Below are 56,907 nucleotides of genomic sequence, written 5' to 3'. Positions count from 1 at the left end.
ACCGGCCACGGCATTGCCCCCGATGGTCTGAGCGTGGCGCTGGCGTTTCTGCGCGACAAGCTGAATTTCTGACGCCGCAACAGGCGGTTTCAGAGGGGGCGTGGGGCAGGAGCCGGTCGGTCAGTGTCGCGGCTTGCGGCGCCCGACCGGGCCAATCTGCGGTGTCAGATCGCCCCATGTTCCCAGCGCCAGACCGTCCAGCGACCACGGCCCGATGCGCCAGCGGATCAGCCGCAGGGTGGGGTGGCACACCGCCGCCGTCATTCTTCGCACCTGTCGGTTGCGTCCTTCGCGCAGCGTCAGTTCGATCCAGCAATCCGGCACGCTTTTGCGCACCCGGATCGGTGGGGTGCGCGGCCACAGATCCGGCGGCGTGTCGATCCGGCGCGCCCCGGCGGGGCGTGTGCGCCCGTCCTTGAGATCGACACCGTCGCGCAGGGCTTTGAGCGCGGCCTCGTCCGGGATGCCTTCGACCTGCACGAAATAGGTCTTTTCCATCTTGTGGCGCGGATCAGAAATGCGCGCCTGCAATCGCCCGTCATCGGTCAACAGCATCAGCCCCTCGCTGTCGCGGTCAAGCCGTCCGGCGGGATAGACGCCGGGCACGTCAATGAAATCCGACAGCGTGCGGCGCGGACCGTCCGCGCTGCCCCGGTCGGTGAACTGGGGCAGGACGTCAAAGGGTTTGTTGAAACGGATCAGCCTGGTCATGCCTTCGCCCTAGCGCAGGTCTCGCGAAAAGGAAACGGCGCGTCGTCGGCTTTGTGACTGGCTTTATAACCGGCTTTGCGACGAATCGCGGGCTTTGGGGAGTCCTGTCATCCGCCTGTCATTCGGGCAGCGTATCCAGCCTGCGACATGTGGTGGATACTCTGGGCTTGTCAGCGATCAACCGCGATATATAGTCGAATCACGACTGGGGCGGGGGCTCCCCGCTCTGGTCTCTCGAAATGAGTAGTCAGGGCGAGGGTGGTGTTACGCGATGGACGGCGATTTCAGATCGGATTTTGTGCGCGAACCGGGGGCGCTGAAACAGCACCCGGCCTTGGTTCTGAACGCGGATTACCGGCCGCTCTCGTATTACCCCTTGTCGCTGTGGTCTTGGCAGGAGGCGGTCAAGGCGGCCTGGCTGGACCGGGTGGATATCGTCGCCGAATACGACGAGTTCGTGCACAGTCCCAGTACCACGATCAGGATGCCCAGCGTCGTCGTCCTGAAAGATTATGTTAAACCTCAAAAGCGCGTGGCCTTCACGCGCTTTAATTTATTTCTGAGGGACCAGTTCCGCTGCCAATACTGTGGCGCCAAGGGCGATCTGACCTTTGATCACGTGGTGCCGCGCGCCGCGGGTGGGGTGACAAGTTGGGAGAATGTCGTCGCGGCCTGCTCTCCGTGCAACCTGAAAAAGGGCTCCAAATCACTGCACCGCGCGGGCATGTCCCTGCGCCGCCCACCACGCCGCCCCGGCGCCGAAGAAATGCGCAATACCGGGCGCAAGTTCCCGCCCAACCACCTGCACGAAAGCTGGATGGATTTTCTATATTGGGATGCCGAACTGGATGCTTGACGCCCGCCACCTGGGCGCTTTGTAAAAGCGATCACAATACCCCCAAAAACGGGGGGCTTGATGTCAAAAGCGATGCATCGGAATCACCGGGCATGGCTTTCAGGACTGTTCCAGATACAACGGGCGGCAACCACGGAAATTGCCGGGAAACCAAGGGCACCTCAGTTTGATGTGGTGGATGCACTCTTGACGCTGCGGAGGATTTCTTCCGTATGCTCGCCCAGTTCCGGGGCAGGCAAACGGGCTTTGCAGGGCGTTCGGCCCAGTTTGACAGGGAACCCGAGCATTCGAACGTTGCCATGTTTTCCGTGGGGAACACCGATCGCCATGTCCTGAGCGATGATCTGAGGATCGGAAAACACGTCTTGCAGAGTTTGGACTTTTCCAGCGGGCACGCCAGCTTTGTTCAGCCGTTGAATCCAATTGTCCAGGGTGTCTGATGCAAGGGCCGCATCAAGGATATCATGCAGTTCCTGCCGTTGCGCAAACCGCTTCGCGTTGTCGTCAAAACGCGCATCCAGCAGCAGGTTCGGCAAGCCGATCTCATTCAGAAGCTTCTGCAATATCTGTTCGTTCGAAGGGGCAATGGCAATTTGCCCATCGGCTGTTGCATAGAGACCGTAGGGGGCCACAAGCGGATGATCATTCCCGGTTCGGGCCGGGTTCTTGCCGGTCACAAAGTGCTCTGATGCCAGATAGGCCATAAAGCTGAGGGCACTGTTCACCATTGCCGTTTCGACATGTTGCCCCTGTCCGTCCCGGTCACGACCGCGCAGGGCTGAGACGATGCCAAATGCCGTGTAGAGCCCGGCAATCAGGTCTGAAACAGGCTGAGCGGCGCGAATGGGCTGGCTGTCGTCGGCTCCATTGACGCTCATGAAGCCACTCATGGCCTGGGCAATGAAGTCAAAGGCAGGGCGATCCGTATATGGCCCCTCGCTGCCATACCCATTGATGCTGGCCGTCACGAGGCGGGGGTTGATTTCCTCCAGATGGGCCTGTGAAAACCCCATCTTGTCCATCACGCCGGGGCGAAAGTTTTCAACCAGCACATCCGCGTCGCGCAGCAGGTCTTCCAACGCGGCCTTTCCGTCGCGGCTATACAGGTCGAGGACAACGGATTTCTTGTTTCTGTTGAAACTTGCAAAATACCAGGAGAGCCCGTTTTTGTGGTGGCCCTGTTGGCGCACGGGGTCGCCGGCCAGGCTTTCGATCTTGATGACATCCGCCCCCATGTCGCCCAGCAGCATGGAGCAGAAAGGTCCGGACAAGATGCGCGTCAGGTCGATCACGCGCACCCCGTCCAGCGGAGGAGACGGCTCCTGTCCCATCAGGCGCGCCCGCTTGCGCTGCGGACTTCCTGACGGTCGCGCAACCTGAGACGCGGCCCGGCTTTCATGACCTGCCCGGGAAGGGCGCGGCCAAGCTGGTTTTCTGTCCAGCGCGCGACCTCGATGAGGTTTTCAAGATCGATCCCGGTCGCAATACCACTTTCTTGCAACATGTAGACGAGGTCTTCAGTGCAGATGTTTCCGGTTGCCCCGGGGGCAAACGGGCAACCGCCAATCCCGGCAATGCTTGCCTCATAGCGTGTGATCCCTTCCAGAAGACCCGCGTAGGCACAGGCCAGCCCAACCCCGCGTGTGTTGTGGAAATGCAGCGCGACATCCGCGTCCGGCACCTGTTGAGCGAGGGCGCGGCAGCGTTCCTGAACCAGAGCGGGGGTCGCCATTCCGGTGGTATCGCCAAGGCTGATCTTGTTGATCCCCATGTCGCCATAGGCCTTGGCAATCTGCACGATGTCGGCAACAGGCACATTGCCTTCGAAAGGGCACCCAAAGGCCGTCGCGATGGCACCGTAAACCGGAATTCCCGCTTGTTCTCCAAGGCGGGCAATCTCGGCTGCGGCGACCAGGGATAGGTCGCGTGAGCTGTTCACATTGGCTTGATTGTGACTCTCAGAGGCCGAAAGGAAGAAAACCATCGCATCGATTCCGGCTGCGATGGCGCGTTCTGCTCCCCTTGCATTGGGCACCAAGGCGGTAAGCTCGGCACCTTTGCCTCGATCAATCGCGGCCATCACCTCTGCAGCATCCGCCATTTGCGGAACCGCGCGCGGCGCAACAAAGGAGGTCACCTCGAGCTGAGGGACACCGGCATTGATCAGCCTGTTTATGAGTTCGATCTTCGTTTCCGTGCTCACCGGGTCCGGCCATGCTTGCAGGCCGTCGCGCGGGCCTACTTCGACGATCCGGACCTTTTCGGGGAACCCTTGCACCTTTTGATGCGGCATTCGTTTCCTCCCCCCAAAACTGTTGATTTGGTCCACCAAAGTGGTATACCGATTCACCAGAGAGGGTCAATGGCAACGATGATTGACGAAAAAAGACCATGATTGACGAGAAACCAGCTCCGGATCAGAGCCTTGTCGCACCGCGCGGCGATCAGGCTTTGAGGGCGCTGCGGCAGGAAATCCTGTCGATGGCGCTTGCCCCGGGCGAGGTTGTCTCGGAACGGTTCTTGCAGGATCGCTATGGTGTTTCGCGCACGCCGATCCGTCAGGCATTGGCCGTTCTGGTGCAGGAAGGATTGATCAACCGCGGCCTGCGGGGCAGCTATGAGGTGGCGCCGATCGACCTTCAGGAAATCCGCGAACTCTTCGAATTCCGGGAGGAGGTCGAAGACGACGCGGTGCGGCTGGCGTGCCGCCGGGCCACGCAGGAGGAACTGGCCCGGCTGCGCGCCACGGTCGATCGCGGACGCGCGGATATCGACCCGGAGGAATGGCTGGCGCAGGGGCTTGATATCCATGTCGAACTCGCCTCGCTGTCGGGAAATACGTTCCTCCGGGACGCGGTTCAAAACGCCGTCGCCCGGGCCCTGCGGCTGCGCTGGTTGTTGGCAAGCGATCCAGCTTTGAGAGAAACCGCCTGGAAGGAACACTGCGAAATTCTGGATTGCATCGCGGCCCGCGACGAGGATGCCGCCGCAGAGGCGGTGCGTCTACATACGCGGGCTGTCAGGGACCAGATCCTGGATGCGGTGGCGCAGGCGCGGCGTTTTCTTGGCACGCGGGGGATCGTGGACAACCAGAACGACGATTGACGAATTCGCGCGGTGGAGGACTGCGGGGAGAATGGCGGGCGCAACGCGGCTGCCAGAAAAGACGAAAGACAAAACCTAGGGAGGAGACTTGTCTATGAAACGAAAACTTATTGCGGTGGCCATTCTTGCCACAGGGCTAAGCGCCACGGGTGCAAGTGCAGCCGAATGCATTGCGCCGGCGGATCCGGGGGGCGGCTGGGATTTCACCTGTCGTACAGTGGGCCGGTTGCTGACTGAACTGGGCATCGAGGAGAGCCCGGTGCAGGTCACCAACATGCCCGGCGGTGTCGGCGCGGTGGCCTTTGCCAATGTCGCAGGCAAGCGCGCGGACGAGGCAGATCTTTTGGTCGCCACATCCACCGTCGGCGTGACCCAGATCGCGCAGGGCAAGTATCCCGGCGATGTCGATGTCATGCGATGGGTCGGTATGCTCGGGTCCGATGTGGGCGTCATCGTTGTCCCCGCCGACTCCGAGTATCAGTCGCTGGACGATCTGATGGGCGCGCTGAAGCAAGGCCCAACGTCGGTGCCGGTCGCGGGGTCGTCCGGGGCAGGGGGCTGGGACCACATCCGCTTGCTGATGCTGGCCGATACCGCAGGCATGTCCGGCGATGACTACAAGTCGATCCGCTGGGTTCAATTCGACGGTGGCAGCCCTGCGGTGACGCAGATGATGGGCGGTCAGGTCGGGGCGGTTTCGACCGATCTTGGCGAAATCGCGGGATTTGTCGAATCCGGCGACATCAAGATCCTTGCCGCGCTTTCGGATGAGCCCATCCCGGCGTTCCCGGATGCCCCGACAGCCAAATCGCAAGGCTATGACGTGACCGGTTACAACTGGCGTGGGTTCTATACCGGCGGCGATGTGTCAGAGGCCGACTATGATAATTGGGTCAATGAGCTGAAAACACTCTATGATTCCGATGAGTGGAAGGCGGCGGCCGAGGCCAACGGCTTGATCCCCGTCTGGCGCGGTGGTGCTGAATTCGAGACCTACGTTCAGGACCAATCCAACCTGATGGCCGAGATCTCTCGTCAGATCGGCGTGATCAAATGACAGATCGTATCGTGGGGCTTCTGATCCTCGCCATCTCGATCACGGTTCTCGTGGTTGCGCGGGGGTATGAGGTTGGCTTTGGGGATCCATTGGGCCCTGCGGTTTTCCCACAGATGGTCGCCGTTCTGGCGGCCATCCTCAGTCTTGGCATGATCTTTCGTCCTGACCCGGATCCCGACTGGTACCGTGGCACGGTCCGGAGCAAGCAACTGGCCACACTGGCGGTTCTGATCGGCTATGTCGTTCTGCTCGAGCCGCTGGGGTTCTCTCTTTCCACCACGATCGCCACTGCCCTGCTGGCGGTGCTTTTCGGGGCCGAGATTCGCAAGTCCATCGTGGCAGGTGTCTGTGTCGGCGGGTGTCTCTACCTGATTTTCGATAGCGTTCTCGGGCTGCCGCTTCCGCTGGCGCCGGCATTCATGGGCTGAGGGACAAATGGACATCCTGACTTCACTTATGGACGGGTTTGCCGTCGCGCTGACGCCGACGAACATCGCCCTCGCGATCTTTGGTTGTTTTGTCGGCACCCTGATTGGCGCGCTGCCCGGGCTCGGGCCGGTGAATGGCGTGGCGATTCTGATTCCCGTGGCGTTTGCCATGAAACTGGAGCCAGGATCGGCGCTGATCATGCTGTCTTGCATCTACTACGGCTGCATGTACGGGGGGCGTATTTCCTCGATCATGCTGAATATTCCGGGGGATGAGCCCGCCATCATGACAACGCTTGATGGCTATCCGATGGCCAAGAAAGGAAAGGCGGCGCAGGCGCTGGGCATTTCTGCGATGGCGTCTTTCGTCGGTGCGACCGTCGCGACGATCGGCCTGACGTTCTTTGCGCCACTGCTTGCAAAAGCTGCGATCTATTTTGGCCCGGCCGACTATTTCGCGCTTTATGTCATGGCCTTCGCGACGATTGGCGGGGTGGCTGGCGTCAATCCGATCAAGACGCTGATCGCGGCAATGATCGGCTTGATGCTTGCTTCGGTTGGGCTGGATCCTGCGACGGGAACGGCGCGCTTCACATTCGGATCCTACCATCTTTATGATGGTTTCGATCCAATCGTGTCCATTGTCGGCCTTTTTGCGATCAGCGAAGTCATCATGTATTTCGAGCGGGAGGCGAATGGCGGCGCAGATCAGGCGGTCCCATTGAACAAGGGATTGCCGAAAATTCGGGAAATGTTTGCTGGCTTTTCGGCGTCCCTTCGTGGGTCGTTCATCGGCTTCATCTGTGGGGTTCTGCCGGGGGCGGGCGCGTCGCTTGGGGCGTTCGTCTCTTACAGTGTCGAGAAGCAGGTCAGTGACCAAGATGGGACTTTTGGCACGGGGGATCCTCGTGGTATTGCGGCACCAGAAGCTGGAAATAACGCGGCATCCGGCGGGGCGCTGATCCCGATGCTGACCTTGGGTGTACCGGGAAGTGGCACAACCGCTGTCATGCTGGCGCTTCTGATTTCGTTGAACATTCAACCCGGACCCTTGTTGTTCGAGCGTCAGCCCGAAATCGTCTGGGGCCTGATCGCGTCGCTCTATCTCGCCAACGTGGTCTTGCTGGTGATGAACGTCCCCATGGTGGGACTTTTCACGCGCCTGTTGTCCTTGCCTCAATGGCTGCTGATGCCAGTCGTCATCATGGTCAGCTTTATCGGAATTTACTCGATCAGCCATTCGCCCTTTGACCTGTTGGTCATGATCGGTTTCGGCGTGCTCGGCTATGTCCTGAGAAAACTGGACATATCGCTTGTGCCGGTGGTCCTTGGGCTTCTGCTTGGTGCCGATATGGAGAACAACCTGCGCAGGGCCCTGTCGATTTCCGGTGGAGATTTCGCCATTCTCTTTCAAAGCTGGATCGCGTTGGTGATCTATGCCTTTACGGCGCTGATGTTGGCGCTGACGCTGGCCATGGCGCGACGTCGACCCAAGCGCGAAACCATCTGAACCGGTTGCTGAGTTAGCCTGCGCTCGCAGCTCTTGGTCGGCCAGTGGAGATCCTGACCGGTTCGATTCCGGTCGGGATCGTGGCTCCGCCATGTCGCCGTGATGCTGATCATGCTCAGCCCGATTGTACTGTGCCCGGGGCTTGTTATTGGCTGAGAATTGCCACCACGCCCCAGAGATCGGCTCGCTAGGGGTTTCTGGCCCTTCTTGCCATGGAGTCAAGCCGTTCGCCCAATACATGTTCTGGACGCATCAAGGGGCGGCGCAAAAATGCATTAGACATCATAAGGCATCCCTGTTCCTATCGTGCGAATATCAATAAATAAAACAGCACGTTACGCTGACAGAGAGGATGCAATCTTGAAAAAATCACTTCGCAAATCACTGGGCGGTTTCAGCATCGTATTTGCCGCGTTGGCAGGTCCTGCGCTTGCAGAATTCCCCGAGAAAGAGATCACTGTCACAGTAGGCTTTGGCCCGGGCGGCGGCGTTGATACGATCACGCGCGCGGCGGCTGATGCGCTGTCCTCGTCGCTGGGGCAAGCCGTCGTGGTGACCAACCAACCCGGCGCAGGCGGTGGCTTGGCTCTGACGGCGCTCAAGGCCAAACCGGCTGATGGCTACAACCTGGCTGCTGCCATCTCGACCACGATTTCCTTTGATCCGCATTCCGCCAATGTCAGCTATGGCATCGACGACTTTGAATACATCGGCGCTTTCGGTGTTTTCCCCGAAGCGCTGGTCGCGCTTCCCTCGCGCGACTGGAACGACTTCAAGGATGTCATCGCCGCAGCCAAGGACGCCCCCGATGGGTTCACCTATGCGTCGACAACGTCGCTTGATCGCGTGGTGATGAAAAGCATCTCTGCCAAAGAAGGTGTTGTTCTAAAGCCGGTTCCCACCAAAGGGGGCGCTGAAGCTGTTGCCGCAGTGCTGGGTGGACACGTGGATTTTGCTTATAGCTCGGGCACTTACTATGCCCAAGCCGCGGCAGGCGCGTTGCACGTGCTGGCCGGATTGGGAACAAACCCGATTCCTGGCTTTGAAGGCGCGCCGACCCTCAAAAGCCTCGGCTATGATATTTCAAGCGTCAATATGGTGATCTACGCGGCACCCGCAGGCATCCCGGACGATGCCAAAGCCAAACTGGTTGCCGCTTTTGAGGCCGCCGCGCAGTCGAAGCCGGTTCTGGATGTTCTTGCCAAGCGCAACATGGGGAGCTTCACCCTGACCGGCGCTGCATTTGATGAACAGATCCGCGCCCAAAGCGCACAGTTCAAAGCGGCCATGGAGTAAATGGCTCTGTCCTCACCAACGGGGCACAATGGGGCGCATCCTTGGATGCGCCCGCTTGTCGAATTCGTCATCGTTGCCGGGCTTTGCCTGTTCACGCTTTTTGTCGTTATCCCCGCAGGCACCGCCGAAAGCGATAATTTTGGTCTCTCGCCACGGATGCTGCCGATTGCGACGACCTCGTTCATCTTGCTGGTCTCGGTCTTTTCGCTGATCTTCGGTCTGCTGCGGAAGCCCAAAACGGCGCCGGGTGATCTGGGCTCCAAAGGCATGCGTGGTGTCGTCTTTTTGGTGTTGGCGACGCTGCTGGGCATCGTCATCATCGAGCAAACCAATATCGTCATTGGTGGCACGGCACTTGTTCTGCTGGCGTCGCTGGTGATCGGAGAACGCAAACCTGCCGCCTTGGCCGGCATGGGCGCCGGCGCGCTAGTGCTGCTTTTGTTGGTCGAATGGTCCGGCCTCTAGGCCGCGGCACCACCCTGACCGCTGGCTGTTCAGTGCCGATACCCGCGCTTTGACGCGCCTCTCCCTTCGCTCGGCCCGTGCTGGCTTGAGCTGATCCTGTTCGAATATAAAGGCATTGCCCAATGGACGTCTTCCTTCAAGGTGCTGGTGACGCACTGGCCTTGTCCTCGATCCTATCCGTCATCGGTGGCATTCTTCTTGGCTATATGGTGGGGGTCTTGCCGGGGCTCAGCCGACCGGCCGCGCTGTCGGTCGCGGTGCCGCTTACCTATGCCATGAGCCCGATTGGCGCGATCGCCTTTCTGGTCGGCGTGACCAAGGCCAGCGCGGCAGGGGGGGCAACCGGGGCAATCCTGCTGAACACGCCGGGAGAGCCCAGTTCAGCCGCGACCACCTTTGATGGCTACCCGCTTGCTCGCAAGGGACAAGCCACGCGGGCGCTGAAAACCGCGCTCTATGCCTCGGTGTTCGGAGATCTCGTCGCGACGTTCACCCTGATCCTGCTGGCGGCGTCTTTGGCGCGTTTCGCCTTGAAAATGGGCCCGGTGGAAATGACCGCCGTGATGATCTTCGCGCTCAGCTTCATTGCCGCGCTCTCAGGGGCGTCGCTGTCTCGTGGCATCATCTCGGGCGTGCTTGGGCTACTTCTTGCCACCATCGGACTGGATCCCGAAAGCGCGACGCCGCGCATGACCTTCGGCTATATCGAGCTTTTTGACGGCATTCCCCTGATCGCTGCCACCGTGGGCATGTTGGCCTTCACCGAAATGCTCATTCAGGTGCAGACGCTGTTTGCCAATCGGGATGCCAACTCAGACCCCGAAGGCTTTGCCAAGGAAACCGACAAAGCCATCCACATGGCTGATATCCGGCGCGTTTTCCCGGTAACCCTGCGCGCGACCGGCATTGGCGTTGCCGCTGGGATCATCCCGGGGCTTGGCCCGACAATCGGCGCGTTCCTGTCCTATGCGATCAACAAACGTCTGGCGAAACCCGGCGATACCTATGGCGAGGGTGACTTGAAAGGCGTGGCTGCAACCGAGGCGGCCGACAATGCCGTTCTCCCTGCAAGCCTGATCCCGCTGTTTGCAATCGGTCTGCCCGGCAGCGTTTCCGCCGCCATTCTGGTCTCGGCCTTCATGCTGCACGGCGTGCAACCCGGCCCGCTGGTCTTTGAACAACACCCGCGCCTGATCTACGGCATCTACGTCTCGATGATCGTCGCAAGCCTGGTCATGCTGGTGGTTGGTCGGCTGGGCCTCACCCTGTTTGCGCGCGTTACTCAGGTTCCGGCCCGTTTCATCATCCCGTTCGTGGTGCTGTTCTGCGTCATCGGCACCTATCTGGAGCGGGATACGGTGTTTTCGGTCTTCGCCATGCTCGCCCTTGGCCTGCTTGGCTATGTGATGCAGCGGTTTGGATATTCGGTGGTTACCTTCCTGATCGGCTTCGTCATCGGCCCGTTGTTTGAACTGTCGCTGCGGCAGGCGCTGATCATCACCAACCATGCCCCGCTTGCGGTTCTGGGGCATCCGATTGCCATGGGCTTTCTCCTCGCTTCGCTTGCCTCGCTGCTGTTGTTCCTTAGATCAAGCCGATAGCCCGTGTTCGGCACAGATACCCACAAGGGTATCCAGTGCGCTTTGGAAATAGGCCGGGCGATAGCGTTTGGGGTTCCACAAGGCAGAAACTTCGGCGGTGGTCTGGCAGATGTCGGAGTGAATCGGGACCGCATTTTGCAGCGCTGAAAGGTTTTGCGCGGATGAGGAAACGATCCCGACGCCATGCCCGTCACGGGCAAGGGCGGCCAGCGCCTGCGTGCTGTCACTTTCCAACAGAATGCGCGGGCGCAGGCCGTGGGCGGCGACCACCTGTTCATAGAGATGGCGCGTCAAGAATCCCCGACGCATCACGATCATCGCATCCTCTGCAATTTTCTCGATTGGGATCGAGGACATGCCGAGGCAGGGGTGCATGGGCGGCAAAAGTGCAAAAAGCTGGGCTTGGAAAAGCGGTTGGCCAACAAGGATATTGCTGATCCCCAGATTGGCCACAACCAAGTGAGCCGCCCCATGTTCGACCATTTCAATCAGGGCGTCGTTGTTCCCCTCGCAAACCATCAGCGTCACCTTCGGATACAGCGACTGAAACCTTGCCATCGCAGGCGAGAGCAGCCACGCGATTGTTTGAGGTGTCGCCCCAACCCTTAACGTGCCGCTTTGTTCAGCGCCCTTGTGTGTCGCTTGAAGCTTCAACGCATCGGCGCGCTCCAAAAGCTCTATTGCCCTCGTCGCAAGATCCGCCCCGTCAGCCGTCAGAACAAGCCGCTTGCCGATGCGTTCAAACAGCGCGACGCCCAGCTTGCGCTCGAGCGCTTGAATTTGCCGGGAAAGCGCCGGTTGGCTGAGGTTCACCACGCTTGCAGCGATGGTGATGTTCAGGCGCTCGGCCACTTCCACGAAGTTTCTGAGTTCTCTTAGTTCCAGCACAGATCACCCGAATGATGTATTCGCACAGTGTCTTTGTGCAGAGAGAGTACAAGAAAAATGCATCGAATAGGTATATAGTAAACACATGAACGGACATTGTGTCATGAATTCGGGCATCGAAAGAGCATGCCGTCCGGTTCCACGGGCGGGCAACCGTCCAAACGTCAGCTTGGCGCGACGCTGATTTGCCTGTCTTGAGCCAACTTTAGAATTGGCGCAGGTCCCGCGCGGAGTGACTGTCAAAACCGCAAGCGGGGTGGGGGGCAGAGCAACTTGCCGCGATCCCGCAACGAGACGGCTTTGGTGCAGGTCTTGTTCTGACCCCAAGTCCTGAGGGGAATTCTACCGTGTGTCCGTGGCCCGAGGCAGGAACCAGGCCAGCAACCCCGCAAGCGGCAGAAAAGAGCAGATCGCGTACATCGTCTGGATCCCATAGCTGTCCGCCAGCACGCCCAGAAACGCAGCGGCGATACCGGCGAGCCCGAAGTTCAGCCCGTAGAACAAGCCTCCGATCAGGCCGATCCGGTCGGGCAACAGATCCATTGCATAGATCAGGATCGAGGCGAACGCGCTGGCCATGATCAGATTTATCAGGATCGTCAGAACGCCGGTCCAGAACAGATCCGCATATGGCAGGATCAGCGTCAGTGGCAACGGCCCCAGCACCGAAATCCAGATGATCTTGTATCGACCGATCTTGTCGCCAACGATGCCGCCGATAAGAACCCCTGCAGCCGCCGCCAGCAGGAACAGAAAGAGCATCATCTGCGCCGAGGGGATAGAAAGCCCGAACCGGTCCAGCAGATAGAATATGTAGAACGAGCGAAAACTCTCACTGTAAACATTCTTGGTGAACATCAGCAGGGTCAGGACGACAAGGCCGACAGCGATGGTCAGCGGCGCATACCTGGGCGCCTCGACGCCGTTCTTGCGGTGTGCCTGCAGTGCTACGAATTGGTCGCGGATCTGGCGCTGCTTGGTGCCGATCCATGTCAGGAGCATCATGGCCACAAGTGCGATGACGGCAAACCACGCAAGGCTCGGCTGCCCCCACGGCACGATGATCAGCGCGGCAAAAACCGGCCCCAGCGCCCCGCCAGCTTGCCCGCCGACTTGGAATATTCCCTGCGCAAGCCCCTGTCGGCCTCCGGCGGCATAGCGCGCGATCCGCGTTGCTTCCGGGTGAAAGATCGACGAGCCGATGCCGATCAAGGCCACCGAGACCAAAATCATCGCATAGCTCGAGGCGAAGGCAAGGCAGACCAGCCCTGACAGCGTGAACATCATCCCCACCACCGGAGAGTAGGGGGCGGGATGCCGGTCAGTTACCATACCGATTACGGGTTGCAGCATCGCCCCGGCGACCTGGAACGTCAGGGTAATCATACCGATCTGAACGAAGTCCAGCGCATAGGCTTGCTTGAGGATCGGATAGGCGGCCGGGATCAACGATTGCATCAGGTCGTTCAGAAGATGCGACAAACTCAGAACCGCAAGTATGGCCAAATGGGTTCCGGAACGGGCTTTGATCGTCATATCAATTTGTGCGCTTTAGTGGGGGACAGCTTGGCCAATTGCGCACACCATGCCGATAGTCGCAAGGGCGCAGCAGCACGTGACCGACAGATCCGCTTGTGCTTGCTTGGGTCCACGACCGTATTGGGTGCAAGACTGGCAATCGGGACCGAAAAAGTACAAGGAACCGAGCGACCTTCAGCAAGGTCATCGGACCCGCCACGCCGATGATCCGCCGTCTTGTGCAACCGGAAACCCGAGACGCAAACGCGTCTGAAGAAGATCATGCGCGATGCAGGGCGCGAGCCTGACCAAGCGCGTTTCCGACAAACTCGGGGGCAGGTCACCCCCAGTATGACCCAAGAAACATATGTTTGCGGCGGCTTAAGTCTCGATGGAAAACCCGGCTCATTTCTGTGTGGAACTCAACATGAGCACAGTCGGGTGCAGGTCTTGGGGGGGGCGGATGGTGCCAGAAAAACGAAGGCGGCAAATCATCTTGGGCACCGTTCCTGTCTTCGCGAGGCAAACCGAAAATACAGTCAGACGGCAGGAGCAACCACGTTCGGCGGGATAGGGTGGCGACTCGGGGTCAGGTTCTCAAACCGGTCACGCGGTTCGTGAGTTCTCCTCCGGCTTCTTCCAGAAGCCGCCGGACATCCTGAACCTCGATAAGGTAGGGTGTCTTGGTGTGGATGATCCCTTTCTTGGCAAGGGCGCTGAACGCCCGGCTGACGGATTCCACCCGCGTTCCCAAGAGACTGGCGAGATCGCACCGGCTGATAGGCACCTTGATCTCCAGACTGCCGTTGTCCCACCGGACAAGATGATCGACATTCGCATAGCGGATGCACAGAACCACGAGAAATCCGGCAAGCCGTTCGCTGACCTTGCGGTTCAGAAGGACAAGCATCCAGTCGCGGGTTCGGTCGAGGTCGGCCATGAGCTTTTGCAACATGAAGTGGTCCAGTTCGGCGGACCGGGCCATCAGGGCTTCGAACGGACCACGCTTGAAGGTCAGGATGGACACTTCGGTAACGGCTTCGATGGCAACCTTCGAGCCCCCCTCGAAGAGAGACCCGAACACGTCGCCTTCGGCCACCAAGCCGACGATTTGTCCTGTCCCGTCGAGGTGAATCCTTTGCATGCGCATGATACCGCGTCTCACGTACCCGAAATAGTCGGAGGTCTCGCCCATCTCGATCAGCGTTGTCTCCGCCGGATAGGTCATGGGGGCGCAAATCTTCTCAAGCTCGGCGATAAGCGGTTGGCTCAGCCCGCTGAAGGGCTCCACTTTCGAAAGACCGCAATCGCCTTTCTCATCGGGTGTTCCAGGAGATCGAGTCAATGTTGCCCCTATTCACTTTAGGATGTCCCGCTCCGGTGCAAAGTGCACGGCGTAGACCAAAGTACGCCAAAAGTGCCATTTTCGAGCATATGCCGGTTCATTGTCGGGCCCCGGCCCCGGATTTAAGCGCCCCGTCAGGGACAATGATGGTAAAAGGCGCCCTTAGGTGCGCTGCGGGAGGTAATTGATAACTGTCAATGCGTTTATTTGTCCGAATCGCTATAAGTTGATTATAGGTTAATTTTTTGGGGTCACTAGGGATGTTTGTGATCGGAATCCGGGCATCGGGTGACAGAATTGTGCAGGCGCACCCTCTTTGTATTTCCGAGGGGGGCTGTGCCACGCTGTGTGTCAGGCTGAACGGGGCGCCGAAAGTCATCGGCGAGGCCCGGTCGAATCACGTGCCTTATCGTGTCGCCCGGCATGGGCGGGGAAAGGCACGGTCCCCCCTACATCATGGGCGATACGTAGGTCCCCGACAGCGTCCGCGTCGGAGCGGGGGCGACCTGCGCGGCGTTGAGTTCCTTGCAACACCATTCATCAATCATCACAGAAACCGTAACAGAAACCATCAACAACAAGACAATCGAAGAATAAGACATTTCAAATGCTTCACCTTCTCGCCGTCCCAATTTGGGTCGGTATCTTGGGAGAAAACAATCTGCCGGCACTGCTGAAGGCAATCGCATGTTCATGCAAGCGATTGCTTCTGATTGCACGACAAAGACCCTTGCCTTGCGCAAAGCGCAAAGCACGGGTCGCATTCTTGTCTGCCACAGGCCGAAAGCAGAACATGGAGGGACAGAAGTCGTGGCTACATATTATGGCAAACCCACTCTCACGGGCAACGACGCTTCGCGCAGGGCAGCGGGGCTGGAACAGGAACAGTGTGCCGCCTGTGCGCTGCGCGGCGAGGTCTTCTGCCGAACCCTGGATAAAGCGGAGTCCCTGCTGGCCCTGAAAGAGAAAACTGTTACTTACCCGCGCGACACCAGTATTTTCGAAGAAGGGGAGAAGCCCGGTTTTCTGGGGGTTCTGAAACGCGGTTACCTGCGGGGAGAGCACGTCAACAGCGATGGGCGGCGCATGATCCTTTGGTTGATCCGTCCCGGCGATCTTGTCGGCTGCTTTCCGGGGCACAGCGCCTCTTATTCGCTTGAAGTGGCGAGCACGGCTGAAATCTGCCATTTCAACGAGGCTGGCCTGGCGAAGATGATGGCCAAGAGCCCTCGATTCCGGCGGCAGGTCCTGCGCGGCATCCTGGAGCTCCGGGACAAGCAGCTTGATTTTCTGTGGCTGCGTAGCGCCTTGTCCAGCAAGGAGCGGCTCATTGCATTCTTGGTGATCATGGCCAAGTTCATGCCGACCAGCCCGATGCCCGATGGAAGCCTGATCATAACCATTGACCTGTCCCGCCGGGACTGGGCGGACATGTCAAACACGTCGGTGGAAACGATCAGCCGCTCCATGACCAAGCTATCGCAGATCGGGTTGGTGGAATCACTGCCGCAAAACCGGTATCGCATCCATGATTTGGTCGCGCTGGCCGGGATGGTCGGCATGAAAGTGGAACCGAAAACGTCGCCGTCCTTGCCCCCCTCGATAGCACCTGGGGGCCACATGTCCCTTTTGCGTAACGGTGCCGGGGGGGGCAAAGATGCCGGGGTGGTCAAAACCGTCGCAGAGGTCGGACCTGAAAGTGCCAAACCGGCGAGTTTCGTCACGCCCCACCCTATGAGGTGAGCGAACCCAGGCTGTTTTCGAAGTGAAAGCCGCGGGATGGCACCATGACGTGTCCTGTCTTGTCAGACCGTGGCTTGCGCCCCCCGGTGGTCCTTGCTTCCCCACGGCTTGGACTGCCGGGGAAAGTCTTTGCTCCACATGGACACACCCAAGCTCGGCAGCCTGCCACCCGCACGCCGGTCGGCCCCCCGAGGCGGGGGGCCACTTTATTGGAGATGTACGCCCCCGGGGGCGTTTGGCCCAGCGGTCAGCGGCAGGATCGAGCTGAAGTACAGCGAGATGAGTTCGCCCTGCCTGTGCGTGCCGGTCTTGGAAAAGACCTGCTTCATGTAACTCCGCACGGTCGCCGGGGACAGGTTCCGCGTCTTGGCGGCTTCGGCAATGGAGCGACCGCCCAAGATCTCATGCGCGATCTGGCTCTCTGAACGGGTTAGCCCGTAGGCGTTGAAGAAATGCTCGCGCAGTTTGAAATGATCGGTCTGTTCGTTCTCGAAAAGCACCATCGCCATGGTCACATCCTGCGAAGCCAGCGGTGTAACCACCAGCAGACGCGCAACGCCCGGTGCCGTGAACACCGACACGATCGAGGTGCGTCGCTCGGGCGAGGTGGCGGCCCGAATCGCCTCGTGTAATTCCGCATTCGCGTGGTCGGAATTCAGCGCCAAGTGACCGTTGCACACCAGCCATCCGCATTTCCCGTCGCGCGGTTGGTTCTGCCGGCTGTCAAACTGGATCTCGCCATCCGCGGTCACGACAAGGAATTGGATCGAAAGCACCTGCATCGCGGCATCGACCACGCCCTCCATCCAGGCGCTGCGCTCGAACATCTCCTCGTTGACCTGCTGGGACACATAGGCCAAGCCAATCCGCATCAGCGCGTTTCGTGCGCGCAGATCCTGATCGGAGCCGCGCGGCAGGGCCAACACCGGATAGATGCCGTTCGCCGGGGCACCGATCCCGATGATATGCTCTTTCGTCTCGAGCAGGATCGGCGCGGAATCGCTGCCCTCTGGTGCGGGATCGCGCTCTGTGCCCGGCTGCCTTTTCGCCTTCATCGCCGCCCAGACGGCCAGTTGCGCTTGCGTCGTTTTCTTCATGCTCTGGACGCAGTCCTTGGACGCACCATTGCGTTGGCCGATCCAGTTTTCGATGAGTGCACCTGTTTGACCATCGAAAAAGGCCATTAAAACCATTGGAATATTGGCGCCGACGCAGAATTGTTTTGAAAACTCTGATCGGCGAAAGTGGATTTCTCCACGCTCACGAAAATTCTTCATAGCAAAGACCCCCTTAGCCCTTGGAATCGACGATTTCAAAGGCACTACCCGCAATCTCAAAAAACCGCGCGCTCCCTGTAGAAAACAGATTCGTGTAGTAAATTTCATTGACGGCTATCAATTCGAAGTGCCGATAACGGATGGGCCGCATGTTTTTAACGCTTCGCCTCTTGCTCGTCCTGGCATCTGGTCTTGATTCAGCCGCTCGGGCCGGGTGCGTGGGGCTCGCGAAGGCCGTGCCCGAAACAGGCATGGCGCAGAGAATCACGCCGCGAAAACGTCCCCAACCCTGTCTTCGGAGTGCGCGCCCTATGATCGTTCCAGCGCGCGCGCCGCGGCCGTTTATGGCACGTACTGGCCGTTCAGTCTGGCCCAGCCTGCCGCAAATGATACACCGCGAACTTGTCCGCTTGGGCGTGTGTGGGGGTGAACAAGGGAGGAGGTAAATTTAACGATATTATAAAGACTTACGTGTTTTCCATCCGTCTGGAGTGTCGCCGTTCTGGCTTGCCGTCTGTCAAGGGATCTGGCTCCGGAGTCTTTGGCGCGGCGTTACGCCCGAGCATGAGGTTCTCCGAGATCGAGCGCGGCGCGCGGAACGTCACGGATATCGTCACGGGCATCTTCATGGACATTATAAAACCTGCGCGCGGGCTGTCCGTATGCCGTTGGGGGCACTCGTCCGATGGCAGAACGATCCCGCCGCCGCGCACCGAATGATTTTCGTCAATGACCGGTAAACAAATCGTTAATAGTGTTTTGAGTCGGGCAATACCGACTTATCGCAATGACTGTTTGAGGTTCTTGCGCGGTGGCGTCCGAAGTCATGACGGGGGTCATTATGTCGAAAGTAGATTATTCACTAGGCTTGTCTGAATTAAGGGAAACAAAACGACAGTTTCGCGCCTTATTTTGGTCGGCGGCATTCTTCAGCGTGTTTCTTAACATTCTAATGCTGACCGGTCCTCTTTTTATGCTCCAGACATATGATCGTGTCCTTGGGTCGCGCTCGGAGGAGACCCTTGTGGCGCTGTTCGCCATTGTCGCTTTCCTCTTTCTCACTATGGGACTCGTCGATTGGGCCCGCGGGCGTGTGCTGACCCGGATGGGGGCAAATTTTCAGGCCAAACTGGATCGCCGTGTCTTCGAGGCGATGATCAAGAAGACATCGATGGATCAGGATCTGGACCAGCAGGCCCTGCGGGGCAATCAGCTGAAAGATCTTGAAGCGATCCAGCGATATTATTCGTCACCTGTCTTTTCTGCCCTGTTCGACGCGCCCTGGGCGCCAATCTACATGGTCGGTATTTCGCTGTTTCACCCTTGGCTGGGGCTCGCCGCCGTCGCTGGCGGCAGTGTGCTCATCCTGTCCGCGATCTTCAACCAGCTCACCACCAAGGTCTCCTCGGTAAAAGCTGCTGCGGCGGGCTACATGTCTGAACGGTATTCCGATCTGGTGCAGAACGAGGCCGAGACGATCCGGAGCCTTGGGATGCAGTCGAATGCCTTCCGGCAGTGGACGAAGATGCGGCAACGCAGCCTCCAGCAGAGCGTGCGCTCCAGCGATCTGGGCGGAAGCTTCCTGACCCTGTCGAAAACATTCAGGCTGTTTCTGCAATCTTCCATGCTCGCCCTTGGGGCGTTTCTTGTTCTGCGGGGCGAGGTGACGCCGGGCGTCATGATCGCATCCTCAATCCTGTTGGGCCGGGCGCTTGCGCCGGTTGAAACGGTTGTCAATCAATGGAGCGTGGTGCAGCGGGCGAGACGCGGCTGGGACAATCTGGTGACCCTGCTGTCCGAAGTGCGCGAGGATCGGGTGCAGGTTGAACTGCCACGCCCCCGCTCACGTCTGGAAATCAAGAATATCACCGTGGTGCCGCCCGAGGGCCATCAGGCGACGCTGCGACAGATCACCTTCAACGTGATGCCGGGAGAGGCCGTCGGCGTGATCGGGCCCAGCGGATCGGGAAAATCCACCCTCGCGCGCAGCATCACCGGCATCTGGCCGCTGGCGGGTGGCAAGATCTTTCTGGATGGGGCGCCGCTGGATCAGTACCATCCCGAACGCTTGGCCCAGTACATCGGGTACCTGCCGCAGCGCGTCACCCTGTTTGATGGCACGATCGCGGAAAACATTGCCCGGCTCGCCACCGATTTCGACGACGAGAAAGTGATTGGGGCGGCCAAGAAGGCCGCGGCACACGAACTGATCCTGACGATGCCGAAAGGGTACAATACTCCGATCCGCACCATCGGAACGCAGTTGTCCGGGGGGCAGGTCCAACGGATCGGTCTGGCGCGCGCGCTCTATGGGGATCCGGTCTTGTTGGTTCTCGACGAGCCGAACTCGAATCTCGACAACGAAGGGTCGATCGCGCTGAACAGGGCGGTGATCGCGATGAAACAGGCTGGCAACTCCATCCTGATCATGGCGCACCGGCCTTCCGCCATCAAGGAATGCGACAAGCTGCTCATGCTCGAAAACGGGGTCCGCGCCGCCTGGGGGCCGCGCGAAAAGGTCATGTCCGAGATGCTTGCCAATGTTCGAGTCATTCAGAAAACCAAGAAGACGGTAGGGGGTGTCGCATGAGCCGGAAATCGGATACGGGCATCTCCCCGACCTTCGTGCCCATGCTGGTGGGCTTTGGCACCATAATCCTGATGCTCGGCGGCTTCAGCGCCTGGGCCATGCGGGCGGAAATCGACGGGGCCGTTATGGCTCCGGGCCGTATCGTGGTGGATCGCAACCGGCAGGCGGTGCAGCACCTCGATGGCGGTGTCGTCGACAAGATTTTCGTCCAGGAAGGTGATATCGTCAGCGCGGGCGACCTGCTGGTCATGCTCGATCCGACAGTGAGCCTTTCGGAGCTGAAGATCGTCGAAGGCCAGTTGTACGAGCTGATGGCGCGGCGCGGCCGGCTTGAGGCAGAACGCGAAGAGCGTGACACCATCACCTTCGATCCGATCCTGACCGAGGTCGCCGATAGGAGACCCGACGTCCAGGCGCTCGTCGAAGGCCAGGAACGCCTGTTCAGGGCCCGCCGCGACAATCTGGATAAATCGGTGACCCAACTCGCGAACCAGAAGCTGCAACTGGAAAAGCAAATAGAGGGAATCGACGCCCAGACAGTTGCCCTTGATCGTCAGGACGCGTTGATCAAGGAAGAGACCACGACCCAAGAGACACTTTTGGAAAAGGGCCTTGCCCAGAACTCCAGGGTTCTTTCGCTTCGGAGAGAAGACGCGCGTCTGGCTGGCCTGAAGGGCGAGTTGACCTCGCGCCGGGCCGAGGCAATGGAGCGGATTTCCGAACTGAGCATCCAACTGCTCAGACTGCACACCCAGCGCCGCGAAGAGGCGATTTCGATGTTGCGCGATCTTCAGTACAACGAAATGGAGGCAACCGAAAGAAGAAGCGCGCTGTTGACACTGCTGGAACGCATGGACATCCGCGCGCCGGTCTCCGGAATTGCCTATGATGTCAGGCTGTTCGGCCCGAGGTCGGTGATCAAACCCGCTGATCCGATCCTGTTCATCATTCCCAAGGATCGCCCGCTTATCATCGCGGCGGAAGTCGATGCGTCTGACGTGAACAAGGTCTCCCCGAACCAGGAGGTCATTCTGCGCTTCAGTGCCTTCGACATGCGCTCGACTCCCGATCTTATTGGGCGCGTTACGCGTGTTTCGCCCGACGTCTTCAACGATCAGCAATCTGGCCGGTCCTATTACCGAACCGAGGTCGAGCTTCCTAAATCTGAAATTGAGAAACTTCCGGAGGGTCAGATCCTGATTCCCGGAATGCCGGCGCAGACGTTTATCCGCACTGGCGAGCACTCACCAATGGATTATTTGACAAAACCGATCACCCGCTATTTCCAAAAGTCAATGCGGGATGGGGCCTGACAGGAGGCGCGGTTTTTAATTGCGAGTTCGGTCCTTGTTTCCGATTTCTACAGGATTGCATTTTCGGATACATTGTGATGCGAGAGATGGAATGTTGTGCTCTGATTAAGCCGGGATGCGCATATGTCGCGAGATTGTTGTTAAAATTAATCATTTGAAATCAAGATTTTGGGTGGCTCATGCGAGCCACCCATTCTCGTTTCCGGAATCGGCCAGGGCTTCGATTGAATAAAGGCTGTATGCGGTTTCTGCATGTTTCATGTATTTGCATTCTTATGTGAAACGAATGATCCAAAAAAATAGAAAATTTGAGGAAACACCCCCAAATGAGGGTATTTGAAAGACTGTGTTTGTGGCTGAATGAGGGGGTGACGGGGGTCAATTACACCACCAGTTGCGCGCGTAACCGTGTTGAAGGTTTTCTTCGGACTCACGGCCGCGTTTTTTCAAAACCTAAATTTTGGGGGGTAAAACCATGGGTATCAACAAGAAAACATTCGCGGAGGCCTGGGCTTCGGTTTCCGGCAATGTCTGGCTCGGCGGTACGCCGAATAGCGACAACGGCGATTTCAAGGACATTCCGGGCGTCAACAAGGGCAAGGCCTTTGGCGGCGACGACCACGTCGCGGGTAACGGGGGTGACAACGTCATCGCCGGCAACTGGGGCGACGACTTCCTGCGCGGCGACGCCGGGCACGATTATCTCTTCGGCGGTTTTGGCAACGACGCGCTGCTGGGGGATGAGCTCGGCGGTTGGCAAGGCAATGACCAACTCAACGGTGATGCCGGCGACGATGTGATGGCCGGTGGCGGCGGCAACGACGTGATGGACGGCGGCTCCGATAACGACCTGATGATCGGTGGCACCGGCAACGACTGCATGACCGGTGGTACCGGCAACGACGTGATGCTCGGCGGCGCCGACAATGACACCATGTATGGCAACGACGGCGATGACTGCATGGCCGGTCAGTCGGGCGATGATATCATGCGCGGCGGCGCTGGCTATGACATGATGTCAGGCGGTATGGGGGCCGATGTCCTTTATGGCAACGCTGGCAATGATGTCCTCGCGGGCAATGCCGGTGATGATTATATCAACGGCGGCGCTGGCAACGACTGGGCCTATGGCGGCTCCGGTGATGACATCATCCGCGGCTGGAATGGCCACGACAAGATCGACGGCGGCGACGGCGATGACGCCCTGCTCGGGCAGCGCGGCAATGACACGATCTGGGGTGGCGCTGGTAAGGACAGCATCCAGGGTGGCGGCGGCGATGACCTGATCGACGGCGGCTGGGGCGATGACTTGATCGAGGGCAACGACAACGCCGACTGCATCAAGGGTGGGCAAGGCAACGACACCATCTATGGTGACAATGCCGACGGCGACCCGGCGGTTGGTGAAGCCAGCGACCTGATCCAGGGCAACGAAGGCAACGACACCATCTATGCGGGTGAGGACGATGACCAGGTCAATGGCGGTGCCGACAACGACACCATCTACGGTCAGGACGGCAACGACATCCTTGCCGGCGATGAGGGTCACGATTTCGTCAGTGGTGGCGAAGGTCACGACCAGATCCAGGGTAACGGCGGCAACGACTTTCTGGTGGGCGATGCCGGGAATGACGTGATCGCTGGCAATTGGGGGCAAGACGTCCTTTACGGTGACTCAGGCGACGATTGTCTGAATGGTGGCAATGGCAACGATTATCTCTACGGCGGCACCGGTGAGGACGACCTCGACGGCGGCGCAGGAGAAGATTACCTGGATGGCGGCGATGGCGACGACATGCTTTACGGCAACGTCGGCAACGATATCCTCTTCGGTGACCAAGGCCAGACCGGCGGCGGTATGGATGTCCTGCTTGGCGGCAAAGGCGATGACGAGTTGCACGGCGGCAAGGATGACGACTGCCTGATCGCCGACGTGGGCAACGACACGATGTGGGGCGAAGCGGATGGCGATGACTTCGTCTTCGGCCATGATGTCGATGTCAACGGCGATGGCGACTGCGACGATCCGGAGGATTACACCTCTACCGTGATCGGCAACAACACCATCATGGACTTCGATGCTGACCAAGAGGATCGCGTGATCTTCCACTCCGCCTTCGAAGGCACACTGTCGGCCACGCTCGCCAACGGCGATCAGGACGTCTTGATCACGTCGAGCCTGGGTGGCTCGGTCCTCGTCAAGGGGCTGGTGGCTGAACTGGAGGGCATCGATCCGAGCGATCCGTTCTTCGACGATGCGGCCCTGATGGACTTCCTGCTGAAGTCCGGCGAGGACGGCGACGGCAAGGGGATCATCGAGTTCGAAGACAAATGCGTGACCCTGCCGGACTGCGAGCCCGAGAATCCGCATACGAACTGGGAAGCGATCTGGACCCCGCCAGCGTACTGCTGCACGGAACTTTCGATCGACGGTATCGGCGACACGACGATCAACACGACCGAGTTGGAGATCGCCACGCTCTTCGTCGAGCAGGATGCGAACGTCTTCATCAGTGGCGGGGTGCTTTGCATCGATCTGGCCGCAGAGTACGTGGCGGTCGCTTAACCGGATTGGACCTGACTGGGGGTCCGAGTTGTTCCTGAATGGAGTGTCCCCGATTGGGGGCACTCCTGTGGGGGAGACATCGGGCTTCGGAAAAGACCCCATCCTCGGTCCGATCCCCAGGACAGCGCCCCGTTTGCGGGGCGCTGTCTTAATCTGTGTAAAGGCCTTTCCAAGACCCGCTGGCCTCGGAGACGATCGCTTTTCCCCAATACTGGCCCCAAACCCGACGGGGTGACAGCCGGGAAACCCCAGCGATCAACTTACCTTTTCTCTCTGCGCACTCGTGTTGGCGACCCCGACCGCACAAGCGGATTCGCCGCCAAGACAAACACGCCGAGAAGGCCGACCGCAGGAACGGCTGGGACCGGGCATTCAATGGTATCGAAAGATTTCTTTCCGATGTCCCTGAGGCAGCGCTTCAAATGCATGGCTGTTCCCTTGATCCGACCCTACAAGGATACAACAGGACCGCAGACCAGCCTCGCGGCACTGCGAAACAGGAGCAGCGCGCATGGTAGAGCCCGAGACATTTCTGTTTCTTGCAGATCTTGCAACGAACAACCGGAAAGCCTGGATGGACGCGCACCGCGAGGAACGCGACGACGCTTTGCGCAATTTTACGGGCATCGCGATGACACTCCACGACTATGCGGATCGTTTTGATCCTTACGTCGCTGAGGCAAAGTTCAAACCCAAGCAAAGTTTCTCCAAGTTCTTTCAGGACGCCCGCGATCGCGTCGGGCCCGGCCTGTACCGCACGGACGTGGATGTGTTTGCCAATGCAGGGAATCCCGCCGAAGACGTCGGATATTACCTCCATATCGAGCCGGGGAATTGCCACGCAGGGGCAGGGCTTTTCCACCCCTCTAAGGCGGCGCTTGCAAGGATGCGCAGGCATCTGCTCGACGATCCGCAGGGCCTTGAAGACGTCACGACCGATCCCGAGTTCAAAGTGGCGTTCCCAGACGGAATTGTCACACGAAAGCTGTTGGGGGCTGTGCCAGACGGTTTTGACAGCAAGGGTCCGGCAGCGCCCTATCTGAAAATGATCGGCTTAGGGTGCCGCAAAGACATACCAGACGCATTGTTGCTGGACGACAACGTGATTGATCTGTTGATTGAGACCTTCCGCTCGGCCAGCCCTCTGGTGCGGTACTTCGACTGATTGCGCGCGTGGTGATGGTGTCGCCCGGTGTGCACGGCCTGCTGCCTGAGTATTGGAAACAGGCCCCTCCGATCTCGGGCAGGTCGGTCAGGATCGCTCATGACGCCCCCGGTGTTTCGGGAACGTCATGAGCGCGGGTCCGCCAGCCCCAAACCAATCAACGGGCCTTGGCCGGCCACCCCTGACGGTCAGAGCAGGAAATCGTCCGCCGCTAGCGTGAAGGCGCCCTTCACAAGGATAAAGAAGTCCGCCGTTCCGTCCCCGTCGATATCGCCCTGGATCTCACGTTTCGTGTCGCTGGCCAGCGAACGGTACCGCAGCTCGCCGGCTGTGCCGCTGAAGGCGTCGGTCCCGATGAAAGTAAAGCCCTGATCGCCGGACCGCGTTGTATTCGCGTCGATGGCTGACAGGTCAATGATGTCCTGAGCGCGGTCAAAATCGACGATCACATCACGATCAGCGCGCTGCGCGCTGTGACTGGCGTCCGTGAACAGAAAAACATCTTCGTTCGCCCCTCCGGTCAACTTGTCCTTTTCGGTGCCCCCGTCCAACGTGTCCTGACCACTTCCGCCTTTCAGAACATCCTGACCGGCGTCCCCATAAAGTGTGTCGTCACCGTTTTTCCCCTTGACTAGGTCAGCCCCGCCGCCACCTAAGAGAGCATCATTTCCAGTGCCGCCGTAAATCGTATCAGCCCCATTTCCGCCTTCCAGCGTGTCCGCGCCGCCCAGTCCTCTTAGAACATCGTCGCCCGCAAAACCCTGGAGAATGTCTGCGCTGCTGGTGCCCATCAACAGGTTGCTACCACTGTCCCCGACAATCGTACCGGACACAGTCTGACTCTCGCCCGTGTCGAGCAAAACCGCACCATCGGTTGCGGCGAAGTTCTGCGTGACGACGATCACGTCAAAGCCCTTGTAATCACCCAGTTCGATTCCGATCCCCATGTATTCATAGTCGGGATTGAGGATGTTCCACCGATGACCTGTACTTGCCATCAGGGAATCGTGAATATCCTCCACGTCGTCATAGACCCCGGCAGCCCCCCTTTCGCTCTGAAAACCGATATTCTCACCCGAGCGCCAGCTCCCGGAGAAAACAAAGCCAGCATCGGCCATCCGCTCTGAAGACGATGACCCGTTTAGACCCGTATGAGAAAAGACGTCCTCGTCCAAAATCCACGTGCTGTGGTCTTCTGCGGAGTCGTTGAGATGCTGCTCCAGTTTAAGTGGAGACAGCCCCGCCGCCGCTCGCTCGGCGTTCACTAGGTCCAACATGAACCGTTCTATATCACTTGCAATCGACATGCACTTTTCCCCGTGTCTGTGTTCCGGGAGTTCGATTGCACGTCGCCATTCAAGAAAGCAACTGAACCGAAAAATTGCGGAAAATTGCGAAAAATTCCGCCTAAAAGCGCAGGTACTGCGCAAATACCTGCCGTTTTTCCGCTGAATCGCCCTCCGGCCTAATGCGGGAAACGCCGGTCAGCGGGGGCTCGCCTATCGGTCAAACCGGTCCTGCGGCTCTTTTGAACCACAGGACTGCTTCATGTCACATTTCCGCCGGGGCGGCGCGCTGGACCATGCCGAACAGATCGCGCGGATCGTCCGGGTCGGCCAGCAGATCCAGCATATGCGACAGACCGGTGCCTTTGACCTTGTCGCGCACATAGCGCAGGGCGCTGAAATCCTCGGTCGCGAAGCCAACACTGTCAAACAGCGTGATCTGCTCGGCGTTGCGCCGCCCCGGTTTGCGCCCTGTGATCACCTCCCAGATTTCGGTCACCGGGAAATCCTCGGGCATCTGCTGGATCTCGCCCTCGATCCGGGTCTGCGGCGGATATTCGACGAAGACGCCTGCCCGGGACAGGATGCCGGGGGCAAGTTCGGTCTTGCCCGGGCAATCGCCACCGATGGCGTTGATATGCACACCGGGGCCGACCATGTTGTCGCTCAGGATCGTGGCGCATTGCTTGTCGGCGGTGCAGGTGGTGAGGATCTGCGCGCCTTCGATCGCCTGTTCGGCGCTGGTGCAGGGCACCACGCGCAGCCCGTGGCCGGCCAGATTTGCAGCGCATTTCGCGGTGGCCTTGGAATCGATATCCCACAGCCGCACGGTGTCGATGCCGCAGATCGCCTTCATCGCCAGACTTTGAAATTCCGACTGCGCGCCATTGCCGATCATCGCCATGGTGCGGGCGCCTTTCGGTGCAAGATGCTTGGCCACCATCGCCGAGGTGGCCGCCGTGCGCAACGCGGTCAGGATCGTCATCTCGCTGAGCAGAACCGGATAGCCGTTGTCGACATTCGCCAAAAGTCCAAAAGCTGTAACGGTTTGCAGCCCTTCCTTCATGTTCTTGGGGTGACCGTTGACATATTTGAAGCCATAGACCTCGCCGTCAGAGGTTGGCATCAGTTCGATCACGCCCTCGGCGGAATGGCTGGCGACCCGCGGGGTTTTGTCGAACAGTTCCCAGCGGCGGAAATCATCCTCGATATACCCGGCCAGTTCGCGCAACATCTGCTCCAGCCCGATGCGGTGGATCAACTGCATCATGTGATCGACGGAAACGAACGGCACCAAGGCCTTGTCAGAGGGATGAGAGGTCTGTGTCATGCAAAAGCCCTTGTCGGTCGGTCGAAAACACGGCGCCCCAGCGCCGAGGCGGTGAGGTCCACCAGAAGCTGCGCGGTGCGCCCGCGGTTGTCGAGAAACGGGTTGAGTTCCACCAGATCCAGTGAGGTCATCAAGCCGCTGTCGCAGATCATTTCCATCACCAGATGCCCCTCGCGGATGGTGGCGCCACCGGGCACCGTGGTGCCCACTGCCGGCGCGATGGAGGGGTCGAGAAAATCCACGTCGAGCGAGACATGCAGCATGCCGTTTTCCGCCGCCACCCGATCAAGGAAGTCACCCAGCGGGCGGGCGATGCCGCGCTCGTCGATTTCGCGCATGTCGTGGCGACGGATCGCGCTGCCCTCCAGCGCGGCGCGTTCGGCGTCATCGACCGAGCGCAGCCCGAGCAGGCAGATGTTTTCCTGCTGTACCGGGGTCGTCAGCGGCGGGAACCCGGCAAAACCAGACCGCCCGGTGACATAGCCCAAGGGCGTGCCGTGCAAATTGCCGGAGTCCGTGGTCTCGGGCGTATGAAAGTCGCTATGCGCGTCGAGCCAGAGCACGAATTGCGGCCGGCCCGCGCGGGCGGCGTGGCTGGTCACCCCCGCGACCGAGCCCAGCGACAGCGCGTGATCGCCCCCCAGAAAGATCGGCAGCCCCCGCGTCATGGCGCCCTCGGCCGTCGCGATCAGCCGCGCGGTCCAGCCGGCGGTCTCATTGGGTTTGAACAGCGGGCCTTCCCCGGTGTCGGGACTGTACGGTTCGGGGGTCAGATTCCCCAGATCCTCGACCCGGTGCCCAAGATCGCGCAGGGCCTCTGCCAGTCCGGCGGTGCGCAGTGCGTCCGGCCCCATCAGGCAGCCAGCGCGGCGTTTGCCGCTGTCGACCGGCGCGCCGATCAGGATGCAGTCAGTGTGTTTCATCTCGCCCCGAACTATCTGTTTCCCTTTGAGCGTGCCGCCGAATTGCGTTGAACTCCACCCGCCATAATGGCCAAAATGGAACCTATATGTACGAATCGGAAGCCTAAATGGACAATACGGACGAGCGTTTGATTGCCGCGTTGCGTCATGACGCGCGCGCCTCGCTCTCGGATCTGGCGTTGCGGCTGGGCCTGTCGCGCACCACCGTTCGATCCCGGATCGAACGCTTGCAGCAGCGCGGCGACATCTTGGGGTTTAGCGTGGTGCTGAAACAGGACGTGCTGCGCGATCCGGTGCGCGGCCTGATGATGATCGGGATCGAGGGCAGGGGCGCGGCGCGCATCACCCGGCAGTTGCATGGCTTGGCCGAGGTGCGCGCGATCCATTCCACCAACGGGCGTTGGGATCTGATCGTGGAACTGGGGACCGAAACGCTGGAGGCGCTAGATCAGGCGTTGGCGCGCATCCGCATGTTCGATGGGGTCAGCACCAGCGAGACCAGCCTGTTGCTATCGACGCGCAAATCCGCCTGAGCGCGGCTCAGCGCGGCCTGCGCACTGCGATGGTGATCCAGACCCCGGCCAGCACCAGCGCCGCGATGGCGTTCCAACTGGCCATCGACAGGCCCAGCAGCTCCCATGCCACCTCGTCACAGCGCACCAGCGGCGCGGACATGATCTGTTCCATCAGCTGATCCGGGCTCAGCCCGGTGACGGGGCCGGAAGTGCAGGTGGTGGGCCCTTCCCACCAACCGCGTTCCACCCCGGTGTGATAGAGCCCGAAGGCGGCGGTGGTGAGCGCGGCCACGGCCCCCAGCAGCGGCAGCACCCGCCCGGGGACGGCCAGCGCCACGACGCCAATCCCGGCAGCGGCCAGATGCGGCCAGCGTTGCAAAATGCACAGATCGCAGGGCGGCAGGCCGCCGATATACTGGAACGCCAGCGCGCCCAGCAGCAGCGCGGCCGAGCCGCCAGCCGCGATCAAGATCAGAACGGCACGTGTCATAGGTATTTCACCAGGAAAAAGCTGCCGACCAGCAGGACGACAAAGACGGTAAAGACAAGGTTCAACCGTGATTCGATGAAATCCCGGATCGGCTCACCAAAGGTGCGCAACAGACCGGCCAGAACGAAAAAGCGCAGCGCGCGGGCCAGGATCGAGGTGGTGACGAAGGTGGCCAGCGGCATTCCGGTCCAGCCCGACATGATGGTGATCACCTTGTAGGGGAAGGGGGTAACGCCAGCGGCCAGCACCGCCCAGAACCCGAAATCGTTAAAGCGCGTGTTGAAGTTTTCCATCGCGTCACCCTTGCCCATCATTTCAAGAATGGGCTGGCCGATGCTTTCATAGGCGAAGGCGCCGATGGCATAGCCCAGCATCCCGCCCAGCACCGAGGCGATCAGGGCCACCCCGGCGATTGCCCAAGCGCGATGGGGCCGGGCCAGAATCATCGGGATCATCAGCACATCGGGCGGAATCGGAAACACCGAACTTTCGATGAAAGACACCAAGGCCAGCGCCCACATCGCCCGGGGGTGATCGGCCAGCGCGAGTGTGCGGTCATAAAGGCGTTTGAGCATGGGCGGATCCTGGCGCTGAAATCTATGCCTCAGGGGAAAACCACGCGGCGATGCCGTGGTCAACCACGGGAACATCACAACACATCGCGTCAATGCGTTTTTCACTCTGGACCTCGCCCCGCACCTTGGGGTATCGGAAGGGCGAGGCCCAAGTGGCGGAATGGTAGACGCAGGGGATTCAAAATCCCCCGCCTTAACGGGCGTGCCGGTTCGAGTCCGGCCTTGGGTACCAATGTTTTCAATGGGTTGCGCTCGATATCGAGCGCAACCCATTTCAGAAATGAAGCCGACTCCCACATGCGACTCCCACATCATTGTTTGGATCTCCGGATTTGCGCGGTGCGTGACAGCTGCTTTCGGTTTGCTTCCTTGCGGTACTTGGCCACCGTTGCAAGGCTTTGACCTGTTACTGCTTGGATTTCGGCGTCCGAACACCGCTTCAGGAATGCGGACCAAGCGGGCTTTCGACAATCAGGCGTGGGTCGCAAGTTCTTTGAGAACAGAAACCGCCTCATTCTCTCTGCCATCGGGCACGAAAAGATGATCATGGAAAAAGCCTGAAACAGGGTTCACCCCCATGCCATGTCTTGCAAGAGCCGTTGTAATACGCGCCAGAAATCCGACGGCTTCGAGTGACGAATGGATGTTCAAGGTGATCATGCGGCAGGGGAATTCATAGGCCAGTTTATGCGCTTCGGCCTCCTCCTTCAGAAGTATGAGTGTCAGCCCTTCGGCTTCTTGAAACGTCATTCTGGGACGAACTCCAACCGGCACAACACCATCTGAAACCGTCGCGAACACATACAAGCCGTCCACAAGCTCTGCCGACATGCCTCTTAGGAGTATGTCCAAATTTGTCTCACCCACCATGGTACCTCCCTGTTTTTAATGAGTTTCAAGGCTAACAAGAAACATGCCGACCATCAGGCAAGCCACACCGACCATAGCCGCAAGGTCCCCAACCCTCCAACGCTTGTAGCCACCGATTGGTTTGGCCGACGGTAAGGCGCCTTGGCCGACGAGGCGGCGAAATTCTGAAGCCGTCATGTCGAGCATTGCGGCTGAGGGATTTCGCGGAGGGCATGGGGCACCTCACGAAAGATAAGGTCAACACCACGTTCAGGGGCGCTGCGCGACAAACTGGACACGCGGATAGCCAGACGGCTCGGAGAAGGCCAGCATCCTCTCTACCGTCCCACGTGAAATGTTGAAATGCTGCGCCGCCGTCCGGGCGCTCATGCCCTCGGCTCACGCCAGGTGAACCTTCCGGTACATTTCCACGGTATAGATCTCCCGCTCTCCCTGCTGCCGCGGAGCGGCTGCGTCCAAGGGTCGGATTTTGACACAGCAAAGATCGGGCCGGCGGGTTTGGTTTAGGCTTACCCTAAGCAATGATGATCGAATTCGTAATTTTCCAGTTTGCGGGGACTGCATAAGAACATCGTATCGCTCCGGTGTTGGGGTGTGTTGGGCAATCAAATGCGGGGAGTGCTGACGTACTCATGGAGAAAACAGACACACTGATTGTCGGGGGCGGACAGGCCGGCATCGCGATGAGCGAACATCTCAGTCGCGCGGATGTCCCTCATATCGTTTTGGAAAAAAACCGCACAGCGGAAGCATGGCGCACCGGTCGATGGGACAGGTTGGTCGCCAATGGCCCGGCGTGGCATGATCGCTTTCCGGGGTTGGAATTCGAGAACTGCCATCCTGACGAATTCGTGTCCAAGGACCGGATGGCGCAGTATCTGGTCGACTATGCCGCGATGATCAACGCGCCGATCCGTGAGGGGGTCGAGGTGCTCTCGGCCGAGCCTCTTCCGGGAGAGGGCGGGTTTCTGGTCAAGACAAGCAAAGGTGAGATCACGGCACGCCGCATTGTCGCCGCGACTGGCGCATTTCAGCACCCCATCATCCCGCCGATTGTCCCTCAAACCGCGGACATCGAGCAGCTGCATTCCTTTCATTACAAGACCCCCGAACAGCTGCCGGAAGGGGCTGTAATGGTTGTCGGTGCGGGATCTTCCGGCGCGCAGATCGCGGATGAGTTGAACAGGGCTGGACGCAAGGTGTTCCTTTCCGTGGGGCCGCATGACCGTCCGCCGCGGCGGTACCGGGGCCGCGACAATGTGTGGTGGCTGGGTGTTCTGGGCCTGTGGGATATGGCGGCTCCGGCACCGGGGACCGAGCATGTCACCATTTCTGTCAGTGGCGCGCGAGGCGGACAGACGATGGATTTCCGCCGGTTGGCGGGGGAGGGGGTTACCCTGACGGGCCTGACAAGCGGGTTCAAGGATGGCGTCCTGCACTTCGCTGACGATCTCAAAGGGAACATTGCTGCGGGGGACGCCAATTACCTGGACGTGCTGGACAAGGCCGATGCCCATGTCGCGCGCACCGGTATCGACCTGCCGGAGGAGCCCGAAGCGCGCAAGACCTATCCGGATCCGGAGTGCCTGACCAACCCGCTCCGCTCGATCGACTTGGCTGCGGAAGGTGTGACCTCGATCATCTGGGCGACAGGGTTTCGGCAGGACTTTGGCTGGTTGAAAGTCGAGGCGTTCGACGAAAAAGGCGCCCCGATCCATCAGCGCGGATTGTCGGTGGTGCCGGATGTCTATTTTCTTGGCCTGCCTTGGCAGTCGCGGCGTGGATCATCCTTTCTCTGGGGCGTGTGGCACGATGCCAAACACATTGCCGATCAGATCGAAATTCAACGCGCCTATCAGCGCTATGACGGCGAGGCTGTGATCGTGCAGTCCGCCGCCGAGTAATCCAAGGAATATAGAATGGCCCATACCCGCATCCGCAAGTTCAATACTGGCGTGACCTATCCCGAACAGAATCTGGACAACGACCTGTGTCAGGCTGTTGTAACCGAAGGTGGCAAGACGGTCTGGCTGCGTGGCCAGTGTCCGCAAAATCTGGACGACGCCAAGAACATCGACAGCCGTGATCCCGTCGAACAGACCCACAAGGTCATGCAGAACATCAAGCAATTGATCGAAGAGGCCGGCGGCGAGATGGCGCATCTGGTCAAGGTCGTCGTCTACATCACGGATGTGCGCCATCGCGAGGCGGTGTATCGCACCATGGGCGAATACATCAAAGGCGTGCACCCGGTCTCGACCGGGCTTGTGGTGCAGGCGTTGGCGCGGCCCGAATGGCTGGTCGAAATCGATGGCACGGCGGTCATTCCCGAAGGATACGGCGCATGACCTTTTCGATTGTCGCACGGTGCCCGGATACCGGGATGTTCGGCGTGGCCATTTCATCGTCCTCTCCCGCCGTGGCAGCGCGGTGTTCCTACAGCCGGGCAGGGGTCGGCGCGGTGGCGTCGCAGAACGTGACGGATCCGGCGCTCGGGCCGCTGACGCTGGACCTGATGCAGAGCGGCATGAGCGCCGATGCGGCGATTGCCAAAATGGCGTCTGTGGCGAAATTCGTGGAATACCGTCAGGTTCTGGCCGTCGACATCAACGGCGGCACTGCAATCCATTCAGGGCCGAACTCGCTTGGTATCTGGACGCAAGCGCAGGCTGAAAATGTGGCCTCTGGCGGCAATCTGCTGGCCAACGACGGCGTGCCGCAGGCGATTGTCGAGGGCTACCTCTGTGCTACTGGCCATATCGGGGACCGATTGATTGCCGCCATGCGGGCGGGCCTCGCGGCGGGCGGTGAAGCTGGCCCGGTGCATTCCGCCGGGATGCAGATCGTCGACAAAGTCGCTTGGCCGGTGGCCGATCTGCGCTGCGACTGGACCGAGGGCTGCCCCATCGAGGCCATCGCAACCGCTTGGGACGTCTACAAGCCGCAGTTGGACGCCTATGTCCAGCGCGCCCTCGACCCCCGCGAGGCGCCGTCCTACGGCGTGCCCGGCGACGACTGAAAAAGGGAAACATATGCTCGATTATTCGCATCAGGACTGGAAATCGCGCGCGGCCAAGCTCGATTTGCGCGGCAAGGCCTTCATCGGGGGGAAATTCGTTGAGGCCGCGTCAGGCAAGACCTTCGATAGCATCAATCCGGCCACCGGCGAGGTGCTGACCGCCGTGGCGGAATGTGACGCAGAGGACGTTGGCCGCGCGGTCGCCGCCGGTCGCCGGGCCTTTGACGCGGGTCACTGGTCGCGCATGGCACCGGGGGATCGCAAGGCGGTGCTTCTGAAACTGGCGGATCTCTTGCGGGACAATCTTGAGGAAATGGCCCTGCTCGACAGTCTCGACATGGGCAAGACGATCACGGATGCGTCTACCGTTGATGCCCCGGGATCGGCGCATTTCTTCCAGTGGTATGCGGAAGCCATCGACAAGCTTTATGATGAGGTCGCACCCACCGGCCCGGGTGATCTGGCGCTGGTACGTCGCGTTCCGCTGGGGGTCGTCGGCGCGGTGACGCCCTGGAATTTTCCGCTGGATATGGCGACGTGGAAAGCTGCAGCAGCATTGGCGGCGGGCAATTCCGTCATTTTGAAACCTGCGGAGCAATCCCCGCTTTCGGCGCTGCGGTTGGCCGAATTGGCGGCCGAGGCCGGTGTGCCGGAGGGCGTGTTCAACGTGGTGCCGGGGTATGGCCATACGGCAGGTAAGGCGCTTGGTTTGCATATGGACGTCGATTGTCTCGCCTTCACCGGGTCCACCGCGATCGGCAAGATGTTCATGCAATACTCCGGACAGTCGAACCTGAAACAAATCTGGCCAGAGACCGGCGGCAAGAGCCCCAATATCGTCTTTGCGGATTGTGAAAATCTGGATACGGCGGCCGACATGGCGGTTTTTGGGATCTTCTTCAATCAGGGTGAGGTCTGTTCCGCCAATTCGCGCCTTTATGTGGAACGCGCGATCAAGGACGACTTCGTGGCCAGGCTGAAGGAGCGTGCCGAGGCGATGCAGCCCGGCGATCCGCTTGACCCGGCATCGAAAATGGGCGCGATTGTCGATGAAAAGCAGACGCAAGGCATCATGGGTTTTGTCGAGCAGGGCAAGCAGACGGCCAATTTGGTGACCGGCGGCGACCGTGTCACGGTGGACGGCAAAGGCTGTTTCGTACAGCCAACGATCTTTGATGATGTCACGCAGGACAACCCGCTTGCACGGGACGAGATCTTTGGCCCGGTTCTTTCTGTCATCGCGTTTGACAGCGAGGAGGATGTGGTGCGTATGGCCAACGATTCCATCTATGGGCTCGCGGCCTCTGTCTGGACCGACAACCTCAGCCGCGCCTGCCGTGTCGCGGATCATCTGCATGTTGGCACCGTGTCGGTGAACACGGTTGATGCCCTGTCGGCGCAAACGCCGTTCGGTGGCATGAAACAATCCGGCTTTGGCCGTGATCTGTCGCTGCATTCGCTGGACAAATATACCGCCCTGAAAACCACTTGGATCAAGTATCAAGCTTGATCCGGTTTGATAGCTGAAAGAAGCCCCGGGTGTGTCGGTCGCGGCCCAGTTCGCACCACGCCCGCGAAGGAGACCAAAATGCGCGACGCCCGCTACGACATTCTGTTTGATCCTATCAAGATCGGTCCGCACACCGCGAAGAACCGCTTTTATCAAGTGCCGCATTGTAACGGCGGCGGCTATCGCGACCCCTCTGCCGCGGCAGAAATGCGCGGCATCAAATCCCAAGGCGGCTGGGCCGTGATTTTTACCGAACAGTGCGAAATGCACCACAGCTCGGAAATCACACCCTTCATCGAATTGCGTCTGTGGGAGGACAAGGACATCCCGCAGCTGCGCAGAATGTCGGAAAAGATGAAGGAACACGGCGCGCTGGCAGGCATCCAGTTGGCCTATTCCGGAATCAACGGCCCCAACCTCTATTCCAAAGAGGTGCCGCTTGCGCCCTCCGCGCTGCCGATCCGCACCTTTACCAATGACCCGGTTCAGGCGCGTGCGCTGTCGAAAAGCGAGATCGGCGATCTGCGCCGATGGTTTGTGAACGCGGCAAAGCGATCAAGAGAGGCGGGTTTTGACCTGCTCAACCTTTATGGCGCGCACGGGTTCGGGATCTTCCAGCACTTCCTGAGCCGGGCCACCAACCACCGCACCGATGAATATGGCGGCAGTCTTGAAAACCGCTCGCGCTTCGCGCGCGAGGTGGTCGCTGATATTCGCGATGCAGTCGGTGATACGATGGCCATCGCGATGCGTGTCTCACTGGATGAGACGATCGGCGATCTTGGATTTTCCAATGCCGAGGTGCGCGACTTTATCGAGATGAACCGCGATTTGCCCGATATCTGGGATCTTGCCCATGGGGCTTGGGAGGATTGCTCTGGCCCGTCCCGCTTCAAGGAAGAGGCGGCACAGTTCAACCTTGTCCAAGCGATCCACGACTTCACCGACAAGCCCATCGTCGGCGTTGGGCGGTTCACTTCGCCGGATGTCATGGTCAAGATGATCAAGTCCGGCACGCTGGACATGATCGGCTGCGCGCGCCCCTCCATCGCGGATCCGTTCCTGCCCAAAAAGATCGAGGAAGGCCGCATCGAGGATATCCGCGAATGTATCGGCTGCAACATCTGCATTACCGGCGACATGACGATGTCGATAAGCCGTTGCACCCAGAACCCGACCTTCATGGAAGAATGGCGCAAGGGCTGGCACCCGGAGAACATGAACACCAAGGGGGACAGCGAAAACGCCCTGGTCATCGGCTCGGGCCCTGCGGGGCTTGAGGCGGCCTGGGCGTTGTGCCGACGTGGCTATGACGTGGCGGTGGCCGAGGCCCGCACTGTGATCGGCGGGCGGGTGACCCGCGAACGCGCGCTTCCCGGCCTGTCGGCCTGGGGCCGCGTGGTGGATTACCGCGATTATCAGCTTTCGCAGCGTCCGAATGTCGAGATCTACCGTGAAAGCGCGTTGGATGCCGAGAGTGTCCTTGAATTCGGCTTTCAGAACGTCGCCATCGCGACCGGGTCCACTTGGCGGCGCGATGGGGTTGCCCGACAACATGTGGTGCCGATGCCGATTGCGGAAGGGGCCAAGGTCTTTACCCCCGATGATCTGATGGACGGGACGGTGCCGGGGGGCAATGTGGTCATCTTTGATGATGACCATTACTACATGGGCGGCGTGCTGGCTGAATTGCTGGTCAAACAGGGGGCGAAGGTGACGTTGATCACACCGTCGGCCTATGTCTCGGACTGGACCAACAACACGCTCGAGCAAGCGACAATCCACGCCAAGCTGGATGAGATGGGCGTTGATATCGTGCTCAACCGCGGCGTTGCGGAAATCGGGACCGATCATGTGGTGAGCAACTGTGTCTATACGGGCAAGACCCGCGCCTATGAATGTGACGCCGTCGTCATGGTCGCCTCGCGCACCGGCAACGACCAGTTGTTCCATGACCTGAGCGCGCGTCAGGCGGATTGGGCGGATGCGGGCATCCGGTCGGTCAAGATCTTTGGCGACGCAGAAGCTTCGGGGCCGATTGCCTGGGCGACCTATGCCGGCCACCGCTATGCGCGTGAGCTGGACGGTGAGGATATCGGCGATGACCTGCCATTCCGCCGGGAGATCACGGAACTGGCCGCACAATGACACCGCATCAGACGACGCTTGAGATCCTGAAGCGTCTGATTTCCTTTCCCACGGTCAGCGCCGAAAGCAATCTGGCGCTGATCGACTATGCCGAGACCCTGTTGCTGGAGGCCGGGTTCGAGACCCAAAGGCTCCCAGATCCCGAGCTCGCCAAATCCGGTCTCGTTGCACGCATGGGGGCCCGCGGATCTGGAGGGGTGCTGCTTTCGGCGCATAGCGATGTGGTGCCGGTCGAGGGGCAGGCATGGACCCGGTTCCCATTCGAGATGACGCGGGACGGTGACAGGGTGTTTGGTCGTGGCGCGACCGATATGAAAGGATATCTTGCCGCGATGTTGTCGCTGGCGCAGCGGGTGAATGCAGATGCGCTGAACGTGCCTTTGATGCTGATCATCTCCTATGATGAAGAGATCGGGTGTCAGGGCGTGCGCAAGATGATGCCCGCCTTCGAGGGGTTGGGCTGGGCGCCTGAGCTTTGCATCGTGGGGGAGCCGACGTCGATGAGACCCGCGACCGGGCACAAGGGCAAGGCGGCGCTGCGTGCGACCTTTCACGGGGTTTCAGGGCATTCAGCGCTGGCACCAAACTATGTCAACGCGCTGCATTTGGCGGCCGATTTCATCACGGCGCTGCGGACCATTCAGGGCGAGTATGAGAGGTCGGGCGTGCAAGACACCGCCTATGATGTGGCCTATAGCACTGTTCACGTTGGGACCATCCAAGGCGGAACGGCGCTCAACATCGTGCCGGAAAAGGCGGTCGTTGAATTCGAACTGCGCCATCTTCCGAAAGACACGCTGCAAGATTTCGTGGACCGTTTGGCGGTTGAAGCGGATCGGCTCTGCGCCCCGTTTCGCGACCGGTTCACGGAAGTCGGCATCGACATCGAGGTGACCAACACTTACCCCGGTTTGGAAATCGCGCAAGGTCATCGTGCCGTTCAGCGCGTTGCGCGGCTGTGCGGCTCTGACGATCTGACCAAGGTCGCCTTTGGGACCGAAGCGGGTTTTTTCGCGGGAATGGATATTCCCACTGTCGTTTGCGGTCCTGGCTGCATGGAGGGGCAGGGGCACAAGGCGGACGAATTCGTAACGCTTGCACAACTCGGACAATGCGATGCGATGATGGACCGCTTGGCCGCCGAGATCTCAGGCCCGTCAGTCACGCGCTGACGGGGCGAGCAGCAACGTATCCGCGTAATCCTGGATCCAGCGTTGCGTGTGCGCGATGAACGCATTGAGCAACTGCGTGCGATTTGATCCGACACTGGTGAGGATGCCCAGTTTCATCGGGCGCTGCCTGCCTGACAGCGGGACGAAACGGATGGGTTTTCCGTCAGGCGCCTGATCGCTCTGTGGACGCACGTTTATGATCGAGTAGCCAAAACCATTCGCGACCAGACCGCGCATCACCGCCATGTCCCGGGTCCGCTCTGCAATGTTCGCGCGTAGGCCGTGATCGGTGAAGAACGACAGGAAGTATTCAGCGCTGTGGGGGAGATCGAGCAGGACCATCGGATGTGGGGCCAGTTGGGCGATCGAGATTTCCGGCAGATGTGCAAGAGGATGCGTTTCATATAGCGCGACCAACGGAGGCAATTCGAGGACGGGAATGAACGTCAGATCTCGGGGAAGATCCAGGTCATAGGTCAGGGCAAGGTCTATCTTGGCTTGCCGCTGAAGACTGAAAAGACCCGATTGATCGGTCTCGGTCTGGGTTATGCGGACGTCCGTGTGCTTTTGCACAAAGCTTTGCCTCAACCCGGGCAAGACGATTTGGGCAAAGGTACTAAGGCAGCCGATGGCCAGAGAACCGCGCACGCTGCCTGACAGGTCGCCGGCCAGATCGCTGATAACGCCCGCCTGTCGCAGCACGTACTGCGCCTGGTCAAGTATCTCGCGACCTGCCGCGGTCGGGGTCAGCCCTTGGGCGTGGTGACGCACGAAGAGCTGAACACCCAGTTCTTCCTCAAGCTGGGAGATCCCCGCCGAAACAGACGGTGAAGAAACGTTCACTTGTAGCGATGCGCTCGCAATGCTGCCGGTTTCGCCCACGGCAACGAAATACTCCAATTGTCTAAGGGTGAAGCGTAGTGGCATTTCTATCGTAGCCTTTGCGAAGGGGCGCGTTCGGTGAGCTTTTCGCGCCGTCGTTGCGATTGCCCCGTGATTTGCGAACCCGTGGTAGTTCCGGTCCAAGCCACCTGCAAGGGTGGCTGCGCGGCAATCTGCCCGTCAACGGCTTTGAACTTGCAACGGCGCAAGATCATCCCGCCTTGCTTGCGAATACAGCACTTCTTAACTGGTGTCTGTTTTTTAGGCGTCGTTAACCGGCGGCTCATGGCGCGTAGTTCCATGAGGGGCTGCGTCAAGCTACAAAATACCATTTTATATCTTTGTATTTCAATTGGTTAAGTCGGGTTCGTGCCATGTCCCTCAGGTCGCTTAGGCACGCCCTAACCAGCACTTTTGCAAGTGCTCATTTACCTGCGGGATTGGCATGACGTTTATTCGCCACCACCGCCGCTCGTACCAGAGGGCACTGCAAGACCGGGGCGCGCCCCCACCTATGGGAAAGACTGAATGAGCCAGCAAAACGCTGTTGAAGTGATCGACGTTTCAAAAAATTTCGGGTCATACCAAGCGTTGCGCTCGGTCAATTTCGAAATCAGGGAGAACGAGTTTTTCACGATGCTCGGGCCGTCTGGCTGTGGCAAGACCACTCTGCTGCGGATGATCGCCGGGTTCGAGACCCCCGACAGGGGCAAGTTCCTGCTGCACGGCCGGGACATCGTGGATATCCCCCCGCACAAGCGGCGCGTGAACACGGTTTTTCAGAGTTACGCGCTTTTCCCGCATATGACGCTTGCCCAGAACGTGGCTTTCGGCCTCGAAAATCTGGGGTGGGAGAGGGCGCGGATTACCGCCCGGGTGGGTGAAATGCTGGAGCGGGTGCATATGGGCGCTTTTGCGAACCGCAAACCCGAGCAGCTCTCGGGCGGACAGCGTCAACGCATCGCGTTGGCCCGTGCGCTCGCCCCCGAACCCGAAGTTCTGCTGCTGGACGAGCCGCTTTCGGCGCTGGACCTGAAGCTGCGGCAAGCCATGCGCGACGAGTTGCGCACGCTTCAGCGCGACACCGGTATCACCTTTGTTTTCGTGACCCACGATCAGGAAGAGGCCTTGGACATGTCCGACCGAATTGCGGTTCTGGGCAGTGGTGAGGTTCAGCAAATCGGCACCCCATCCGAGATCTATGAGGAGCCGTCCAATCAGTTCGTCGCGGACTTTGTTGGAGAAACGAACTTCTTCGAGGTTGAAGTGCTTGAATCGACGGAGAAAACCGCGACGGTGCGTACGCCATTTGGTCAGGTCATCAGCGTCCCCTCTTCGACGCATGTGTTGCCGGGAAAGGCGACGCTGTCGATCCGGCCGGAAAAGCTCAATCTCGGGGATCAGGCCCAGGGCGTCGCGTTTCAGGCCGAGGTGGTGAAGAAGCATTATCTGGGCGGCTATTCCCACTACCAGCTATCGGTCGGTGGTGTCGAAATTCGGGCCTCGCGGCGCAATGCCTCGCGCGAAGGCGACATGATTTCGGTCGGCAGCACCGTGCATGTTGGCTTCATCGAAGGCTCTGCGCGGGTTCTCGCAGCATGAGCGAGACATCGGAAAATCCCACGGGCGCGACGCGGGTTCAACGGCGCCGCCGCATCAACCTGCCGTATCTGGGGCTTGCGCCGTCCTGGGCCCTGATGGGATTTGCGCTGATCCTGCCGATCTTCATCATCGCCGCAGTCTCTGTCGCCGTCAGGGGCGCTTATGGCGGGTTTGACTGGGGGTTCGATCTGTCGGGGTATCGCCAGATCCTGTTCAACGAAGGTTGGACTGGCGAGATGGAGTTCACGCCGCAGTATCTGAGCATCATCTTGCGGACCATCCTGTTGGCGAGCGTGACGACCCTTCTCTGTCTGCTCCTTGCGGTTCCCGTTGCCTATTGGATCGCGAGACAGCCGGGAAACCGCAAGTCACTTCTGGTCTTCCTCGTGACCCTGCCGTTCTGGATGTCGATGATCCTGCGGGTCTATGCGTGGATGATCATTCTGGGCAAGGACGGCCCTTTGCCGCGCTTCCTTGAAGTCTTTGGCGCGCCTTCGGGCATGACGCTGATGTACAACGACGGCGCGACGCTGGCCGCGATGGTCTATACCTATATTCCGCTGATGGTCCTGCCGGTGTTCGCCTCCATCGAAAAGCTGGACGGCCCCCTGATCGAGGCGGCGCATGATCTTTATGGCAACCGCTGGACGACCCTGCGTCGGGTGATTCTGCCCCTGACAGCCCCGGGCATCGCATCGGGGGCGATCCTTGTCTTCGTGCCGGCACTTGGTGCGGTTCTTGAACCGATCCTGATGGGCGGGGGTAAGCAGATGATGATGGGCTCGCTGATCCAGTTGCAATTCGGCGGCGGCCGCAATTGGCCCTTTGGCGCGGCCATCGCCATGACCCTGATGATTGTCGTGATGCTGGTCCTGATCGCCGTCGCCCTGCGCAGCGCCCGCAAGGAGGCCGAGGCATGAGCAAGCATCATGACGTGAAGCGCTATCCCGGGCTGGGGCTGATCAGCATCGCTTTCTTTGTCTATCTCTACACGCCTCTGCTGGTCGTGATCCTCTATTCGTTCAACGCCAACCGCATCACCAGCGTGTGGACCGAATTCTCGTTCAAATGGTACGCCTCCGCGCTGCAAAACGACGCGCTGATGTCTGCGCTCAAGACCTCCCTGACCGTGGCCTTCATCGCCACCGTGGTGGCCACGACGATCGCCCTTCTGGCGGCGCTGTCGATCATCCGGGGCAGGAACGTGCGCTTTCGCAAATTATCGGAGACGGTGGTGAACCTGCCGCTGCTTCTGCCCGAGATCGTGCTGGCGGTGGCAACGTTGATCCTGTTTTCGCTGGTTGGGGTGCAGAACGGCATGCTCAAACTGGTGATCGCGCATTCGGCCTTTTGCACGCCCTTCGCCTTCCTGCCGATCCGTGCGCGGCTTCAGGGCATGTCGCTGGACTACGAGGAAGCGGCAACCGATCTTTACGCCTCGCGCTGGACCGTGTTCCGCCGGGTGACCCTGCCGCTGATCTTTCCGGGGCTGTTCTCTGGTGCGATGCTCGCCTTCCTGATCTCGATGGATGATTTCATCACCTCGAACATGCTCAGCTCAGGCGGGACAACCACGCTGCCGGTCTACATCTTCTCCCTGATCCGGGTGGGGACGTCGCCAGAGCTCAACGCCATTGCCACCCTGCTCATCATCGGCTCGCTGATATTGGCGACGGTCGCGCTGTCGGTCGCGGCACGCGGTCAGCGCGACGGCAAATAAGTCTCAACGAAAACATCAACAGGAGAGAAAGAACATGACCAAATTCAAAACAGCAACGGCGATCGCCCTGTGTATGGGCACCTCGGCGATGGCCGAAGGATCGCTGAACCTTTACGTCTGGTCGGATTCCATCGCGCCGGAATTGATCGAAAAATTCTCGGAGGAATATGACGTTCAGGTCAATGTGGACGGCTACACATCCAACGAAGACCTGTTGACCAAGCTTCAGGCCGGCTCATCCGGATATGACATCGCCGTGCCGTCGCAGCACTTTCTGCGCATCATGATCGACGAGGGGTTGATCGAAAACTTTGGCGCCAACGCTCTTGCTGCGTATGAGAACATTCAAGAGCAGTACCGCAACCAGTGGTGGGACGAGACCCAAGAATACTCCGTTCCGATGGCTTATGGCACGGCGGGTTTTGCCGTGAACACTGCCGAGTATGACGGCCCCACCGACAGCTTGAAGTATTTCTTCGAACCGGAAGGCGATCTTGCCGGCCGTATTGCCATGCTGTCCTATCCGGATGAAGTTGTCGGCGCCGCGCAGCTTTATCTCGGCGTACCGTTCTGTTCCGAAGACCCCGACGAGATGAAGCGTGTGCTGGATCTTCTGATGGCTCAGAAGGAACATGTCGCGGCCTATTCCTCGGACAATATCGCGGGTCGGCTTGGCTCGGGCGAGGTCGCGTCGCACTTCTGGTGGGATGGCGAGGTCGTGCGCGCGATCGTCGACGGCGCGCCGCTGGAATACGCGATGCCCAAGGAAGGGCTGGTTGGCTGGATCGACAGCATGGTGATCCCGAATGGGGCCCCGAACCGCGAGAATGCGATCAAGTTCATCGAGTTCATCTCGACCCCCGAAAACGCAACCATCGAGATGAACTTCTATTCGCATTCTTCTCCGATGACGATCATCGACTCCGAGAAAAAGTACACCGAGGAGAACGCTCCGGCGCTCTACCCGACGGTACCGGTTGAGATGTCGCGCACCTGTAGCCCCAAGGCGCAGGATCTGGTGACACGGGTCTGGACCCAGTTGCTGCAATAATCGACCTGCGGGGGCCACGCGGCCCCCGCCATTGCCTACGGAGAACCAGATGCAAGCGGATCTTGTAATTCTGAACGCCAGGGTGCGCCCGCTGTTTGCCGCGCCTGGCACGACGGCTGTTGCTGTCCGGAACGGAATCATAGAAGCGCTGGGAACGGATGACGACATCCGCGCTTTGACCGTACCGAGGACGCGAACGATTGATGCGGGCGGACGCGAGCTTCTTCCCGGCTTCATCGAAAGCCACCTTCACCTTTTCACGGGCGGTGCCACCCTGTCGATGCTGAACCTTGGCGAGGTCTTCGGCTTCGATGCCGTCTGCGCCGCGTTCAGGACCTTCATCAAGGACAATCCGGGGGCGGGCCTGCTCTCGGGCTTTGCGGCGAACTACACCATCTTCGGTGAAGACCAGCGCCCCGACCGGCACCTGCTCGACAAGATCAGCCCGGAGCGGCCGATCTTCATGTATTCCGTCGACATGCACTGCGCTTGGGCCAATACCCGCGCGCTTGAGCTTGCCGGGGTTCTGCAGGGCGCTGACCTTGAACCGGGCTCCGAAGTCGTGATGGGCGAAGACGGGCTTGCCACGGGAGAGCTGCGCGAATTCGCGGCGATGAACCTTGTTCAACACCTGTCCAAACTGAAAGGCCGTGACAGCCTGGACAACAAGGGGCTTGATCCTGAATCCGAAGAGGCGTGCGCCTATGACCGCGGCCTGATCCGCATGGCTGGGGAGTATTGCGCGCGCCATGGCATCACCAGCGCGGTGAACATGGACGGCAATCCCTATCAGGCGGGGGTGATGCGGGATCTGGCGCTTGCCGGCGACATGCCGGTGCGGGTGAGCCTGCCGCTCAAGCTGGTCGAAAGCGACGGGGTCGCTGGTGTCGAACGGATCGATCAATTCGGCGAGGAGGTGCCGGGCTGGTTGCATTTCGGGCGCATCAAGATGTTCCTCGACGGGGTCTATGACACCTGGACGGCGCTGACCGTCACCGACTACCCCGGGCGTGAGGGCTTTCGCTCCGAGCCGCTGATCGCACCGGAAATCTTCAACGCGATCTGCATCGAGGCCGATAGGCGTGGCTTGCAGGTGGCCACCCATGCTGTCGGCGACGGGGCAGTGCGCGCGGCCATCGACGGGTATGAGGCCGCCGCCCGCGCCAATGGCCCCCGCGATGCCCGCCATCGGGTCGAACATATCGACACGATCACGCCAGAGGACCTCGACCGCCTCAACCCCCTGGGGATCGCCGCGTCAATGCAGCCGGTGCATCCACCGGGGTCTGCCGGGCTTCCCTTGGAGCCGACGACGACGATCATGGGACGCAGGCGCTGGAGCACGGCGTTCCCGTGGCGGATGATCCGGGATCGCGACGTGCCACTGGCCTTTGGCACGGATTGGCCGGTGTCTCCGCTCTCACCGCTGTATGCAATTCATTGCGCGCTGACCCGCACACCTTGGGATGACGACATGCCCGACCAGCGGATCACGCTGGATGAATGTCTGGCAGCCTATACCACGGGCGGGGCCTATGCCGATTTCACCGAAACGCATCGCGGTGCGCTGATGCCGGGGCTGGCGGCGGATCTGGTACTGATCGACGGCGACCTCGATAGATTGGCGCAATCCGCCAGCGCCGCCACTGTCGCCATGACGATCTGTGACGGGCGGGTGACCTATAAGGACGAAAATGCAAACTTTTGACTATATCATCATTGGCGCCGGGTCCGCCGGATGCGTTCTGGCCAACCGATTGTCAGCGAACCCCAAGACCCGTGTGCTCATTGTCGAGGCCGGTAAGGGGCAAAACGATCCTCGGGTCAAGATTCCGGCCGGTATCCTGGCGATGTATGGCCGCCCGCGCTTTGACTATGGCTATGTCGGCACACCCCAACCGGAACTGAATGACCGGCGCATTCCCGTCAACCGCGGCAAGATGCTGGGCGGATCATCGTCGATGAATTCGATGCTCTATATTCGCGGTGCGGCACAGGATTACGACGACTGGCGGGATCTCGGGTGCGAGGGATGGGGCTGGACTGACGTCTTGCCGGTGTTCAAGGATCTCGAAAAGAACACGATCGGTCAGGACCCGGCATATCACGGGACAGACGGCCCGCTGTATGTCAGCCGGCCCAAGGACCCAAACGCCGTCTGCGATGCGTTCATTGCCGCCGGAGAGACGCTTCAACTTCCGCATACCACGGATTTCAACGGTGCCTCGCAGTTGGGATTGGGTGTTTATGATGTCACGCAAAAGAACGGCATCCGGTTTTCTTCCTATAACGCGTTCCTGGAACCCGTGCGGCAGCGCAAGAACCTGACGATCTGGACCGATGCCGAGCTGCGCCAGATGCTTGTGGATCAGGGGCGGGTTACGGGCATTGCCCTGTCGCGCAACGGCGAGCCGCTTCAGGTGCAGTGCCGTGGGGAGGTCATCCTGAGTGCGGGCGCGATTGGGACACCGATGGCATTGATGCAATCGGGCATCGGGCCCGCGCGGGTGTTGCAGCAGGCCGGGATTGACGTCGTTCATCCTCTGGAAGGTGTCGGGCAGAACTTGCGCGATCACGTCGATGGCATGATCACCGTGCGTAGCCCTTCGGCACGCACGCTGGGGCTGTCGTTCGCCAATTGGCGTCGCCTGCTTGCATCCCCCTTTGCCTTTGCCGCCGGGCGAAAAGGCGAGCTGTCGACAAATTATGTCGTGGCAGGTGGCTTCGCCCGGACACCGCTGGCCGATAACCTCCCGGACGTGCAGTTCCATTTCGTCCCCGGATATCGCAGCCATCGCGGACGGCTGGTCGAGTGGGGCCACGGCTTTGCCGTTCATACCTGCGTGCTGCGTCCGAAGTCGGTCGGCGAGATTACCATCAATCGTCAAGGTGGCGAACTGGTGCCCATGATTGACCACCGCTTCTTCTCTCAAGGGGATGACGCAGAGGTCCTTGTGGAGGGCATAAAGCTGGCGCGCCGGATATTCGCGGCAAAGCCCATGGCAGATCTGAAAGGGCGCGAGGTTCTTCCCGGACCAGACGTGCAAAGCGACGCGGAAATCCTGTCGTATCTGCGCGCCGAGGCGCTGACCGTCTATCACCCTGTCGGCACAGCCAAGATGGGCCGCGACAGCCTGTCGGTCGTCGACCCGGCCAGTTTGAAAGTTCATGGCTTGGAAAACCTGCGAATCGCCGACGCCTCCATCATGCCGACCTTGATCGGGGGCAACACCAATGCGCCCACGATCATGATCGGTGAGAAATGCGCCCGCATGGTGGAGCGCGAGCGCGCAGCGTAGAGCGCATGAGGGATCCTCAACGCCCCTTCGATGGCAAGTTCCGCGCGGAGTGCCTGAACGCTCATTGGTTTATGGGCCTTGAAGACACCGCCGAGAAGTAGGGGGCTTGGCCTTGCTCAGCGAACGCATGCATTCGTCTGCCGGGCAACGGTAGAGACGACAACGAAGAACGACCGCACAGCGCCATCGGGAACAACGTCCCGGCGGCGCTAAAGACATCCCGGACCTGGCCCCATTTGGCGCCGTGATTGACACCCGCTGCGATGAAATACCCAGAACGCGCTGGGCATTTCATCTGCTGTTTTGAACGACGGGCCAAGCGTGCTGACCCGCCGGAGTAATTAGGCCAGAGTCTGCAGGTCTTCGATATTGAAGCCATGCNTGGCCCGACGCGGCTGCGCTGTGTGATGGCTACACCGCATCGGGCCAGCTACCCCTGCGCAAAATAAAGGGGTCATTTTTGGGCGCCGATAGGGGGTCAGGATTGCATGCCGATTGACACCACAGAAAATGGCCACGGCGCGAGGTAAGAACTTCCGCAGCGGCCTTGACGGTACACAGCCCGGCACGATGGGCTGCGAAGCCAAGAATGGCGCCCATCAGAAGTGATGCTAAGATTGCGATTACCTCATCCCTCCGCGCGGTTGATGGATTTCCGGGCGTAGTGGTCTGTGGTAAAGACCAGGTCATCGCCGCCGACGTTGGCGTGACAAGAGATGCAGCCCTCGTCCATGCCCTTGGCGACCCGTCCTGCCAGGGGCATCTTCACCGCATTTATGTTGAGCGTGCCATCGGGAAGATACTTGGCCCAGAACCAGTTCTGGTTTTGGGCCAAGTATCCGTCTTCACGGCGGAACATGACGGTAATTGCCGCAAGATGGGCAGCGGGTTCGGCAAGCACCTCATCGGCGCTGACGCCTTCTGGGCCGTAGTTGTTCTTGACAACCAGATCACCGGAATACCCGTTGACTGCTCCCATAGTATAGAAGGTCTCAAGCATCATGCCGTGCGGGTCGGTGCCTTCGTAGGGTGCGGTATGGATCCGATCCGGTCCGGCCAGTCCATTCGCTTCAAGATAGGTCCAGATTTCCGTGGCATAGGCCACATCATCGGGGGTGCCGGAAAGCGGCGGCATGTCCTGTGCGGTGACGGCAGTTCCCAGTGACAGCGCAAGTATAATACCGCCGAGTTCGAATTTCATGATTGTCTCCTCCTCAAGGTTGAACAGGATCGGGACAATTGGGAGGCGGCATTGTTACGCGGCCCGATGTCACGAACGCGTGTGCATCTGCGCCTACAGCAGCCGCATGATGTCTCCGTCCAGGAACGGGGGCACGTCGAGGGGAGGGGCAAGCCGCCGATAGAGCGCCGGTGGCACCGAAATGTCGGCCAGATAGAGCGCGCCGGTGGCGTTGGCCGCGCCGCCATCCTGAAGGCCGCTTTTGGGCAGGGCAAGGGTGAGCGTCGCATCCGCGCGGATGAACGGGTTATGGGGCGTTCCGTTGATGGCATCAAAACCCGATGGGACATCCAGGGCCAGGACCGGGGCGTCCTGTCGATTGGCCCAATCAATCAACGCGTCGGCCCGGCCCTCCGGGGCACCACGCAGGGAATAGCCGATCAGCCCATCAAGAATCAAATCCGGCGGCATGCGCGGCACCTCTCCAGGGAGGATGCCCATGGCCTTGAGTATGGCACATTGATCCGCCGGCATGCCTTTCAGGGCATCCGCGCTTCCAGACGGGACCAGCGATACCTGCGCCCCCCAGCCGGCCAGCCGCCGCGCCGCGACCATCGCGCCGCCGCCGTTGCCGCCGAACCCCGCCAGCACCACGACATGCCGGTCCGCAAGATCGCCCGGCAGATACCGACGCCGCGCGACAAGCGCCAACGCGCACCCGGCGTTTTCCATCATCTGTGGCAAGCTGATCCCGTAGAATTGAACCATCAGCAGATCGACCTGCGCCATGCCAGGCGTGTCTATCGTCGGAAAACCCCGGGCGATGGGAAAGCCGAATTCGTCCGTGCCTGTCATCGGCCTACCCTTGGTGCTGGGGGCCGATGCCCATGAACATGGCGCGCAGATCGACCGTCGAACGTTCCCCGATGTCGTTGAAATTTGTGTCGAGCCACTGCGTCGCCGTCTTGCGCCCCAGGTCGCGCAGATGGGTCAGGAATGCCCATTCCGCGTTCATCTTCGACGACGCGCCCAGCGGGATAAGCGCGTCCTGGTTCTCGATGATGTGGATGCGCTCGCGCCGATACCTGGTTTCGTCCAACTTGCCCTCGTCGATCAGACGATCCACGAAATCGATCGCCCTGAGTTCCTTCAGAAGGCTGGAGTTGAACGCGATCTCGTTCAGCCGGTTCTGGATCTCTTGCGGTGTGCGGGGGGCGCCCTTGCGCTCCACCGGGTTGATCTGGATGACCACGATGTCGGCGCAGTCACTGCCGGTATGAAACGGGAACAACGCCGGGTTGCCCATGTATCCGCCATCCCAATAGGGTACGCCGTCAATCATCACCGCCTGGTAGACGTTCGGCAGACAGGCCGAGGCCATCACCATGTCAGACGTCAAGTGGTGGCTGTCGAAGACCTTGACCTTGCCGGTCTCGACATTGGTCGCGGAGATATAAAGCTTGATGCTGTTGCAGCTTTGAACGCAGGAAAAATCGACGCAAGCCTCCAGCACATCCTTCAATGGGTTCATGTTCATCGGGTTCAGCTGATAGGGCGAGAACATCCGCGTCATCGCATCCATCGCGTGATAGCCCCACGACCGGTCAAGGCTCCAGTTTCCCATCATCACGTCGATCGGTGCACGTTTGATCGGGCTGTTCTTCGCGCCTTCAGACATGGTGTGCCAGAAGTCCTCCAGCTTTTCGCGCGCGCCGTCGGCTCCACCGGCAGTAAAGCCGTCCGCCAGGGCAACAGCGTTCATTGCACCGGCCGAGGTGCCGGAAATCGCATCGATCTCCAGCCGCCCGTCTTCCAGGATGCGATCCAGCACGCCCCAGGTGAAGGCACCGTGGGCGCCGCCGCCCTGCAAGGCGAGGTTGATGCGTTTGCGGTTATCGCTGGGTTTACGCGGCTTCGTGGTGTTGCTGACAACTTTCATCGTTTTCTCCATCAGTGGGCCGTCCATCCGCCGTCGACCGGCAAGGCCGTCCCGGTGATCGACGCCGCACCATCACTGCACAGGAACACGGCCAGGGCGGCCAGTTCCTCCACCGTGGCGAATTTCTTGTTCGGTTGAGCTGCCAGCAGAACGTCGCGGATCACCTGCTCTTCGGTCATGCCGCGCGCCCTGGCGGTATCGGGGATCTGTTTTTCGACCAACGGGGTCCAGACATAGCCGGGGCAGATGGCGTTGACCGTCACGCCATGTTCCGCAACCTCGAGGGCGACCGTCTTGGTCAGCCCGACGATGCCATGCTTGGCCGCCACATAGGCCGATTTGAACGGCGAGGCGACCAGCCCGTGCGCCGAGGCGATGTTGATGATCCGCCCCCAATTGCGCGCTTTCATGCCCGCCACCACGGCCTTGGTGGCATAGAACGACGCCGACAGGTTCAGCGACAAAATCGCTTCCCATTTCTCATCCGGGAAATCCTCGATGGGCGAGACGAACTGGATACCGGCGTTGTTGACCAGCACATCGACCTGGCCAAAGGCAGCCTCGGCGGCGGTGATCAAGCTGCGCACGCCGTCGGGTTTCAACATGTTGGCGGGCGAGTAGATCGCCTTGATGCCGTGTGCATCCTCCAGCGCCTTGCGCGCGGGTTCGATCTGTTCGGCAGGCTCGATGCCGTTCAGCACGATGTTGTAACCGGCGGCAGCGAGGCCCTCGGCGATGCCGTGGCCGATGCCACTGGACGATCCGGTGATAACGGCGGTTCTGGTGGTTGGCATGGGAATTCCTTTCGGGAAATCAGGCAAGGTAGTCGTGAACGATGCGGCCATAGGGCAGCGTCAGGTCAGCCTTGAAATGCCGGCCCTCGACCACGCTCAGGACTGGAAGGTCGGCGACAGGCGCGTTGATGTGCGGGATTAGGTGCAGCCGTGCCGGGCCGGAAAAGTGAAAATGCATGGTGATATCGGTCAGGTTGTAGGCGACCAACTCGGCAACCCGCTGATGACCGGTCACGCAGGGAATGATCTTGAGGTTGACCGACGTCTTGCGCAGATGCGCGCCACGTTTGGCGGGGTCAGCTGCCATCCGGTCCTGATATTTGTAGGCCATGGTGCCCATCGCCACCCGCTCGCCCGCATAATGCAGCGTTCCGGTCAGCGTATCGGTGCGCACCTCCAGCTTCGGCTCGCCCCACCGTTTGGGGAACCCCCAAATCTCGCGCCCCGCCGAGATCGGCGGCTCGTCGTTGAGAAACATCATCGCGGTGTAATTGACCGGCTCGCCGTTCAGCAGGCAGGGGATGACCAGACCGGATTCCTGATAGGCTCCGAACCCGGTGCTATCGGGCATGTTGATCCATTCGTAATGCACCTGGTCGCTGCCGTCCGGGGTCAGCGGTTCCGGCACCATCGCACGGATCGCATCAGGGTCGCTCAGATAGGTGATCACCAGATATTCGCGGTCGATGAACCGGTATGGCCCCCTCGGGTAACTTGGATTGGCAGGGGGCATGGCGCTGAGTACATGTATATCGTCGGGTGTCATGGCGGGCTTTCCGTTGGGCGGCAGGGAGACCACGATTGTGCACACGGCTGGCGCGCGCAGAATCCGGGCCTGAACTTCTGGGGGCCCCGCGACCTTGACCGGTCACGGGAAGAAGGGTCACTGCGCGAGTGCGACCGGACCGCGGGCGCCAAAGACGCCGCCAAGCACCGCACCGAAGATGATATGCAGGACCAGCGTCATCATCGGTGCCATGATCCCGAAATTCATGCCAAACAAGCCAGCTCCGGCCATTGGCATGACCATGATCATCATGCCCAGCCAGGCAGCAACGCCGAAGACGATTCCCTTGACGATGGCATTGCCGCCGGGAATGACACCATAGAGCACCGCAAAGCCGCCGCCCCATGCCACTGTGCCGATCATGAAGTGAACCAGCCAGCCGATGATGACAGGCGCGCCCATCATCATGGCGATCATCGCCGCGACATCAAGCGCGGGCATCACACCCATCATGGTCTTGGCGACCATCATTATCGACAATACGGCCGTAGCAATGAAACCGGCCAGGAAGCCGTTCTTCAGATTTGTCATTTCCTTGGTCCTTCACAAATGTCACGAGGCTGTCTTAGCCGTCGGACGGATTTTTCGTGTGAAGCGCGGCAAGAATGCTGTCGATCCGGGCGTCTTCCCCGGTCTCCGCAACGACTGCCTCGGGCCTGACCAAGCTGCGCGTGGTGCGCATCTGGCCCATGAACCGGGCACAGCCATTGCACATCGACAGATGCAGACGGATGCGCAGCCTATCCCAAAGCCCCAACTCGCCATCGAGGAAAGCGTCAGCCTGATGAGAAAGGTCGCGGCAGGTCAGCATTATCTTCATCCATTGTCGTGCTTCACGAAGACAGGACAGCTCAGGCCGCACTTCGTTACAGGGTCACCCAAAAAAACATCTTCATCTGTTCAACAGTCATCCGCTGATCCGATCAAGCGATAGCCGCAGGCTCAACCGGGCCCGAAGCCCAGGTCTCCGTTCAGGTTCGAAGACAACGCGGGGGCGACCATACTCGGCAACGGTCCTTTATGACCAAGAGGGGTACGATCCATTCCCCGCCACCACGCCGATTTGCGCGATCTGCGTGGTGGCTCTCGGCCCAAGCGGCAGTGCTCATCCGCGCGGCAAGGGGGGTGGTCAGAACAAGTTTCATGGTCTCTCTGTTTGGCATGAAAGGGTCAGGCAGCGCGCCGCGCGGGCGCATCGCCGGTCAGGGCGTGCAGGGCGTCGGCGTCCAGCACATGGATGTGGGTCGGTTGTGGTACTGCGATCACCCCGGCTTTTTTCAGTGCGTGAATCTGGCGCGAGACGGTTTCCAGTGTCAGGCCGGACATCTGCCCCAACTCGGCGCGATTGACGGGCAAAAGCAGTTTGTCCTTCCCTCCGTGTCGGGCATGGAACCATGCCAGCATCGATGCCACGCGCTCCGATGCGCTCTTACGGCCCAGCAGGGTCTGCCAGCGATGTGTTGCCGCGATCTGGCCCTGCAACAGGTGCAGCAGGTTCAGGCGCAGGTGCGGGATGTCCGCCACCAATGCATCAAAGCCGGTGCGGTCGCAGGTCAGCAGCACCGTCTCTTCGAGTGCGGACAGCTGTCCGCCTATGCGCTGCGGACCCAAGGGCGAGAGCAACTCCCCGGCAAAAGTCAGTGCAAACAGGCGGCGCTCACCTTGGGCATCGCGCACGTCTTCGCGCAGAGCACCGCACAGCACCAAGCCGACAAAGGGCATCTCGATCGGGTCGCACAGGACAGGCTCGCCACGGGTGTACTGGTCTTCGCAAAAGCCGTGCCGGATGCGGTTCATTTCGCGGCGGGTCAGCCCTTGGAACAGCGCAGGTCGCGGCTGTTTCTGAGCACCCGGATAGAGGGCCTTGGTGGCCCATGGTTGGATCATCGCGTTCATGAGAAACGTCCTTGTCTTGGATCACGGGACAAGGGGCGCGCGGCCCCCGGTTTAGGGATCAGACCGGGACGGGGGGCGCGCGGGTGCGATGACGCGTCAGGAAGTCTTGGGCGGTGGGCCGTTGCGCCGTGATGGCAGGCGGTGCCATGGGCCAAAGCGGCAAGCGGATCAGGGAACCGATCCGTGGCGGGGATTCAGCGCCTGCGACGCTGACCTGCACGCAATTAGAACCGTGATGGTCGCCCCTGTCGGGCTGATGATCCTCGACAGGAAGGGCCTCTCCGGCACTGGTCAGCCAGACCTCCTGGGTGCCATCGGGCGTGCAGATCACAAGCCGCATGCCGTCGGGCCCCTGCGCGCGCATCAGCCCGGTCGGCACGGTGGCCGAGCCGAGCAGCGCCAGAAACAGCAGCGCGCGTGTTATGAGGACCGCAAGATGCAAGGATCAGTGGCCAGAGTGGTCCATCGTGGAATGATCGGCCCCGTCAACGGGATCGACCATAAATTCAATCGCCACGTCGCCCGCTTGGCGAAAGACCAGCGTTGCGGGGATCATGTCGCCCTCTTGCGCCGGGCCTGTCAGCCCCATGAACATCACGTGCATCCCACCGGGTTCCATGTTGACCACTTCGCCGGGCGCAATGGTCACGCCGCTCAGCGGGCGCATCCTGGCGATGCCATCCTCGAAGATCGTGGTGTGCAAGGTGCTCGACACTGCGAAGGGTGTGCGCAGGCCGATCAATTCTTCGGGCGTGTCGCCCTCGTTCGATATGGTCACATAGCCGGCGGCGGATTTGGCCGAAGCTATGGGCGCGGGGATCGACGGATGGATGATGTGCAGATCGTCCGTTATTTGGTCATGCGCGGCCAGCGGCGTGGCCAGCAACATCAGGGAGAAGAATGCGCGTTTCATGTCTGTCCTCTCAGGGGGCAGCCCGGTTGATCTTGATGGGGTGATCTTCGGGCCACAGGTCGGCGTGGTCCGGCTTGGTCAAAAAGGCCTGATCGGTCAGGCCTTAGAGAAAGGCGATGGATTTCATTGCGTCTCTCCAAAGTCTGGAAATTCCCGACGGGGCCGTCGGGCGAGCGATTCACGAGCGGTGAAAGGCGTCAGACTGTTGGAGGTGCGCGTGCCGGGCGCGTGGCCTTGGCTGTCAGGGTACGCCGGACAGGCGGATGTGGCACCCAGTCTGCGGGGGCGAGCGAAAGCTCTGCGATAATCCCCGAAATGGCTGGCTCCGGCAGGGACATGGACGCGTGCAGGAGACAGGCATCACAGGCCTGTTGCGCGCCCTTGCCACCAACGCCACCGCAGATGTCAGTTACATCCAGCCCGAAGGACTGCGCATAGTCCAACGCCGCCTGATTGTCGGGCGTCATGAACCGATGTGCAAAACCCGACGTCGACAACGCGACGACGAGCAGCACGACCAGAGTGCGCAAGGGCAATATCCGCGTCAGGGCTTTCATGACAGGAAATGGATAGCACGACCCGGGAAAACCACAAGTGCCCCTCGCATGGCGATTCACCTGCTCACTTGTGGAAAGAGCATCGCAAGACTTGGCGCGCCGGAGGCTCTGAATTTAGGGAGAAGGGCCGCCCGCAGGTTTCGGCCGTTCGTGCATGTGCAGAAAATGACTGCTCTCCGCCTTCCTGCTGGAATTGTGGAGGGAGAACGACAATGCGGATCGCGTCCGCATTAGGCTGACTCTGGCCCCTCGTCGAGCATGGCCCGAATGGCCGGTGAGGGCCGGTTTGGCCTGATCGAAAAAACGACTTGGTGAAGCGGCTGCGTATATATGCAAGAGGCCAAACAGAAGCTGATTTTCTCCTATCAGGCAGTCTGCGGGAGGCCCTTGGTACGATCTGCCTTTTCGGCATCCCGCTTCAACCGGCAGCGTCGCTTTCTCAGCACTCCAGATTATGGGCGGCGTCTTCCATGCGCTGGAGGACTTCTCCCAGATTACCGACATCACGTGCCAGCAAAAGGACGAGCTTTGCAAGAAACAGGTCACGGAGCGGTTCGTCGAGGGTAAATGGCCCCTTTTGTCGCCGTGATTGACACCCGCTGCGATGAAATACCCAGAACGCGCTGGGCATTTCATCTGCTGTTTTGAACGACGGGCCAAGCGTGCTGACCCGCCGGAGTAATCAAGCGAGAGTCTGCAGGTCTTCGATATTGAAGCCATGTAGCTCGTCCATGCGACCGTCATGTACTTTTTGCACCCACTGCGCATCTGACAGCAAGGTGCGGCCAACTGCGATCAGGTCGAACTCATCTTTCTCCATCCGGGTGATCAGTTGGTCGAGCGGCGAGGTCTGCGATCCTTTGCCTACGAAGGCACCGCCGAAGTCGGAATTGAGGCCAACCGATCCAACGCTGATCGTTGCAGCGCCGGTCAGCTTTTTCGCCCAGCCGGCAAAGTTAAGACCGTCCTCGCCATCAAGTTCGGGGAATTCAGGCTCCCAAAACCGGCGCTGAGA

52 protein-coding genes, 1 tRNA gene and 2 pseudogenes (1 of these 55 only partly in view) are annotated in these 56,907 nt (G+C 60.1%); 29 read left to right on the top strand and 26 right to left on the bottom strand.

Translation table 11 applies throughout. The annotated features are described in order from the left end of the window. Positions 1-72, top strand: the final stretch of a protein-coding gene (locus E1B25_RS00275; RefSeq protein ID WP_132826681.1) for an alpha/beta hydrolase. 594 nt of this gene lie to the left of the window's left edge; 72 of the gene's 666 nt are visible here — the last part of the coding sequence; the start codon falls outside the window, past its left edge; it ends in the stop codon at positions 70-72. Between the two features lie 48 nt (positions 73-120). Here E1B25_RS00275 and E1B25_RS00270 read toward each other — a convergent pair whose 3' ends face one another. Next, the gene (locus E1B25_RS00270; RefSeq protein ID WP_132826680.1) at positions 121-711 is read right to left on the bottom strand and encodes a pseudouridine synthase; all 591 of its coding nucleotides are present in this window, start codon (positions 709-711) and stop codon (positions 121-123) included. 271 nt (positions 712-982) lie between these two features. On the opposite strand from E1B25_RS00270, the gene E1B25_RS00265 reads away from it, so the two are divergent. After that, a complete protein-coding gene (locus tag E1B25_RS00265) occupies positions 983-1,567 on the top strand; it encodes an HNH endonuclease (protein WP_132826679.1) in 585 nt (194 codons plus the stop codon). 161 nt (positions 1,568-1,728) lie between these two features. On the opposite strand, the gene E1B25_RS00260 is transcribed toward E1B25_RS00265, so the two are convergent. Next, positions 1,729-2,898: a CaiB/BaiF CoA transferase family protein gene (locus E1B25_RS00260; RefSeq protein ID WP_132826678.1), complete on the bottom strand. Its 1,170-nt coding sequence runs from the start codon at positions 2,896-2,898 to the stop codon at positions 1,729-1,731. Then, the gene (locus E1B25_RS00255; protein ID WP_132826677.1) at positions 2,898-3,860 is read right to left on the bottom strand and encodes a hydroxymethylglutaryl-CoA lyase; all 963 of its coding nucleotides are present in this window, start codon (positions 3,858-3,860) and stop codon (positions 2,898-2,900) included. Before E1B25_RS00255 ends, E1B25_RS00260 begins: the two co-directional genes overlap by 1 nt. Before the next feature lie 98 nt (positions 3,861-3,958). On the opposite strand from E1B25_RS00255, the gene E1B25_RS00250 reads away from it, so the two are divergent. The 7 genes from E1B25_RS00250 to E1B25_RS00220 all read left to right on the top strand — a co-directional run bounded on the left by E1B25_RS00250 (position 3,959) and on the right by E1B25_RS00220 (position 11,029). After that, entirely contained in the window at positions 3,959-4,672 is a 714-nt protein-coding gene (locus E1B25_RS00250) for a GntR family transcriptional regulator (protein WP_132826676.1), read from the top strand. A 94-nt stretch (positions 4,673-4,766) separates the two neighbouring features. Continuing rightward, the gene (locus E1B25_RS00245) at positions 4,767-5,729 is read left to right on the top strand and encodes a Bug family tripartite tricarboxylate transporter substrate binding protein (RefSeq protein WP_132826675.1); all 963 of its coding nucleotides are present in this window, start codon (positions 4,767-4,769) and stop codon (positions 5,727-5,729) included. Further along, entirely contained in the window at positions 5,726-6,157 is a 432-nt protein-coding gene (locus E1B25_RS00240) for a tripartite tricarboxylate transporter TctB family protein (RefSeq protein ID WP_132826674.1), read from the top strand. The genes E1B25_RS00245 and E1B25_RS00240 overlap by 4 nt, the downstream gene beginning before the upstream one ends. Before the next feature lie 7 nt (positions 6,158-6,164). Further along, complete coding sequence (locus E1B25_RS00235) at positions 6,165-7,667, top strand: tripartite tricarboxylate transporter permease (protein WP_132826673.1); 1,503 nt, start codon at positions 6,165-6,167, stop codon at positions 7,665-7,667. A 306-nt stretch (positions 7,668-7,973) separates the two neighbouring features. Beyond that, a complete protein-coding gene (locus E1B25_RS00230) occupies positions 7,974-8,963 on the top strand; it encodes a tripartite tricarboxylate transporter substrate binding protein (RefSeq protein ID WP_165937519.1) in 990 nt (329 codons plus the stop codon). Then, complete coding sequence (locus tag E1B25_RS00225) at positions 8,964-9,428, top strand: hypothetical protein (RefSeq protein WP_132826671.1); 465 nt, start codon at positions 8,964-8,966, stop codon at positions 9,426-9,428. 122 nt (positions 9,429-9,550) lie between these two features. Further along, complete coding sequence (locus E1B25_RS00220) at positions 9,551-11,029, top strand: tripartite tricarboxylate transporter permease (protein ID WP_132826670.1); 1,479 nt, start codon at positions 9,551-9,553, stop codon at positions 11,027-11,029. Here E1B25_RS00220 and E1B25_RS00215 read toward each other — a convergent pair. The 3 genes from E1B25_RS00215 to E1B25_RS00205 form a co-directional block, all read right to left on the bottom strand. Continuing rightward, positions 11,018-11,917 carry a LysR family transcriptional regulator gene (locus E1B25_RS00215; RefSeq protein WP_132826669.1) on the bottom strand — a complete coding sequence of 300 codons (900 nt, stop codon included), beginning with the start codon at positions 11,915-11,917 and terminating at the stop codon, positions 11,018-11,020. The genes E1B25_RS00220 and E1B25_RS00215 overlap by 12 nt on opposite strands. 342 nt (positions 11,918-12,259) lie before the next feature. Next, complete coding sequence (locus E1B25_RS00210; protein WP_132826668.1) at positions 12,260-13,453, bottom strand: MFS transporter; 1,194 nt, start codon at positions 13,451-13,453, stop codon at positions 12,260-12,262. A 571-nt stretch (positions 13,454-14,024) separates the two neighbouring features. Continuing rightward, positions 14,025-14,663, bottom strand: coding sequence for a Crp/Fnr family transcriptional regulator (locus tag E1B25_RS00205; RefSeq protein ID WP_132826667.1), 639 nt, complete (start codon positions 14,661-14,663; stop codon positions 14,025-14,027). A gap of 804 nt (positions 14,664-15,467) precedes the next feature. On the opposite strand from E1B25_RS00205, the gene E1B25_RS00200 reads away from it, so the two are divergent. Further along, entirely contained in the window at positions 15,468-16,523 is a 1,056-nt protein-coding gene (locus tag E1B25_RS00200) for a Crp/Fnr family transcriptional regulator (protein ID WP_132826666.1), read from the top strand. 206 nt (positions 16,524-16,729) lie between these two features. On the opposite strand, the gene E1B25_RS00195 is transcribed toward E1B25_RS00200, so the two are convergent. Further along, positions 16,730-17,908, bottom strand: coding sequence for a helix-turn-helix transcriptional regulator (locus E1B25_RS00195; RefSeq protein ID WP_132826665.1), 1,179 nt, complete (start codon positions 17,906-17,908; stop codon positions 16,730-16,732). 718 nt (positions 17,909-18,626) lie between these two features. Here E1B25_RS00195 and E1B25_RS00190 point away from each other — a divergent pair. From E1B25_RS00190 to E1B25_RS00175, 4 genes are all read left to right on the top strand, one after another. Next, positions 18,627-20,390, top strand: coding sequence for a type I secretion system permease/ATPase (locus tag E1B25_RS00190; RefSeq protein WP_342635579.1), 1,764 nt, complete (start codon positions 18,627-18,629; stop codon positions 20,388-20,390). Further along, positions 20,387-21,703 carry an HlyD family type I secretion periplasmic adaptor subunit gene (locus tag E1B25_RS00185; RefSeq protein WP_132826663.1) on the top strand — a complete coding sequence of 439 codons (1,317 nt, stop codon included), beginning with the start codon at positions 20,387-20,389 and terminating at the stop codon, positions 21,701-21,703. Before E1B25_RS00190 ends, E1B25_RS00185 begins: the two co-directional genes overlap by 4 nt. Before the next feature lie 475 nt (positions 21,704-22,178). Beyond that, entirely contained in the window at positions 22,179-24,269 is a 2,091-nt protein-coding gene (locus E1B25_RS00180; RefSeq protein ID WP_132826662.1) for a calcium-binding protein, read from the top strand. Between the two features lie 511 nt (positions 24,270-24,780). Continuing rightward, positions 24,781-25,434, top strand: coding sequence for a DUF2461 domain-containing protein (locus E1B25_RS00175; RefSeq protein ID WP_132826661.1), 654 nt, complete (start codon positions 24,781-24,783; stop codon positions 25,432-25,434). Positions 25,435-25,622: 188 nt separating this feature from the next. Here E1B25_RS00175 and E1B25_RS22045 read toward each other — a convergent pair whose 3' ends face one another. From E1B25_RS22045 to rocF, 3 genes are all read right to left on the bottom strand, one after another. Continuing rightward, on the bottom strand, positions 25,623-26,741 hold the full coding sequence (locus tag E1B25_RS22045; RefSeq protein WP_165937517.1) for a CAP domain-containing protein: 1,119 nt from the start codon (positions 26,739-26,741) through the stop codon (positions 25,623-25,625). 244 nt (positions 26,742-26,985) lie between these two features. Continuing rightward, positions 26,986-28,050, bottom strand: a complete 1,065-nt coding sequence (locus E1B25_RS00165) for an ornithine cyclodeaminase (RefSeq protein WP_132826660.1) — start codon at positions 28,048-28,050, stop codon at positions 26,986-26,988. Further along, a complete protein-coding gene (gene rocF, locus E1B25_RS00160) occupies positions 28,047-28,973 on the bottom strand; it encodes an arginase (RefSeq protein WP_132826659.1) in 927 nt (308 codons plus the stop codon). The genes E1B25_RS00165 and rocF overlap by 4 nt, the downstream gene beginning before the upstream one ends. A gap of 107 nt (positions 28,974-29,080) precedes the next feature. Between rocF and E1B25_RS00155 the strand changes: the two genes are divergently transcribed. Beyond that, positions 29,081-29,506: an Lrp/AsnC family transcriptional regulator gene (locus E1B25_RS00155; RefSeq protein WP_132826658.1), complete on the top strand. Its 426-nt coding sequence runs from the start codon at positions 29,081-29,083 to the stop codon at positions 29,504-29,506. A gap of 7 nt (positions 29,507-29,513) precedes the next feature. Here E1B25_RS00155 and E1B25_RS00150 read toward each other — a convergent pair whose 3' ends face one another. Together E1B25_RS00150 and E1B25_RS00145 are read right to left on the bottom strand one after the other, a co-directional pair. Further along, positions 29,514-29,978: a disulfide bond formation protein B gene (locus E1B25_RS00150; protein WP_132826657.1), complete on the bottom strand. Its 465-nt coding sequence runs from the start codon at positions 29,976-29,978 to the stop codon at positions 29,514-29,516. Next, positions 29,975-30,553, bottom strand: coding sequence for a YqaA family protein (locus E1B25_RS00145; RefSeq protein WP_132826656.1), 579 nt, complete (start codon positions 30,551-30,553; stop codon positions 29,975-29,977). The genes E1B25_RS00150 and E1B25_RS00145 overlap by 4 nt, the downstream gene beginning before the upstream one ends. Positions 30,554-30,699: 146 nt before the next feature. On the opposite strand from E1B25_RS00145, the gene E1B25_RS00140 reads away from it, so the two are divergent. Next, a tRNA-Leu gene (locus E1B25_RS00140) sits at positions 30,700-30,785 on the top strand. 239 nt (positions 30,786-31,024) lie between these two features. Here E1B25_RS00140 and E1B25_RS00135 read toward each other — a convergent pair. After that, entirely contained in the window at positions 31,025-31,423 is a 399-nt protein-coding gene (locus E1B25_RS00135; protein WP_132826655.1) for an ACT domain-containing protein, read from the bottom strand. 632 nt (positions 31,424-32,055) lie between these two features. Between E1B25_RS00135 and E1B25_RS00130 the strand changes: the two genes are divergently transcribed. The 6 genes from E1B25_RS00130 (at position 32,056) to argE (ending at position 39,272) form a co-directional block, all read left to right on the top strand. Beyond that, on the top strand, positions 32,056-33,327 hold the full coding sequence (locus E1B25_RS00130) for a flavin-containing monooxygenase (protein ID WP_132826654.1): 1,272 nt from the start codon (positions 32,056-32,058) through the stop codon (positions 33,325-33,327). A gap of 15 nt (positions 33,328-33,342) precedes the next feature. Further along, positions 33,343-33,771: a RidA family protein gene (locus E1B25_RS00125; RefSeq protein WP_132826653.1), complete on the top strand. Its 429-nt coding sequence runs from the start codon at positions 33,343-33,345 to the stop codon at positions 33,769-33,771. Beyond that, on the top strand, positions 33,768-34,442 hold the full coding sequence (locus E1B25_RS00120; protein WP_132826652.1) for a DUF1028 domain-containing protein: 675 nt from the start codon (positions 33,768-33,770) through the stop codon (positions 34,440-34,442). Before E1B25_RS00125 ends, E1B25_RS00120 begins: the two co-directional genes overlap by 4 nt. Before the next feature lie 13 nt (positions 34,443-34,455). Continuing rightward, positions 34,456-35,952 carry an aldehyde dehydrogenase gene (locus E1B25_RS00115; RefSeq protein ID WP_132826651.1) on the top strand — a complete coding sequence of 499 codons (1,497 nt, stop codon included), beginning with the start codon at positions 34,456-34,458 and terminating at the stop codon, positions 35,950-35,952. A 78-nt stretch (positions 35,953-36,030) separates the two neighbouring features. Next, positions 36,031-38,100, top strand: a complete 2,070-nt coding sequence (locus tag E1B25_RS00110; RefSeq protein ID WP_132826650.1) for an oxidoreductase — start codon at positions 36,031-36,033, stop codon at positions 38,098-38,100. Next, positions 38,097-39,272 (top strand): acetylornithine deacetylase, encoded by a 1,176-nt coding sequence (gene argE / locus E1B25_RS00105; RefSeq protein ID WP_132826649.1) that lies wholly within the window; start codon positions 38,097-38,099, stop codon positions 39,270-39,272. The genes E1B25_RS00110 and argE overlap by 4 nt, the downstream gene beginning before the upstream one ends. Here the strand turns inward: argE and E1B25_RS00100 are convergent. Further along, positions 39,258-40,199, bottom strand: coding sequence for a LysR family transcriptional regulator (locus tag E1B25_RS00100; protein WP_132826648.1), 942 nt, complete (start codon positions 40,197-40,199; stop codon positions 39,258-39,260). The two genes, argE and E1B25_RS00100, sit on opposite strands and share 15 nt — an antisense overlap. Positions 40,200-40,682: 483 nt before the next feature. Here E1B25_RS00100 and E1B25_RS00095 point away from each other — a divergent pair, with 483 nt between their 5' ends. The 7 genes and pseudogenes from E1B25_RS00095 to E1B25_RS00065 all read left to right on the top strand — a co-directional run. Further along, complete coding sequence (locus E1B25_RS00095; RefSeq protein ID WP_132826647.1) at positions 40,683-41,756, top strand: ABC transporter ATP-binding protein; 1,074 nt, start codon at positions 40,683-40,685, stop codon at positions 41,754-41,756. Continuing rightward, a complete protein-coding gene (locus E1B25_RS00090) occupies positions 41,753-42,676 on the top strand; it encodes an ABC transporter permease (protein WP_132826646.1) in 924 nt (307 codons plus the stop codon). The genes E1B25_RS00095 and E1B25_RS00090 overlap by 4 nt, the downstream gene beginning before the upstream one ends. Next, positions 42,673-43,476 carry an ABC transporter permease gene (locus tag E1B25_RS00085; RefSeq protein ID WP_132826645.1) on the top strand — a complete coding sequence of 268 codons (804 nt, stop codon included), beginning with the start codon at positions 42,673-42,675 and terminating at the stop codon, positions 43,474-43,476. Before E1B25_RS00090 ends, E1B25_RS00085 begins: the two co-directional genes overlap by 4 nt. Before the next feature lie 34 nt (positions 43,477-43,510). After that, the gene (locus tag E1B25_RS00080) at positions 43,511-44,527 is read left to right on the top strand and encodes an extracellular solute-binding protein (RefSeq protein ID WP_132826644.1); all 1,017 of its coding nucleotides are present in this window, start codon (positions 43,511-43,513) and stop codon (positions 44,525-44,527) included. A gap of 49 nt (positions 44,528-44,576) precedes the next feature. Further along, positions 44,577-46,235 carry an amidohydrolase gene (locus tag E1B25_RS00075; protein ID WP_132826643.1) on the top strand — a complete coding sequence of 553 codons (1,659 nt, stop codon included), beginning with the start codon at positions 44,577-44,579 and terminating at the stop codon, positions 46,233-46,235. Next, positions 46,222-47,826: a GMC family oxidoreductase gene (locus E1B25_RS00070; protein WP_132826642.1), complete on the top strand. Its 1,605-nt coding sequence runs from the start codon at positions 46,222-46,224 to the stop codon at positions 47,824-47,826. The genes E1B25_RS00075 and E1B25_RS00070 overlap by 14 nt, the downstream gene beginning before the upstream one ends. A 26-nt stretch (positions 47,827-47,852) precedes the next feature. After that, positions 47,853-48,074 (top strand): annotated as a pseudogene (locus E1B25_RS00065) (integrase core domain-containing protein); the annotation flags it as partial. A 380-nt stretch (positions 48,075-48,454) separates the two neighbouring features. Here E1B25_RS00065 and E1B25_RS00060 read toward each other — a convergent pair. The 12 genes and pseudogenes from E1B25_RS00060 to E1B25_RS00005 all read right to left on the bottom strand — a co-directional run. Next, on the bottom strand, positions 48,455-49,027 hold the full coding sequence (locus tag E1B25_RS00060) for a cytochrome P460 family protein (protein WP_132826641.1): 573 nt from the start codon (positions 49,025-49,027) through the stop codon (positions 48,455-48,457). A 93-nt stretch (positions 49,028-49,120) separates the two neighbouring features. Then, entirely contained in the window at positions 49,121-49,861 is a 741-nt protein-coding gene (locus E1B25_RS00055) for an NAD(P)H-hydrate epimerase (protein WP_132826640.1), read from the bottom strand. Between the two features lie 4 nt (positions 49,862-49,865). Further along, positions 49,866-50,945, bottom strand: coding sequence for a patatin-like phospholipase family protein (locus tag E1B25_RS00050; RefSeq protein ID WP_132826639.1), 1,080 nt, complete (start codon positions 50,943-50,945; stop codon positions 49,866-49,868). 11 nt (positions 50,946-50,956) lie between these two features. Then, on the bottom strand, positions 50,957-51,739 hold the full coding sequence (locus E1B25_RS00045; RefSeq protein ID WP_132826638.1) for a 3-hydroxybutyrate dehydrogenase: 783 nt from the start codon (positions 51,737-51,739) through the stop codon (positions 50,957-50,959). A 19-nt stretch (positions 51,740-51,758) separates the two neighbouring features. Further along, entirely contained in the window at positions 51,759-52,505 is a 747-nt protein-coding gene (locus E1B25_RS00040) for an acetoacetate decarboxylase (protein WP_132826637.1), read from the bottom strand. A gap of 117 nt (positions 52,506-52,622) precedes the next feature. After that, positions 52,623-53,057: a DUF6789 family protein gene (locus E1B25_RS00035; protein WP_132826636.1), complete on the bottom strand. Its 435-nt coding sequence runs from the start codon at positions 53,055-53,057 to the stop codon at positions 52,623-52,625. A 34-nt stretch (positions 53,058-53,091) separates the two neighbouring features. Next, on the bottom strand, positions 53,092-53,346 hold the full coding sequence (locus tag E1B25_RS00030) for an anti-sigma factor family protein (RefSeq protein WP_132826635.1): 255 nt from the start codon (positions 53,344-53,346) through the stop codon (positions 53,092-53,094). 350 nt (positions 53,347-53,696) lie between these two features. Next, positions 53,697-54,422, bottom strand: coding sequence for a Crp/Fnr family transcriptional regulator (locus tag E1B25_RS00025; protein ID WP_245510570.1), 726 nt, complete (start codon positions 54,420-54,422; stop codon positions 53,697-53,699). Positions 54,423-54,480: 58 nt separating this feature from the next. Next, positions 54,481-54,864: a DUF2946 family protein gene (locus tag E1B25_RS00020; RefSeq protein ID WP_132826634.1), complete on the bottom strand. Its 384-nt coding sequence runs from the start codon at positions 54,862-54,864 to the stop codon at positions 54,481-54,483. 3 nt (positions 54,865-54,867) lie between these two features. Beyond that, the gene (locus tag E1B25_RS00015; protein ID WP_132826633.1) at positions 54,868-55,335 is read right to left on the bottom strand and encodes a copper chaperone PCu(A)C; all 468 of its coding nucleotides are present in this window, start codon (positions 55,333-55,335) and stop codon (positions 54,868-54,870) included. 197 nt (positions 55,336-55,532) lie between these two features. Then, positions 55,533-55,802 carry a polyketide synthase gene (locus E1B25_RS00010; protein ID WP_245510569.1) on the bottom strand — a complete coding sequence of 90 codons (270 nt, stop codon included), beginning with the start codon at positions 55,800-55,802 and terminating at the stop codon, positions 55,533-55,535. Between the two features lie 772 nt (positions 55,803-56,574). Continuing rightward, a pseudogene (locus tag E1B25_RS00005) lies at positions 56,575-56,907 on the bottom strand (12-oxophytodienoate reductase); the annotation flags it as partial.

It is taken from the genome of Antarcticimicrobium sediminis, from assembly GCF_004348975.1.
In the GTDB taxonomy this organism is placed as follows: domain Bacteria; phylum Pseudomonadota; class Alphaproteobacteria; order Rhodobacterales; family Rhodobacteraceae; genus Antarcticimicrobium; species Antarcticimicrobium sediminis.
The sequence above is the reverse complement of the archived record's forward strand: the minus strand, read 5'-3'. Positions and strand labels throughout refer to the sequence as shown.

Excerpts from the sequence above, each read along its gene's own strand:
- E1B25_RS00080 (WP_132826644.1), top strand. The coding sequence starts at position 43,511 with ATGACCAAATTCAAAACAGCAACGGCGATCGCCCTGTGTATGGGCACC.
- argE (WP_132826649.1), top strand. The coding sequence starts at position 38,097 with ATGACACCGCATCAGACGACGCTTGAGATCCTGAAGCGTCTGATTTCC.
- E1B25_RS00195 (WP_132826665.1), bottom strand. The coding sequence starts at position 17,908 with ATGAAATTTACTACACGAATCTGTTTTCTACAGGGAGCGCGCGGTTTT.
- E1B25_RS00035 (WP_132826636.1), bottom strand. The coding sequence starts at position 53,057 with ATGACAAATCTGAAGAACGGCTTCCTGGCCGGTTTCATTGCTACGGCC.
- E1B25_RS00190 (WP_342635579.1), top strand. The coding sequence starts at position 18,627 with ATGACGGGGGTCATTATGTCGAAAGTAGATTATTCACTAGGCTTGTCT.
- E1B25_RS00100 (WP_132826648.1), bottom strand. The coding sequence starts at position 40,199 with ATGCCACTACGCTTCACCCTTAGACAATTGGAGTATTTCGTTGCCGTG.
- E1B25_RS00010 (WP_245510569.1), bottom strand. The coding sequence starts at position 55,802 with ATGACGCCCGACAATCAGGCGGCGTTGGACTATGCGCAGTCCTTCGGG.
- E1B25_RS00155 (WP_132826658.1), top strand. The coding sequence starts at position 29,081 with ATGGACAATACGGACGAGCGTTTGATTGCCGCGTTGCGTCATGACGCG.
- E1B25_RS00055 (WP_132826640.1), bottom strand. The coding sequence starts at position 49,861 with ATGACAGGCACGGACGAATTCGGCTTTCCCATCGCCCGGGGTTTTCCG.
- E1B25_RS00120 (WP_132826652.1), top strand. The coding sequence starts at position 33,768 with ATGACCTTTTCGATTGTCGCACGGTGCCCGGATACCGGGATGTTCGGC.
- E1B25_RS00225 (WP_132826671.1), top strand. The coding sequence starts at position 8,964 with ATGGCTCTGTCCTCACCAACGGGGCACAATGGGGCGCATCCTTGGATG.
- E1B25_RS00075 (WP_132826643.1), top strand. The coding sequence starts at position 44,577 with ATGCAAGCGGATCTTGTAATTCTGAACGCCAGGGTGCGCCCGCTGTTT.
- E1B25_RS00245 (WP_132826675.1), top strand. The coding sequence starts at position 4,767 with ATGAAACGAAAACTTATTGCGGTGGCCATTCTTGCCACAGGGCTAAGC.
- E1B25_RS00070 (WP_132826642.1), top strand. The coding sequence starts at position 46,222 with ATGCAAACTTTTGACTATATCATCATTGGCGCCGGGTCCGCCGGATGC.
- E1B25_RS00045 (WP_132826638.1), bottom strand. The coding sequence starts at position 51,739 with ATGCCAACCACCAGAACCGCCGTTATCACCGGATCGTCCAGTGGCATC.
- E1B25_RS00095 (WP_132826647.1), top strand. The coding sequence starts at position 40,683 with ATGAGCCAGCAAAACGCTGTTGAAGTGATCGACGTTTCAAAAAATTTC.
- E1B25_RS00115 (WP_132826651.1), top strand. The coding sequence starts at position 34,456 with ATGCTCGATTATTCGCATCAGGACTGGAAATCGCGCGCGGCCAAGCTC.
- rocF (WP_132826659.1), bottom strand. The coding sequence starts at position 28,973 with ATGAAACACACTGACTGCATCCTGATCGGCGCGCCGGTCGACAGCGGC.
- E1B25_RS00060 (WP_132826641.1), bottom strand. The coding sequence starts at position 49,027 with ATGAAATTCGAACTCGGCGGTATTATACTTGCGCTGTCACTGGGAACT.
- E1B25_RS00180 (WP_132826662.1), top strand. The coding sequence starts at position 22,179 with ATGGGTATCAACAAGAAAACATTCGCGGAGGCCTGGGCTTCGGTTTCC.
- E1B25_RS00125 (WP_132826653.1), top strand. The coding sequence starts at position 33,343 with ATGGCCCATACCCGCATCCGCAAGTTCAATACTGGCGTGACCTATCCC.
- E1B25_RS00030 (WP_132826635.1), bottom strand. The coding sequence starts at position 53,346 with ATGAAGATAATGCTGACCTGCCGCGACCTTTCTCATCAGGCTGACGCT.
- E1B25_RS00185 (WP_132826663.1), top strand. The coding sequence starts at position 20,387 with ATGAGCCGGAAATCGGATACGGGCATCTCCCCGACCTTCGTGCCCATG.
- E1B25_RS00235 (WP_132826673.1), top strand. The coding sequence starts at position 6,165 with ATGGACATCCTGACTTCACTTATGGACGGGTTTGCCGTCGCGCTGACG.
- E1B25_RS00050 (WP_132826639.1), bottom strand. The coding sequence starts at position 50,945 with ATGAAAGTTGTCAGCAACACCACGAAGCCGCGTAAACCCAGCGATAAC.
- E1B25_RS00210 (WP_132826668.1), bottom strand. The coding sequence starts at position 13,453 with ATGACGATCAAAGCCCGTTCCGGAACCCATTTGGCCATACTTGCGGTT.
- E1B25_RS22045 (WP_165937517.1), bottom strand. The coding sequence starts at position 26,741 with ATGTCGATTGCAAGTGATATAGAACGGTTCATGTTGGACCTAGTGAAC.
- E1B25_RS00085 (WP_132826645.1), top strand. The coding sequence starts at position 42,673 with ATGAGCAAGCATCATGACGTGAAGCGCTATCCCGGGCTGGGGCTGATC.
- E1B25_RS00175 (WP_132826661.1), top strand. The coding sequence starts at position 24,781 with ATGGTAGAGCCCGAGACATTTCTGTTTCTTGCAGATCTTGCAACGAAC.
- E1B25_RS00250 (WP_132826676.1), top strand. The coding sequence starts at position 3,959 with ATGATTGACGAGAAACCAGCTCCGGATCAGAGCCTTGTCGCACCGCGC.
- E1B25_RS00090 (WP_132826646.1), top strand. The coding sequence starts at position 41,753 with ATGAGCGAGACATCGGAAAATCCCACGGGCGCGACGCGGGTTCAACGG.
- E1B25_RS00255 (WP_132826677.1), bottom strand. The coding sequence starts at position 3,860 with ATGCCGCATCAAAAGGTGCAAGGGTTCCCCGAAAAGGTCCGGATCGTC.
- E1B25_RS00025 (WP_245510570.1), bottom strand. The coding sequence starts at position 54,422 with ATGAACGCGATGATCCAACCATGGGCCACCAAGGCCCTCTATCCGGGT.
- E1B25_RS00130 (WP_132826654.1), top strand. The coding sequence starts at position 32,056 with ATGGAGAAAACAGACACACTGATTGTCGGGGGCGGACAGGCCGGCATC.
- E1B25_RS00015 (WP_132826633.1), bottom strand. The coding sequence starts at position 55,335 with ATGAAACGCGCATTCTTCTCCCTGATGTTGCTGGCCACGCCGCTGGCC.
- E1B25_RS00260 (WP_132826678.1), bottom strand. The coding sequence starts at position 2,898 with ATGGGACAGGAGCCGTCTCCTCCGCTGGACGGGGTGCGCGTGATCGAC.
- E1B25_RS00205 (WP_132826667.1), bottom strand. The coding sequence starts at position 14,663 with ATGACCTATCCGGCGGAGACAACGCTGATCGAGATGGGCGAGACCTCC.
- E1B25_RS00150 (WP_132826657.1), bottom strand. The coding sequence starts at position 29,978 with ATGACACGTGCCGTTCTGATCTTGATCGCGGCTGGCGGCTCGGCCGCG.
- E1B25_RS00200 (WP_132826666.1), top strand. The coding sequence starts at position 15,468 with ATGTTCATGCAAGCGATTGCTTCTGATTGCACGACAAAGACCCTTGCC.
- E1B25_RS00040 (WP_132826637.1), bottom strand. The coding sequence starts at position 52,505 with ATGACACCCGACGATATACATGTACTCAGCGCCATGCCCCCTGCCAAT.
- E1B25_RS00145 (WP_132826656.1), bottom strand. The coding sequence starts at position 30,553 with ATGCTCAAACGCCTTTATGACCGCACACTCGCGCTGGCCGATCACCCC.
- E1B25_RS00270 (WP_132826680.1), bottom strand. The coding sequence starts at position 711 with ATGACCAGGCTGATCCGTTTCAACAAACCCTTTGACGTCCTGCCCCAG.
- E1B25_RS00220 (WP_132826670.1), top strand. The coding sequence starts at position 9,551 with ATGGACGTCTTCCTTCAAGGTGCTGGTGACGCACTGGCCTTGTCCTCG.
- E1B25_RS00240 (WP_132826674.1), top strand. The coding sequence starts at position 5,726 with ATGACAGATCGTATCGTGGGGCTTCTGATCCTCGCCATCTCGATCACG.
- E1B25_RS00110 (WP_132826650.1), top strand. The coding sequence starts at position 36,031 with ATGCGCGACGCCCGCTACGACATTCTGTTTGATCCTATCAAGATCGGT.
- E1B25_RS00265 (WP_132826679.1), top strand. The coding sequence starts at position 983 with ATGGACGGCGATTTCAGATCGGATTTTGTGCGCGAACCGGGGGCGCTG.
- E1B25_RS00165 (WP_132826660.1), bottom strand. The coding sequence starts at position 28,050 with ATGACACAGACCTCTCATCCCTCTGACAAGGCCTTGGTGCCGTTCGTT.
- E1B25_RS00135 (WP_132826655.1), bottom strand. The coding sequence starts at position 31,423 with ATGGTGGGTGAGACAAATTTGGACATACTCCTAAGAGGCATGTCGGCA.